We start from the raw sequence: 54123 nt of genomic DNA on the forward strand, positions 1-54123 counted from the left end.
CTATCGAAAGCGTCTGCACCCCTTCGACCCGGAGCCCTACAAACGCAGAAACCTCGTCGAACGCGCCTTCTGTCGCATCAAGGACTTCCGCCGCGTCGCCACCCGCTACGACAAGCTCGCCTGCACCTACACCGCAGCCATAGCCCTCGCCGCTATCGTCACGTGGTGGTTATGAGGCTGGACCCTAGAGGCCCGGTGCAGGGCCCGCGCCATGCTCGATCCGTGCAAAGGCCGTCAGAACAGTGCGTTCGGAATGGTCGAGATACACGGCCAGAATCCCGGCCGCGGCCTCGCAGTCGCCGCGGTCGATCGCGGCCAGGATCGCCGCATTCTGGGCGATGAAAGGCTCGTGCAATTGCTCGGGGTCGTCCAGAAGCCCGAAGGCCAGGCGCAGTTCGGCGGCCACTTGCCTGTAAAAGCCGTTCAGGCGCGGACTGTCGGCCAGGGCGACGATGGCGGAGTGAAACCCCATGTTGGCCGAACCCACCCCCTGCCAGTCGTGCCGGTCGCGGGCCGCCTGGCTGCTGACCACACAGGCACGCATGGTGGAAACAGCCTCGTGGCGGTGCCAGGCCCGAGCCAGTGCCGGAACCTCGATCATCCGCCGGACGCGATAGATGTCCAGAATGGCGGCCATGGTGGGCACGGCCACGAAGACGCCCCGGTTGGGCTGGTGGTGCACCAGCCTTTCGCGCGTCAGCAGCCTGAAAGCCTCGCGCAGGGTGTTGCGCGACACCCCCAGATCGCCCGCCAGCCGCACCTCGGACAGGCGCTGCCCCGGAGAAAGTTCGCCCTTGATCGCCATGGTCCTGATGCGGGACGCGATGTGGTCGGGCAGGGACAGGGCATCATCGACGGCTGCGGCGTCGTCTAAGGTTTCCTGCATGGTTGTTGCAACGCCTTTTGTTGTCGCATCGACTGGCTGAGATCTGGGCCGGTTACTGGCAAAGACGCAATGTCCCCCGCATTGTTCAACAAAAAATATTTGGTTGTTGGATAATATTTGACTTACGAAGTGTGATCTACACAATTCCGCCATTCCGAATCTGCAACCGTGGAGGCCCTGATGGCCGAGCATTCCCCCGCTGTCTCGGCATCTTCCGCCGCAATGCGAGGCGGCCTGACGGCAGCCATCTTCCTGATGGCGACCTCGGCCATCGGGCCGGGCTTCATCACCCAGACGGCGACCTTTACCGCGCAACTGGGGGCGGCCTTTGCCTTTGCGATCCTGGCCTCGGTCCTGATCGATTTCGTGGTGCAGATGAACATCTGGCGCATCACCGCCCTGACCGGGCGTCGTGCGTCCGAAACGGCCAACGCCGCGCTGCCCGGTGCGGGATACCTGCTGTCGGTGCTGGTGATGTTCGGCGGACTGGTGTTCAACATCGGCAACATCGCGGGCAGCGGCCTGGGCCTGAACGCGATGATCGGGCTGGACCCCAAGATCGGGGGCGTCCTGTCCGCGCTGATCGCCATCGGGATTTTCCTATCGCGCAGCGCGGGCATCCTGCTGGACAGGATCATCGTGGTGCTGGGTTTCCTGATGGTCGCGATGACGGTATTCGTGGCCTTCGTCACCAACCCTCCGGTGGGCGAGGCGCTGCGTCAGACGGTTCTGCCCGACACCATCGACTTTGCCGCCATCACCACCATCGTCGGCGGCACGGTGGGCGGATACATCACCTATGCGGGCGCACATCGCCTGCTGGACAAGGGCCTGACCGGGGTCGAGAACCTGCCTGCCATCACCCGCGGCGCCCTGTCGGGCATCGCCGTCACGGGTGTCATGCGCTTCGTGCTGTTTCTGGCGATCCTGGGCGTGACCGCGTCGGGGGTGACGCTGGATCTGTCTTCCGGGACGGCCAACCCGGCGGCGCAGGCATTCCTGGCGGCGGCGGGCGACTGGGGCCTGCGGATCTTCGGGATCATCTTCTGGGCGGCGGCGATCACCTCGATCATCGGGGCGGCCTATACCTCGGTCAGCTTCATGACGGTGTTCCGCCCCATGGACGACCGCGCCCGCAACATCGCCACGGTGGTGTTCATCACCATCTCGCTGGCAGTCTATCTGGTGCTGGGAACCGCACCTGCGGCGCTGCTGGTCTTTGCGGGGGGCTTCAACGGGCTTATCCTGCCGGTCGGGCTGACGATCTTTACCTGGATCGGCTTTGCCCGGTCGGATTTGCTGGGCGGCTATCGCTACAGCCGGCCCTTGCTGGCGCTGAGCGCGTTGGTCTGCGCGCTGACCTGGTACATGGGGATCAAGTCGGTGGGCGCGATCTTTGCGTTCCTGGGCACCTGAGGAGACAGACATGGACATGGGCATGGACATCAACAGCGACCTGGGCGAAGGCTATGGCCCCTGGCGGATGGGCGACGATGCCGCGATGCTGGAAATCGTCAGTTCCGCCAACATCGCCTGCGGGTTTCATGCAGGCGACCCCCTGACCATCCTGTCCACCCTGCGCGGGGCGGCGGCGCGCGGGGTCGCGGTGGGCGCGCATGTGTCCTATCCCGACCGGGTGGGCTTTGGCCGCCGCCGCATGGACGTGGCCCCCGACGAACTGACTGCCGACGTGATCTATCAGATCGGTGCGCTTCAGGGGCTGGCGGCGGCGGCGGGAACGCGGGTGTCCTATGTCAAGCCGCACGGGGCGCTGTACAACACCATCGCCGACGATGCCGTTCAGGCCGATGCGGTGATCGCGGGCATCCGCGCGGTGGATCCCGGCCTGGTCCTGATGGCGCTTGCCGGGGCGCCGATCCTGGAGCGTGCCCGCAGCGCCGGCCTGCCCGTCGTGGCCGAGGCCTTTGCCGACCGCGCCTATACCCCCACGGGTGCCTTGGTGTCGCGCCGCGATCCGGGCGCGGTTCTGCACGATCCGGATCGTGTGGCCGGTCGCATGGTTCGCCTGGCGACCGAGGGTGTGATCGAGGCCGTGGACGGATCGCTGCTGCGGCTAGAGGCGCACAGCATCTGCGTGCACGGCGACAGTCCCGCCGCCGTCGCCATGGCCACGGCCGTCCGCAGGCGTCTGACCGCCGAAGGCGTGACGATCCGCAGCTTTGTCACGGCCGCGCCATGACCCACCAGAACCCCGCCCGGCTGCGCGCGGCCTGCCGCGACGGGTGGTCCGCCCCAACGGCGGGCCATGCGACCGGATTTACCCAATGCAACCTGATTGCCCTGCCGCGCGACTGGGCCTGGGATTTCCTGCTGTTCGCGCAGCGCAACCCCAAGCCCTGCCCGGTTCTTGACGTGACCGAGCCGGGTCGGTTCGATACGGTTCTTGCGCCCGGCGCCGACCTGCGCCGCGACCTGCCGCGCTATCGCATCTGGCGCGACGGCGCCTTGGCCGAGGAAACGCCGGATGCCAGCGCGGCCTGGGGGGAACATCCCGACCTTGTGACATTCCTGATCGGCTGTTCCTTCACCTTTGAAACCCCGCTGATGCAGGCCGGGATCCAGATCCGCCACATCGCCCAGGGGTGCAACGTGCCCATGTATCGCACCAACCGCGATTGCCGCCCGGCGGGGCGCCTGTCGGGGCCGCTGGTCGTGTCGATGCGGCCCATTCCGGCAGACCGGGTGGCCGATGCGGTGACGATCTCGGGCCGGTTTCCGGCGGTGCACGGCGCCCCCGTCCATGTCGGCGCCCCCGACCGGCTTGGCATCGCCGATCTGTCCCGCCCCGATTTCGGTGACCCGGTGACCATCCGCCCGGACGAGGTGCCGGTCTTCTGGGCCTGCGGCGTCACCCCGCAGGCGGCGGTCATGGCGTCCCGCGTGCCCTTTGCCATCACCCATGCGCCCGGACATATGTTCGTCACCGACATCCCCGACCGGAACTGGCAGTCATGACCCTGCGGTTCCTGCCCGTGGGGCCGCGCACGATGCTGGTCGAGCTGCCCGATCTGGACCGGACGCTGGACCTGTTCGACGCGCTGACCGCCGCTCCCCTGCCGCAGATCGCCGAGATCGTGCCCGCCGCCCGCACGCTCATGGTGCGCACCGCACCGGGGGTCGCGGCCGACGGCCGGCTGGCCGCGGCCATTGCGGCGGTGATGCCCGAGGCCACGGCCCGGCGTTCCGACCCCGCCGAAGCGATCGAGATTCCCCTGACCTATGACGGCGAGGATCTGGCCGAGGTCGCCGGCCATCTGGGCCTGAGCGTGGCCGAAACCATCGCCGCCCATGGCGCCGCTGTCTGGCAGGTCGCCTTCACCGGCTTTGCACCGGGTTTCGCCTACATGACCTGCGACGATCCGCGTTTCGACCTGCCGCGCCGTGCAAGCCCGCGCCCCCGCATCCCGGCCGGGGCGGTGGCCCTGGCAGGGCGGTTCTGCGGTGTCTATCCCAAGGCCAGTCCCGGCGGCTGGCAGTTGATCGGAACGACGCCCGTGCCGATGTGGGACATGTCCCGCGATCCGCCCGCATTGCTGCGCCCCGGCGCCCGCGTCCGGTTCGTCGAACGCCGGGGCGCTGTCCATCCGGTGCCGGTTGCTGCCCATGCCCAGACCGCGCCCGCCACGGGACTGCGGGTGCTGTCCGCCGCCTTTCCGATCCTGATGCAGGATGCCGGGCGGCCCGGACAGGCTGCCGACGGCATCTCGGCCTCGGGGGCGATGGATCTGCCCAGCCTGCGCCGGGCCAACCGCCGCGCGGGCAATCCGCCCGACCTGCCTGCGCTGGAGATCACGCTGGGTCCGGTGCGCCTGACGGTGGACAGTCCCGTGACACTGGTCCTGGACGGCGCCGCTGACCGCGCCGAGATCGAGGCGGACGGCGCCCGTGTTCCCGTGGACCTGTCGCGGCCCTTTGCCCTTGATCCGGGCGAGGTTCTGGTGCTTGGGCCTCCGCGCCGGGGGATGCGCAGCTATCTGGCGCTGCGGGGCGGATTCGGCGTGGATCGCCCGCTGGGCTCGGCGTCAACCGATACGCTGGCCGGCATCGGACCCGAACCGCTGGGCGCCGGCGCGGTGATCGGGCTGGCCTGCAACCCCGCCGGCGCTGTCGATCCCGCGCCCGCCCCGCGCCCGGACCTGCCCGCGCCGGGCGAAACGGTGACGCTGCCCGTCACGATGGGCCCGCGCGCCGACTGGTTTCCGCAGGCCGCGCTTGATCTGCTGCTGTCGCAGGACTGGCAGGTCACGCCCCAGTCCTCGCGCGTGGGTATCCGCCTGTCGGGTCAACCCCTGATCCGTGCCGATGCGCGCGAACTGCCCTCCGAGGGGACGGAGCGCGGTGCGATCCAGGTGCCCCATTCCGGGCAGCCGGTGCTGTTTCTGGCCGACCACCCGCTGACCGGCGGCTATCCCGTCATCGCCACCCTGCTGCCCGAGGCCCTGGCCCTGGCCGGGCAGATCCCGCCCGGCGCGCGCATCCGGTTCGCCGCCGCCCATCCCTTCAGCCCGATCGAGCCCATGCCATGATCCCGTCCCTGTTCGAACCCGGTACCCGCCTGCGCCCGATCCGCCGCCTGTTCATCGCCAACCGCGGCGAGATCGCCGTCCGCATCATCCGCGCCTGCCGCGACGACGGCATCGTGCCGATCGTGGCCTATGCCGATTCCGACCGCGAGGCGCTGTTCGTGCGCATGGCCGACGAGGCCTGGCCCCTGGACGGCGACCGCCCTGCCGACACCTATCTGGATGCGGACAAACTGATCGCCATCGCCCGGCGCGCCTGCGCCGACGCCGTTCATCCCGGTTACGGATTCCTGTCCGAACGCGCCGAATTCGCCCGCGCCGTGCAGGATGCGGGCCTGATCTGGATCGGCCCCGACCCGCAGGTGATCGAATCCCTCGGCGACAAGATCGAGGCCCGGCGCATCGCGGAATCGGTGGGGGCGCCGCTGGTCGCGGGCACCCCCGGCCCCGTCGCCACTCCCGCCAAGGCCCGCGCCTTTGCCCAGGCGCATGGGTTGCCCATTGCCATCAAGGCCGCCCACGGCGGCGGCGGGCGGGGCATGAAGGTCGCCTGGACCTTGGACGAGGTCGAGGACCTGTTCGAATCCGCCACGCGCGAGGCGCTGACCGCATTCGGCCGCGGCGAATGTTTCATCGAGCAGTTCCTGGACCGTCCCCGCCACATCGAGGCGCAGGTGCTGGCCGACCGCCATGGCCGGGTAAAGGTGCTGGGCACCCGCGACTGTTCGTTGCAGCGGCGCAACCAGAAGTTGGTCGAGGAAGCGCCCGCGCCCTTCATTTCCGACAAGCAGCGCGCCCGTATCCACCACAGCGCCCGCGCGATCTGCGCCAAGGCGGGTTACAGCGGCGCCGGCACGGTCGAGTTCCTGCTGTCCGCGAACGGCACCCTGTCATTCCTCGAGGTGAACACCCGGTTGCAGGTCGAACATCCGGTGACCGAGGAAACGACCGGCATCGACATCGTTCGCGCCATGATCGCGGTCGCGGCGGGCGCACGGCTGGCCGATGAGGACGTGCCCGCCCCGCGCGGCCATGCGATCGAATTCCGCATCAACGCCGAAGACCCCGCGCGCGGGTTCCTGCCCACGCCCGGACCGGTCACGGGTTGGGACGCGCCGTCAGGGCCGGGTGTGCGTCTGGACAGCGGCGTGGTCGCCGGGTCCGTCGTGCCCGGCAGCTTCGATTCGCTGATGGCCAAGCTGATCGTTACCGGCGCCACCCGCGACGAGGCCCTGGCCCGCTCCGCCCGCGCCCTGGCGGAATTCCGCATCGAGGGCGTGGCCTCGGTCCTGCCGTTCCATCGCGCTACCATCGCGGCCCCGGAATTCCGGGCCGAAAACGACACCTTTGGCGTCCATACCCGCTGGATTGAAACCGACTTCGCCGATCGGCTGAACACGATTGCAGGTCATGCCCGCGTGACGCCCGCGCCCGCCGAGGCCTTGCTGCGCTTCGCCATCGAGGTTGACGGGAAACGTGTTGAACTGGGTCTGCCTGCCAGGATGCTTGCCGCCGCGCCCGCATCTCTGCCAGCGACCGAAGCCGGGCCGGATGGGGCCAAGGACACCCTTGCAGCGCCCGTGTCGGGCCTGTTGCAGGTCTGGCAGGTCCCGGACGGGGCCGAGGTCAAGGCCGGGGACGTGATCGCCGTGATGGAGGCCATGAAGATGGAAACCCGCATCGAAGCCCCCTGGTCCGGGCGCGTGCATCGAATGGCCGAGGAGGGCGCAGAGATTGCCTTCGGCGCCCCGCTGGCGCGGATCGCCCCTGCATGATGATCCGCCGTCGGGCGGCCTTGCCCGGCGGTCCTTGGGCCTTGTCATCTTCGGAAATATGGTGAGCCCGACAGGATTCGAACCTGTGACCCACTGATTAAAAGTCAGTTGCTCTACCAACTGAGCTACGGGCCCAACACGGGGGGTTACTAGGGGGGGGCTCCGGGGGCGTCAAGCGGAAAAGTCGGCGGGACTGGCGGAAATTTCCGGCGGCTATTATATGGCCCGGATGAACAGCACATCGCCCCCCGGCCTGCCCTTCATGAAGATGCACGGGCTTGGCAACGATTTCGTCGTCCTGGATCTGCGGGGCGGGGGCGATCCCCCTGCGGCGGGGGTAATCGCGCGCATTGCCGACCGCCACCGGGGGGTGGGATTCGATCAGATGGCGACCATCCAGGCCGATGACCGTGCCGATCTGCGGCTGCGGTTCTGGAATGCCGATGGCTCGGTCAGCGCCGCCTGCGGCAATGCCACGCGCTGCATCGCGCGGCATGTGATGGATCAGGCCGGCCGCGACCGGCTGAGCCTGCGCACCGATCACGGCGTCCTGCTGGCCGAGGATGCAGGCAATGGCCTGACGCGCGTCAACATGGGGCAGCCGGTGCTGGACTGGCGCGCGATTCCGCTGGCGCGGGAGGTGGACATCGACCATCTGCCCATCGACGGCGATCCGGCGGCGACCGGCATGGGCAATCCGCATGTCACCTTTTTCGTCGATGACGCGGTGGCGGTCGATCTGGCGGCATTCGGCCCGGCGATGGAACATCATCCGCTGTATCCGCAGCGCACCAATGTCGAGATCGTGCAGGTGGTGTCCCGCGACGAAATCGACCTGCGCATCTGGGAACGCGGCACCGGGCCGACGCTGGCCTCGGGGTCGTGTTCCTGCGCGGCGGTGGTGGCGGCGGCGCGGCGCGGGCTGACCGGACGGCGCGTCACGGTCAACGTGCCTGGGGGCGTCCTGCGCATCGACTGGCGCGAGGACGGCGTCTGGATGGAGGGGCCGACGGCGCATGTCTTTTCCGGCGTCCTGACCCCCGAATGGCTGATCCAATGACGGCGCCCATCTTTTCCACGCTGGGGTGCCGCCTGAACGCCTATGAATCCGAGGCGATGCGCGAGATGGCCGAGGCCGCGGGCCTGTCCGGCGCGGTGGTCGTGAATACCTGTGCGGTGACCGCCGAGGCCGTGCGCAAGGCCCGTCAGGAAATCCGCCGCCTGGCCCGTGAAAACCCCGGCGTGCCGATGATCGTGACCGGCTGTGCGGCCCAGACGGAACCCGAAACCTTTGCCGCGATGCCCGAGGTCACGCGCGTCATCGGCAATCACGAGAAGATGCAGCCCGAGACGTGGCAAAGCCTGCGCGCCCCGGATCTGATCGGGCAAACGGAAAAGATCCGCGTGGACGACATCATGTCCGTGCGGGAAACGGCCGGTCACCTGATCGACGGCTTTGGCCGCCACCGCGCCTATGTGCAGGTCCAGAACGGCTGCGATCACCGCTGCACCTTCTGCATCATTCCCTATGGCCGCGGCAATTCGCGGTCGGTCCCGGCGGGCGTGGTGGTCGAACAGATCAGGCGGCTGGTCGGGCGCGGCTTCAACGAGGTCGTTCTGACCGGGGTGGACCTGACAAGCTGGGGGGCGGATTTGCCCGGCACGCCGCGCCTGGGCGATCTGGTCATGCGCATCCTGCGGCTGGTTCCCGACCTGCCGCGCCTGCGCATCAGCAGCATCGACAGCATCGAGGCGGACGAGAATCTGATGCTGGCCATCGCCAGCGAACCGCGCCTGATGCCGCACCTGCACCTGTCGCTGCAGGCGGGCGACGACATGATCCTCAAGCGGATGAAGCGCCGCCACGGACGCGACGACGCCATCCGGTTCTGCGAGGATGCCCGGCGGCTGCGTCCCGACATCGTGTTCGGCGCCGACATCATCGCCGGTTTCCCGACCGAAACTGACGCGATGTTCGACAACAGTCTGAAACTGGTCGATGACTGCGGGCTGACCTTTCTGCACGTCTTTCCCTATTCCGCGCGCAAGGGAACGCCCGCCGCCCGGATGCCTGCCGTGAACGGCCCGGTGATCCGCGACCGCGCCGCCCGACTGCGCGCGGCGGGCGATGCCGCGCTGCGCCGTCATCTGGACGGGCAGGTCGGCCGCACGCATCGCGTGCTGACCGAAGGCCCCCGCCTGGGCCGGACCGAACAGTTCGCCGAGGTGGCCTTTGCCAGCGACCAGCCGGAAGGCGCGCTGATGGACCTGCGCATTGCGGGCCATGACGGGGCGCGGCTGACCGCCTGACGCCCCGCCGCGTCCCTAGCGCGCCATGAACACCGGCACGCGCGCCTTTTCCAGCATGGTGCGCGTGGCCCCGCCCAGGATCGCCTCGCGGAACCGGGAATGGCCATAGGCCCCCATGACCACCAGATCGGCGGCGATTTCGGTTGCGCGGCGGTTCAATTCGTCGCTGATCGTGCCCGAGGTGCGGGCCAGAACGGCGATGTCGGTCTTGACCCCATGGCGTGTCAGCATCTGCGCCAGGGCCGCACCGGGTTCGGACCCGTCGGCCGTGCGGCGCGGATCGAAGATGGCGATCTCGACCGAACCGGCAGCCTTCAGCAGCGGCAGGGCGCGCCGCACGGCGGCCAGGGCCTCGAGCGACTGGTTCCAGGCCACCATGACCTTGCCCGGCGGATCGGCGGGCAGGTCGGACCCCGGCAGGACCAGAACGGGGCAGCCCCCCTCGAACAGCGCGGCCTCGACCACCGCCTCGGCCTCGCCGGGGGCGTCCGCGCCATAGGGGCGCATCATCACCGTCAGATCGGAAAAGCGCGCGCGCATCCCGACCAGGTTGCCGATGCCGCCGATCTGGGCCACCGCGGCCTCGGACGACCAGCGCAGATCGCCCATCCGCGCCAGATGCTGCTGGACGATCCTGTCCAGCGATTCGGCCTGTTCCATCGCTATGTCGATGGCGTCCTGAAAGGCATAGGGCGTGCCGCCGGGAAAGTAATAGCCCACCTGCGTATGATCGAGGCCAAGACATAAGACCGACAGATGGCCGTCCTCGCGGGCCGCCAGGGCCGCGGCCGCATCCAGTTGCGGCAACTGCCGTTCGTCGGACAGGATGGTCAGAATGCTCTTGTAACCCATCGCGGTCTCCTTTGCTCAGGTCGCTGACAGGATGGCAGCCGCGCCGCCCGGCGACCTTGATCGGAATCAAACGCCGATACTTGACGCAGATCAAGGTTCGGCGCGGGACGATCCCTTAATTCCGGCATCACGGCGGGACCGTCCCGGCAGCAATTCGGGCTGCCCGGCGTCCTGGCGAGGGAACGCGGGTTGGATGCCATGTGGAATTATACGAAGCTGATCTTGCTGGGCGCGACCGTCCTTGCGGCCGCCATCGGGGCCAATTTGGCACGCGATCCGGCCTATATGGTCAACGCCCTGATCGTGATGGTGGTGGCGGGCGGCATGTTCGTCTGGGCATTGCGCCGGGTCGATGAGCCTGCGCAGCCGGTCGATACCTCGAAATACATGGACGACGTGGTCCGGTTCGGGGTGATCGCCACGACCTTCTGGGGGGTCGTGGGTTTTCTGGTCGGGGTGGTGATCGCCTTCCAGTTGGCCTTTCCGGCGCTGAACCTGTCGGACCTGACGCAGGGCTATACCAATTTCGGCAAGCTGCGCCCGCTGCATACCAGCGCGGTGATCTTCGCCTTTGGCGGCAACGCGCTGATCGCCACGTCCTTTTACGTGGTGCAGCGCACAAGCGCGGCGCGGCTGTGGGGCGGCAATCTGGCGTGGTTCGTGTTCTGGGGATACAACCTGTTCATCGTGCTGGCCGCGACCGGATACATCGCGGGCGCCACCCAGTCCAAGGAATACGCCGAGCCCGAATGGTATGTGGACTGGTGGCTGACGGTGGTCTGGGTCGCCTATCTGGCGGTGTTCCTGGGCACGATCATCAAGCGCAAGGAACCCCATATCTACGTCGCCAACTGGTTCTATCTGGCCTTCATCGTGACCATCGCGATGCTGCACATCGTCAACAACCTGTCGGTGCCGGTCAGCATCTGGGGATCGAAGTCGGTGCAGGTGTTCTCGGGCGTGCAGGACGCCATGGTGCAGTGGTGGTACGGCCACAACGCCGTAGGCTTTTTCCTGACCGCCGGCTTTCTGGGGATGATGTACTACTTCATCCCGAAGCAGGCAGAACGCCCGGTCTATTCCTACAAGCTGTCGATCATCCATTTCTGGGCGCTGATCTTTCTGTATATCTGGGCGGGCCCGCACCACCTGCATTACACCGCGCTGCCCGACTGGGCCTCGACCCTGGGGATGGTGTTTTCCATCATGCTGTGGATGCCCTCGTGGGGCGGCATGATCAACGGCCTGATGACGCTGTCGGGGGCCTGGGACAAGCTGCGCACCGACCCGATCCTGCGGATGATGGTGGTGGCCGTGGGCTTTTACGGCATGGCGACCTTTGAAGGGCCGATGATGTCGATCAAGGCGGTCAACAGCCTGTCGCATTACACCGACTGGACCATCGGCCATGTCCATTCCGGCGCCCTCGGCTGGAATGGCATGATCACCTTTGGCGCGCTGTATTATCTGGTGCCGCGCCTGTGGGGCCGGGAACGCCTGTACAGCCTGTCGCTGGTCAACTGGCACTTCTGGTTGGCCACCATCGGCCTGGTTCTCTATGCCGCGTCCATGTGGGTGTCGGGCATCATGGAGGGCCTGATGTGGCGCGAAGTGGACAGCCAGGGCTTCCTGGTCAACGCCTTCGCCGACACCGTGCAGGCCAAGTTCGCCATGAACGTGGTGCGCGCCCTGGGCGGAGTGCTCTACCTCGCGGGAGGGATCATCATGGCCTGGAACCTGTGGGCCACCGTGGCCCGCCAGCCCAAGGCCGCACCCACCGCCATCGCCGTGCCGGCCGAATAAGGGGAAAGCCATGCAGATTTTGGCAAAGCACAAGATCCTGGAAAAGAACGCCACCCTGCTGCTGGTCTTTTCCTTCATCGTCGTGACCATCGGCGGGCTCGTGCAGATCACGCCCCTGTTCTATCTGGAAAACACCATCGAGAAGGTCGAAGGGGTGCGTCCCTATACGCCGCTGGAACTGGTCGGGCGCGACATCTATGTCCGCGAGGGCTGCTATGTCTGCCACAGCCAGATGATCCGCCCCATGCGCGACGAGGTCGAGCGTTACGGCCATTACAGCCTGGCGGCGGAATCGATGTACGACCACCCGTTCCAGTGGGGGTCGAAACGCACCGGGCCGGATCTGGCGCGCGTGGGCGGGCGCTATTCGGACGAATGGCATCTGGATCACCTGCGCGACCCGCAGGCGGTGGTGCCGGAATCGATCATGCCCGCCTATGGCTTCCTGGCGGACCGGACCATCGACGCGACCCATGTCCGGGACCGGGTGCAAACCGACGCATGGGTCGGCGTGCCTTATTCGGACGAGATGATCGCCGCCGCGGCCGTCGATTTCCGTGCCCAGGCCGATCCGAATGCCGATGCCGAGGGCCTGCTGGAACGCTATCCGGGCGCCAGCCAGCGCAACTTCGACCGCCAGCCGCAACTGACGGAAATGGATGCGCTGATCGCCTATCTGCAGGTGCTGGGCACCATGGTCGATTTCTCGACCTTTGAACCCGATCCGGCGCGGTAGGGGGGCAGGGCATGGAAACCTACAGCTTTCTGCGCGGACTGGCCGACAGTTGGGCGCTTCTGGTGCTGGTGCTGTTCTTCGTGGGCGTGATCCTGTTCGTGTTCCGGCCCGGATCGCGCCGGAAACACGATGACGCCGCCGAAAGCATCTTCCGCAACGAGAAAAGTCCCGCCCGGGCGGATGACAAGGAGGGCCGGTGATGGCCGACAACGACAAGCCGGTGGACCCGCATATCGACCCGGCCGATCCCGACAACCGGATCTCACTGGAACGGCGGGCCGCCGACAGCGAACATGCCGCCAAGATCGCCGGTGAAATCCCCGAGCGCCGCCAGCCCGACGCCCCTGCGGCCCCCCGGCTGCGCAAGCCCGCGCGCGGCGGACTGGTCAAGGAGATCGGCTCGACCGGCCACGAATGGGACGGGATCACCGAATACGACAACCCCATGCCCCGCTGGTGGCTGTGGACCTTTTATGCCACCATCGTCTGGTCCATCGGATACATGATCGCCTATCCGGCGATCCCTCTGGTCGATCGCGCGACCAAGGGTTTTCTGGGCACGGACTACCGCCAGGAGGTCGCGGCCGAGATCGAGCGGTTCGACCAGGCCAATGCCGCCATTCAGACCCGCCTGGCCGAAGTGGACCTGGACGCCATTCCGAACGACCCGGACCTGGTGAACTATGCCACCAATGCCGGGGGCGCGATCTATCGCACCTGGTGCGCCCAGTGCCACGGTTCGGGCGCCGGGGGGGCACGCGGTTATCCCAACCTTCTGGACAACGACTGGCTGTGGGGCGGCACCCTGGAGGACATCCACCTGACGCTTCAACACGGCATCCGCGATCCGCAAGACCCCGATACCCGCTATTCCCAGATGCCTGCCTTCGGCACCGACGGCATCCTGGACCGTCCGCAGATCGCTCGGGTGGTGAATTACGTGCTGTCCTTGTCGGAACAGCCCCATGATGCGGCCCTGGCGGCGGAAGGGGCGCAGGTCTATGCCGACAACTGCGCAGCCTGCCACATGGAGGACGGTTCGGGCGACCGGTCGCAGGGCGCGCCGAACCTGGCCGACGCGATCACGCTTTACGGAGACGATTACGCCACGCTGACCCGGATCGTCACCGAAGGCCCTTATGGCGTGATGCCCGCCTGGAACACCCGCCTGTCCGAGGCCGAGATCCGGGCCGTGGCGACCTATCTTCACGGTCTGGGCGGCGGCGAGTAGCCTTGTTCCGATCATCCGGTTTTCGCGGCGGATCATCCGCCCGCGAAAGAGGCCGGTCCCCGTCCTGTTCGCGCGTTCCTCGGGGGCCGGCTGCATCAATGGCGCATGTCGCGGCAAGATCGGCCAGGACAGGGCGTCGCAGGCTTTCGCGTCGGCCTCTTGACGCGAAAGAGGCCGGTCCCCTCCTGTTCGCGCGTTCCTTGGGGACCGGCCGGCTTGATCCCGCTCAGCCGGGGGCGGCGACTGCCGGCGGCACCACCTGGGCGTGCTGCACCACGGTCCAGTCATCATGCCCGCGCCGGCGATAGACCGAGGTGCAGGCTGCCGTGAACCGCGTGTCGCCCCTGGACGCGGCGACATGGTATCCCACCACGATCATGCCTTCCTCGGGGCGCGAAACGGTCTTGTTCTCGAACTGGACCTCGTCCCATTCCGGGGTGCCGCTGACGGCCTCGACGGCATCCTGGCCCGCGAACAGGTGGGGCGCGTGGCTCAGCGCCATGATGCACTGGGGATCGACCCGTTCGTGATAGCGTTGGTCAGAAGCCTGCCACAGGCTTTCCTCGAATTTCCAGACCCGGTCGTCGTCCATCCTGCCCTCCTGGCGTGGTGCGTCAGGCACAAGCCGGGTTCAGGCGGGGCGGTTCCGCAAGCGGGGCGATTTCAGGCCGCCAGTTCGCCGTGCAGCGAATTCGTCGCGCTTTCGACGATGCGGACCGTCACCAGATCGCCGACCTGTGCGCGGGGTGCATCCACGAAGACCGAATGCAGGTAATCCGACTTGCCGATCATCTGGCCCGCCTGGCGGCCCGGCTTTTCGAACAGGACTCCCAGGGTGCGCCCCACCATGCCCTCCTGCGCCGCCTTTTGCTGTTTCGTCAGCAGGGCCTGCAATTCCTGCAACCGCTCGTCGGCCACATGGCTGTCCACTTCGGGGCGTTCATAGGCGGGGGTGCCGGGGCGGGGGGAATACTTGAAGCTGAAGGCCGTGCCGAAACCCACTTCGGCCACCAAGCGCATCGTGTCCCGGTGGTCCGCATCCGTTTCGCCCGGAAAGCCCACGATGAAGTCGCTGGTCAGCAGGATGTCCGGCCGCGCCTCGCGGATGCGGTCGATGAGGCGCAGGTATCCTGCCGCCGTATGCTTGCGGTTCATCGCCTTCAGAATGCGGTCGCTGCCCGACTGCACCGGCAGATGCAGATAGGGCATCAGTTGCGGCACGTCGCGATGCGCCGCGATCAGGTCGTCCGACATGTCGTTCGGATGGCTGGTGGTATAGCGGATGCGGTCCAGCCCCTCGATCCCGGCCAAGGCGCGGATCAGCCGGCCAAAGCCCCAGGTGCCGTCCGATCCCGCGCCGTGCCAGCCGTTCACGTTCTGGCCCAGCAGGGTGATCTCGCGCACGCCGCGGTCCACCAGATCGCGCGCCTCGCGCAGGATGCGGTCCACCGGGCGGCTGACCTCGGCGCCGCGGGTATAGGGCACCACGCAGAAGGCGCAGAACTTGTCGCAGCCCTCTTGCACGGTCAGGAACGCGGCGGGTGCGCGACGGGTCGCGCGGTTTTGTGGCAGGTGATCGAACTTGTCCTCGCTCGGAAAGTCGGTGAGGATCGCCGGCGCCTCGCCGCGCACCATGGCGGGCAGGCGGTGATAGGTCTGCGGGCCGACGACCAGATCGACCAGCGGCATCCGGCGGACGATCTCCTCGCCCTCGGCCTGGGCCACGCAGCCCGCGACGCCGATCTTGAGGTCGGGCCGCTCGGCCTTGAGCGGCTTGAGGCGCCCCAGGTCGGAATACAGTTTCTCGGCCGCCTTCTCGCGGATATGGCAGGTGTTCAGCAGCACCATGTCGGCGTCGGCCTGATCATCGGTCAGCACATAGCCTTCGGTGGCCATGGCCTCGGCCATGCGCTGGCTGTCATAGACGTTCATCTGGCAGCCATAGGTCTTGATGAACAGTTTTTTTGCTGCCGGGGGATTGGCCTGATCGTTCATTGCCATGCTGTCCTTGGGGGTTGCGTGCTGATACAGCAAAGGCGGGGATTTGGAAAGCGGGCCATGGACAGCGACCTGACGACCATCGCCAATATCGGTCCCGCCACGGCCAGGGCGCTGATCGCGGCCGGCATCCCCGATGCCGCCGCCCTGCGCCGGATCGGCGCGCACGAGGCCTATCGCGCGTTGCTGGTCGCGGGCGGGCGGCCGCATTTCATCTGGTATTACGTGCTGGAGATGTCCTTGCAGGGGCGCCCCTGGAACGACTGCCAAGGCGCTGAAAAGGCTGCCCTCCGCAAGCGGTTTGATTCGCTGGTGGCCGAGGTCCGAGGCCAGCCCCTGACAGGGATCGAGGCGGAACTGGACCGGATCGGCCTGCGCCGTTCCTGAGCAGGCAGGGTTTTCAAGGGGCGACGTCGCGGATCTGGCCCGCAAGGAACAGGCCCGCGCGGCGCCAGGCCTCGTCGTTGTCGCCCCGGAAGTTCAGGTTGCGGCTGTCCAGCAGTTCGCCCGTGCGGGTGTCCACCAAGTTGACGAACAGTTGCAGGATCAGGGTGCTGGTCTTTTGCGCCACGATGAACAGCGCCCGGTCGGCCCCGGTGGCGGCGGTTGCCTCCAGCAGGCAGTCGGTGGTCTGCGGCTGGCAGGCAGAGATGTCGCCGGGCGCGATCAGGACGGCGGGCAGTTCCTTGCCCAGAACCTCGGCCAGCAGGGCCATGCGACGTTCGTGGTCAGCCCGCTGGTCTTGCGCCTCGCCCGAGGTGTCCAGCATCTTGATGGGCAGGATCGCGGTGTTCGCCATCGCGGACAGCGGCGCAAGCAGGATCAGGCAGGCAGCAAGCATCTGGCGCATGGTGGTTCCCCCTGGCGGGATGTTACCCCGCGCCAAGGCGCAGTCCAGTGAAATATCGCGGGTGGCCGGGGTGGGGCGGCATTGAATGCCCCTCGGCGCCCGGATAGCCTGCCGGCAAATCCGTCGATGGAGGCACCGATGAACAAACCGCAAAGCTGGGAAGCGCGCGCCGACGAATATTCGCTGTATGGATTCACGGACCTGCCCAGCGTTCACCAGCGCGGCGCAGTGGTGCTGACCCATGGCGAGGGGCCGTATGTCATCGACGTGAACGGCCGGCGGTATCTGGATGCCAATTCCGGGCTTTGGAACATGGTGGCCGGTTTCGATCACAAGGGTCTGGCCCAGGCTGCCAAGGATCAGTACGACCGCTTTCCCGGATACCACGCCTTTTTCGGGCGGATGTCGGACCAGACGGTGATGCTGTCCGAAAAGCTGGTCGAGGTGTCGCCCTTTGCCCGGGGCAAGGTGTTTTACACCAATTCAGGCTCTGAGGCGAACGATACCATGGTCAAGATGCTGTGGTTCCTGCACGCCAGCGAGGGCAACCCGCAACGCCGCAAGATCCTGACCCGCTGGAATGCCTATCACGGCGTCACGGTGGTATCGGCCAGCATGACCGGCAAGCCCTATAACGAGGTTTTCGGACTGCCCCTGCCGGGGTTCATCCACCTGACCTGCCCGCATTTCTGGCGCTATGGCGCCGAGGATGAGACCGAGGCGGCGTTCACCGCCCGCCTGGCCCGCGAACTGGAAGAAACCATCCAGCGCGAGGGCCCCGACACCATCGCCGGCTTTTTTGCCGAACCCGTGCAGGGCGCGGGCGGGGTCATCCCGCCGTCGCAGGGCTATTTCCAGGCGATCCTGCCGATCCTGCGGAAATACGGCATCCCGATGATCTCGGACGAGGTGATCTGCGGGTTCGGGCGCACCGGCAACACCTGGGGCTGCATGACCTATGACTTCATGCCCGATGCGATCATCAGTTCCAAGAACCTGACCGCCGGGCTGTTCCCGATGGGCGCGGTGATCCTGGGGCCGGATCTGACCGACCGGCTGCAGGCGGCGATCGACCGGATCGAGGAATTTCCCCATGGCTTCACCGCCTCGGGCCACCCGGTCGGCTGCGCGATCGCGCTGAAGGCCATCGACGTGGTAATGAACGAAGGCCTGGCCGACAATGTGCGCCGTCTGGCCCCGCGGCTGGAATCTGGCCTGCGGGCCATCATGGACCGCAGCGACCATATCGGCGAATTGCGCGGCGTGGGATTCATGTGGGCCTTGGAGGCCGCGCGCGACAAGGCCACCAAGACCCCGTTCGACAGCGCCTTGTCGGTCAGCGAACGCATCGCCAATGCCTGCACCGACCTGGGGCTGATCTGCCGCCCGCTGGGCCAGTCCATCGTGCTGTGCCCGCCCTTCATCCTGACCGAGGATCAGATGGACGAGATCTTCGACAAGCTGGAACGGGCGCTGAACAAGGTCTTTGCCGAGGTGGCGTGACCTTCACCGCCGCGCCAGCTTGCGTTCGATATAGTCGCGCAACTCCTCGATCTCGGCGCGGCTTTCGCGCAGGCCGTCCATGGCCGCGTCCAGTTCGGCCTGAACGGCGGCCAGCCGCGCGGTCAGGTCCGCCTCGGTCCGTTCCTGGGCGGCCTGCCCGGCGTCCCGGTCTTTCTCGGTCTGGCGCAGCAGGCGCATCAGCCGGTCCAGCTCGGCCGGGTCGGCCTGCGTGGCGCGGGTCAGGCGGCCGATCAGCCAGCTTGCGAACCAGCCCAGCAGAAAGGCGCCGAACAGCACAAGCGTCGTGGCGATGATGAACTGGGTGCGATCCATGCGGGTTCCGGCTGATCAGGGGGTCGGGTCGTCGGGCGGGCCAAGGTCGGGCGCGGCAAAGCCGTCCGGGCGGAACGCCGGACGCGGCGTGTCGGCGGTCGGGGTCTGGACCGGCAGCCTAAGGCTTTCCTCGCGCCCGTCCAGCGTTTCGAACACTTCGCTGGCGCCGACCACGGCGGGGGCGACCGGACCGGCCACGGGCTGCGGCATCGGCGGGCCAAAGTCCGCGCGGACCTGAGGGGCCGTATCGGCAGGCTGGACGGGGCCGATCATCCCGCCATCGGCAGCCGCCGCCGCACGGGGTTCGGCTGTCACGCCCGACAGCCTTGCCGGCGGGTCCAGAACCACCTCCCGCACGGGTCGGTCGGACAGCAGGCGGAACTCGATCCGGCGGTTTTCCTCGCGGCCCTCGTCAGTGTCGTTGCTGGCGATGGGCTGGCTTTCACCGTATCCGCGCGCCGTCATGTTGGCGGTGTCGATGCCCGCATCGGTCATGGCCGTGACCAGCGCCTGGGCCCGGCTGCGCGACAGATCGGCGTTGAATCCCTCGGACCCCTGCGAATCGGTATGGCCGCCTGCCTCGATGGAAAAATCGGCGCATTCCGCCATCACCCCCGCCAGCCGGTCCAGAGTGGGGCTGGGATCGCCCGCGATCTCGGCCCGCGACGGCTCGAAGCCGATCTCGGATTCCGACATGACGATGTTCAACTGCCGCACACATTCCGGCCCGTCGGGAAGGTTTAGGGACGGGTCCAGCCGACGGTCATAGCGAATCTCTGTGTCATAACGCAGGCCCGGACCCAGCCGCTCGGCCAGGCGGGCCGCCGCCGTTTCCGCCGCCGCCGGATCGCCCGAGATGCCGGACAGGCGGATCAGGTCGGGCGTCACCTCGACGCTGCCCGATTGCAACACATCCAGGGCTTCCAGTGCGCCGATCAGACGCAGCGTCCAGCCGCCGGGCACCGACGGGTCGTTGACAAGATCGCCCTCGACGCGGCCAAAGCGCGCCCGCGCCAGGCTGTCCAGGGTTTCGCGCATCCGGTCGTCGCTGACCGTGCCCGCGATGGTCAAGGCACCGGACGGCGACAGGGCGGCGGTGAACGCGGGCGCAGCCGGCGTCTGGGCCTGGGGTCCGCTGTCCAGCACCGCCTCCAGGGTGAAGGGCGGCGGCAGGCTGTTGCGCAGTTGGTCCACAGCGCGGTCGTAAGCCGCCCGGTCAGTGCCCGGCGGCGCGATCAGCCGCACCTCGGCATCCGACAGTGTCACCGTGCCGCCGCCAAGGGCCGCCACCGTCCTGATGGCCGCCGCAGCCGCATCGGCCCAGTCGGGCGAGGGGGCGCCCAGCCCCAGCGTGCAGGCGGGAACGGTCGGAACACCCGCTTCGGCTGCTGCGGCAACGATTCGGCTGCGGGCCGTTTCCGTATCGGCGGCGCAGGCATCCAGCCGCGCGCCTGCGGCATCGCGCGTAAAGCTCAGCACGAAAGGCGCGATGACCGGTCGCGGGGCGGAAATGTTGGCCACAAGCTCTACCCCGCCAGGCAGACCCCGGCGCAGCGCCGATTCCAGCCGGCCTTTTTCGTCGTCGCTGTCGGCAATGGCCGACACCGTGACCTGACCCGGCTGGATCGAGATCTTGGCCTGCGCGGCCAGCCGGGCGGCCTCCAGCCCGTATCGGACCGCCGCGTCCCAGCCTTGCGGAACCGGATGGTCGGCCGATTCCAGAAGGTCGGTGATCCGGGGTGCAGCGGTTTCGGCGCGCAGCAGGCGGATCAAAGCCTCGCGGTCGGTCGTTGCCGGAACAAGGCCGATCAGCGAGATGCCCTGGTCGTTGCGCAGCAGTTCCACCGAAAAGTCGGGCGGCGTCTGTTCTGCGGCCGACGCCAGGGCCATCCGGTCCACCAGCCGGGCCGGATCGACAACGCTGCCCGCCTGGGTCACGGCACGAAAGCGGTCAACCTCGGACGGGGCCGTGCCGGTCAGGCGGACCTGCAACCCGTCGGTGGTCACGCCCACCCAGTCCTGGCCGGCGGCCCGCAGGGTGTCCTCGACCTCCTGCCGGGTCTGGGTTTCCACCAGACGGGCAGCGGCTTCCGCACCCAGCCATGCCATCGCGCCCGCGCCCGACAGCACAAGAACCGATGCGATGCCCGCGGCAAGACGCCGGCGCGATGATGCCATGAACCAGGATCCCGGATCGTTTCAACAAGCCCGGGATCTAGACGCAGGGCTGCTTTTCCGCAATCAGGCCAGCCCGGCCAAGGCAAGAAACAGCGCAAGGATCAGCCCTGCATCCCGGTTGGACCGGAACAGACGCAGGCAGACAGCGCCTTGTTCAGGCTGGAAATTCCGCAACTGCCAGGCCAGATGGGCCGCAAATCCCGCCAGTCCCGCATAAGCCATCAAGAGATTGCGACCGGTCAGTGAGATGGCGATTCCCATCAAGACCACGGTCAGCACCGCAAAGCCCGCAAGGATGCGCGGGCTGTTTGCGCCGAACAGCCGCGCGGTGGATTTCACCCCGATCAGGGCGTCGTCCTCGACATCCTGATGGGCATAGATGGTATCATAAAAGATCGTCCAGGCAATGCCTGCCAGCCAGGCCACCACGGGGGCCGCGTCCAGACGACCCATATGCGCGGCATAGGCGAGCATCACCCCCCAGTTGAAGGCCAGGCCCAGAAACACCTGGGGCCACCAGGTGAACCGCTTGGCAAAGGGATAGATGGCCACCAGCGCCAGCGAGGCGACCCCCATCCCGATCGCCGCCGGGTCCAGCGTCAGCAGGATCAGGAACCCCACCAGGGATTGCGCCAGCAGCCAAAGATAGGCGCCTCGCAGCCTGACCTGGCCGGACGGCAGGGGGCGCGAACGGGTGCGCGCCACCTTGCCGTCGATGTCGCGGTCGGTGATGTCGTTCCAGGTGCAGCCCGCGCCTCGCATCACCAGCGCGCCGATGCCGCAGGCCACGGCGATCCACAGGTCCATCCAGCGGGGCCCGTCGGCCATCATCGCCAGCCCGATCCCCCACCAGCAGGGCAGCAGCAGAAGCCACGTCCCGATCGGCCGGTCCGCACGGGACAGGCGCAGCCAAGGTCTCCAGCCCCGGGGGGTCAGGGTGTCCACCCAGTTGCCACTGGGTGCATCGACAACGGCATCTGGCCTTTCGGTCCGGCTTTGCATAGCGTCAGGCCCATGGTGGCAAAGGTCCGGCTGTTCATAGATCACCCGTTGGCTGCGGGGCAACCGGTTCCGCTGGACGGGGCACAGTCCCATTATCTGTCGGGCGTGATGCGGCTGCCTGCGGGAACCCTGATCGAGGTCTTCAATGGCCGCGACGGCGCCTGGTCGGCGCGCATTGCAGCCGCAGCCAAGCGGGGCGGATCGCTGGACGTTCTGGCGCAGGTCGCCCCGCAGCGGAACCCGCCCGACCTGTGGCTGTGCTTTGCGCCCATCAAGAAGGCGCGGACCGATTTCATCGTCGAAAAGGCGACCGAGATGGGCGCCGCGCGCATCCTGCCGGTGCAGACCGACCACACCAATGCCGAACGCATCCGCCAGGACCGCCTGCAGGCCCATGCCATCGAGGCGGCAGAACAATGCCTCGGCACCTTCGTGCCCCCCGTTGGGGATCTGCTGCCGCTGGCACGCCTTCTGGACGGCTGGGACGCTTCGCGGCGCATTCTGTGGGCGGACGAGGCGATGGCAGGGCCGGCCGAAACACTGGCTGGCCTGCCGCACGGGCCTTGGGCCATTCTGATCGGTCCCGAGGGCGGATTTTCGGATGCCGAACGGGCGCGGCTGGCCTCGCTGCCCTTCGTGAGTCGCATCAGCCTGGGTCCGCGAATCCTGCGCGCCGACACGGCTGCCGTTGCGGCATTGGCGTTGTGGCAGGCATCGCTGGGGGACTGGGCCGGCAATCCGGGATAAGGACGACCCATCGGTGACCAAAGGCGACCTGCCGGCGGTGGCGCGGCGGCGGCATTCTGCATGCCGTGCATATCGGCCTTGTGCCAGCACCCGCTACTCTTGCCGGGATGCCCAATTTATATCTTGGAACATGAAGTTTTTGCCCGATGGTCGGGCACTTCTGGAACAGGTGATGTGATGTCGACGATCGAAGCGAACCGCGGCTTTGCTGCTGGGGGCGTTGGCAATGTCTTTGCGACTTTCTTTTCGGCCCTGTCCGGGTGGAACGATGTCCGCGTGACCCGTCGCGAACTGAGCCGCCTGTCGGATCGCGAACTGGACGATATCGGTCTGTGCCGCGGCGACATCGACCGGATCGCGCGCAGCCTCTGACGCGCGCCGCCAAGTCCCCGAATGAAAGAACCCCCAATGCGCAGGCAAAGGGGGTTTATTCTTGTGTGTCTTTCCGGACAGAAAACGGGCGCCGCAAGCGCCGCCCGTGATCCGAAAAATCAGGCGAGGGCGACGTTGGTTGCCGATTCGCGACCGTCGCGGCCTTTTTCGATGTCAAAGGTGATCGCCTGACCGTCCTTGATTTCGCGGATGCCAGCGCGTTCCAGCGCGGAAACGTGCAGGAACACGTCCTTGGAACTGCCCTGGGGGGCGACAAAGCCGTAGCCTTTGGTGGCGTTGAACCATTTCACGGTGCCGTTGGCCATCGTGATATCTCCTGTCTCAGTGTTTGATGCCATCCACGACATGCGATGGCCCGGCTTAGTGTCATCGAAGGAACATCTGAAGCCGAAAAGGAGACAGAAGATCGAAAGAAGCAGCTCAGCCCCCTTCTTCTAGCATATCGTATTCCCTGCCACAAGCGGGCCTTGATTGCTTCTCTTGTCAGCCGCAGCGGCTTAGGGTCAGGGCCGTCCATTCGGACAGGTCGTCGCGGGCGTCCAGCCGGAAGCCCGAGCCCTCATAGGCGGCGGTCACCTCGTCGGCCTGGGTGACCAGGATGCCCGACAGGATGACCCGGCCGCCCGGCAGGACATTGGCCGCCATTCCGGGCGCCAGATCGATAAGCGGCTGCTTGAGGATATTGGCCAGCACCAGATCGTAGGGCGCGTTCTCCTCGAGCAGGGGATGGTCAAAGCCCGCCGCCTCGATGCAGACCACCCGGCCGTTGAGGCCGTTGGCGATGACATTGGCGGCGGCGGTGTCCACGGCAACCGGGTCGATGTCGCCCGCCAGCACCGTGACCGGCCACAACCGGGCCGCGGCCATGGCCAGAACGGCGGTGCCGCATCCGATATCGACGATCCGGCGCGCCTCGTAACCCTCGGTGGCCAGACGATCCAGCGCCTCGAGGCAGCCCTTGGTGGTGTCGTGGTGCCCGGTGCCAAAGGCCATCGCAGCCTCGATGCACAGGGCCTCGACCCCCTCGGGGACGGTGTCGGCATCATGGCTGCCATGGACGTAGAACCGGCCCGCCCGCACGGGGGTCAGTTCGCGTTTCACATGCGTGACCCAGTCCACATCCGGCACCTGGGAAATGACAAAGGGGTTGGCCCCATAGGCGGCGGCCAGCAGGGCCAGGGCGATGTCGTCCGGTTTCTCGGTGAAATAGGCGCCTACCTCCCAGCGGCCGGACCCGTCCTCGATCTCGAAGATGCCGGTGCCGACGGGTTCGGGATCCAGATCCTCGCATGCCAGGGCCAGCGCCTCGGCAGGGGAACGGCCCCGGACATGGGTCAGCGCGGAATAGGTGGCCATCAGATCGGGTCCGGGTTGGGCAGGCTTGCCTCTACCCCCGTGCCCTTCAGGCCGCAATAACCCTCGGGGTTCTTGTGCAGGTATTGCTGATGTGCCTCGGGTGCCGGCCAGAACCGGCCGGCGTCCACGATCTGCGTGGTGATCTTGCCAAAGCCCGCCACCGCCAAGCGGTTGTCATAGTCGATCTTCGAGGCCTCGGCCGCGGCGCGCTGGCTGTCGTTCATGACCATGATCAGGCTGCGGTACTGGGTGCCCACATCGCTGCCCTGCCGGTCGCCCTGGGTGGGGTCGTGGTTTTCCCAGAACAGTTGCAGCAGGTGGTCATAGCTGATCTTGGAACTGTCAAAGACGACGCGCACGACCTCGGCGTGGCCGGTTGTCCCCGACTTGACCTGGTCGTAGGTCGGGTTGTCCACGGTGCCGCCGGCAAAGCCCGCCTCGGTCAGCCAGACGCCGTTCTGCTGCCAGAACAGCCGTTCGGCCCCCCAATAGCAGCCCATTCCGAAAATGGCCTGGTCCATGCCCTGCGGGACGGGCACATCCATCGGACGGTCAAAGATCGCATGTGTGGTCATGGTGGCATCCTTTTGATCCTGCAAGGGCAAACGCCGCAGGGCCGGGGGTGGTTCGACCCTCAGCCCCGCGGATGGGCGGCGTGATAGACGGCCATCAGATGCGCGTCGTCAACCCCGGTATAGACCTGCGTGGTGGACAGGCTTGCATGGCCCAGCAGCTCCTGGATGGTGCGCAGATCGCCGCCCGCGGCCAGCAGATGCGTGGCAAACGAATGGCGCAGCGCATGCGGCGTGGCCGTGGGCGGCAGGCCCAGGGCCGCACGGGCATTGCGCATCGTGGCCTCTGTGACCGAGGCCGACAGCCGCCCGCCCCGCACCCCGCGGAACAGCGGCTGACCGGGGGCCGGCTGCCAGGGACATTGCGCCAGATAGCCGGCCACCGCGTCGCGCGCCACCGGCAGAACGGGAACATGGCGCTGGCGTCCGCCCTTGCCGGTGATGGTCAGGCTGTCGCGGAACGGCCAATCCCCGCCATTCAAACCCAGTGCCTCGGAGATGCGCAGCCCGCAGCCCCACAACAGCGTCAGCACCGCCACGTCCCGCGCGGCGACCCAGGGCGTGTCATGGCCCGCCGCCACCATTTGCAGCGTGTCGCGCGCCTGGCCCGGCGTCAGCGGGCGGGGCAGGGACCGGGTGTATTTCGGACTGCGGGTGGACAGGGCGGCGGACAGGTCGTGCCCCTCGCGATCAGAAATCCAGCGCAGAAAGGACCGCACCGCCGATTGCCGCCGCGCCAGCGACCGCGCGCCAAGGCCCCGCGCCCGTTCGGCGGCGGCGAATGCACGCATGTCTGTCTGCCGCAGACCGGCCAGCGCCTTGGGGGTCGCCGCCTGCCCGTGATGGCCGCCCAGAAAGGCCAGGAATGCCAGCAGGTCGGCGCGATAGGCGGTGATCGTGTGATCGGATCGGTCGCGGGCCGCCGCCTCGACCTCCAGCCAGCGGGTCAGGGCATTGGCCATGGCGGGGGCCAGCGCCAGGAAAGCGGGTGCCCCGGTTGCGGTCATCCCCGCAGCCGCGACAGCAGCACCAGCCGGAACACCTGCGCCAGGAACCGCAGCAGATCGGTGCCGTGGGCCGGCATGAATCGCCCCTTGTCGGTGCTGCCCATCAGCAGCATGGCACGGGGACGTCGTGCGCCCAGGTCGATGGGCAGCAGCGCCTCGGAGGCCACAAGGCGGCCATGCATCACCTGCGTGATGGGCGAGGCCGGACGCAGCACGATGTCGTCGCCGCGCGGCGTGCGCCGGCCCGCCGCGACGATCCGGCCGATGGCGCCTTCGGGAACCATCACGGCCTCGGCAGGCAGGCGCGGGATCGCGGGATCGGCCTCGATTACCAGGCGCAGCGTCTCGATTCGCAGCAACGGGGCGATGTCGGCCTGCAGGCTGCCCACCAGATCGGCCAGGTCGGCCGACTCCAGCAGCCCGACCACCGCGCGATGCACCACCGCCGTGCCCGACTGATTGTCGAAGGCGGCGGCGATCACGCTTTCATGCTGCGATTCCAGCCGGTCCAGCCGGGTTTCCAGGGCCTCCATCGCGCGCCCGCGGATGTCGATCACGTTGTGGCCTGCCTCGGCCTCGCGCGCGGCGACAAGCGCCCGCATCAGGTCGCGGTCGGCCAGGATGACGCCGGGATCGGCCAGCAGCCTGTCGCGCGTTTCCGTATCCAGCCCCGCCTGCACATCCGCCGTCATGCCTGTCCCTTTTCGTTCAGCCGATCTTCTGACCGGTCTTGGCCCAGTCGGCAGTGAACTGTTCCAGGCCCTTGTCGGTCAAGACATGCTTGGCCATCGCCTTGATAACGGCGGGGGGTGCGGTAATCACGTCACTGCCGATCTTGGCGACCTCGACGATGTGGTTCACCGACCGGATGGACGCGGCCAGGATCTGTGTCTCGTAGCCGTAGTTGTCGTAAATCTCGCGGATGTCGGCGATCAGGTCCACGCCGTCCAAGTGGATGTCGTCCAGACGCCCGATGAAGGGGCTGATAAAGGTGGCGCCCGCCTTGGCGGCCAGGATCGCCTGGGCGGGCGAAAAGCACAGCGTCACGTTGACCATGTGGCCCGCGTCAGACAGCGCGCGGCAGGCCCTGAGCCCGTCCCAGGTCAGGGGCACCTTGACCGCGATGTTCTTGGCGATCCGGGCCAGATGCTTGCCTTCGCGGATCATGTCATCGGCCTTGTCGGCCACGACCTCGGCGGAAACCGGTCCGCTGACCATGCCGCAGATCTCGGCCGTGACGTCCTCGATGTTGCGGCCCGCCTTCAGGATCAGCGAGGGGTTGGTGGTCACCCCGTCGACCATGCCCAGTTCGTTCAGTTCGCGGATGGCGTCCACATCGGCGGTATCAAGAAAGAATTTCATGGTTCTGGTCCCCTTGCCCGGTGTCGCCGGGGTGATAGCGCAAAACCGTGACCGCCGGAAGGGCAGGGTTGCAACGGGGCCGTTGCGGGTCTTTATCGGGACCATGAAAACCCCGCCCGCCTTTTTCCCCACGGCGGCTCGCATCGCGGTGCTGACCGTCGAGCCGGTGGGACTCCTCGACTACCTCGCTCCCGACGGGGGCGTGGTGCGGGGCCAGCCGGTGCTGGTGCCGCTGGGGCCGCGCAAGGTGACGGGCGTCGTCTGGGACCGGGGCACTGGCGATTTCGACCTGGCCCGGCTGCGCCCCGTGGCCCGCGTGCTGGACGCCGAACCCTTTGACGGGGCCTTTCTGGAGTTCCTTGCCCGTGCGGCGGATTACACCCTGACACCCTTGTTCCTGATGCTGCGCATGGCGATGCGGGCACCCGACCTGGACCAGCCCCCTGCCGCGCGGCGCGTGATCGTGCCCGGCGGCAGCGCCCCCCCGCGCATGACCGAGGCGCGCGAACGGGTCATGCAGGTCGTGGCCGATCATGGCGGGGCCAGCCTTGCGCCGTCGGAACTGGCGCATCTGGCGGGTGTCGGGACCGGGGTGGTCAAGGGGCTGGTCGCCGCCGGAACCCTGGCCGAGATCCAGGCGCCGCGCGACCTGCCCTATCCCCCGCTCGACCCCCTGCGACCCGGCAAGCCGCTGGATGCCGACCAGCAGGCGGCGGCCGATGCCCTGCGCGGGGCGGTCCGGTCGGGTGCCTATGGCACCACCCTGCTGCGCGGCGTCACGGGATCGGGCAAGACCGAGGTCTATCTCGAGGCCGTGGCCGAATGTCTGGCGCGCGGGCGGCAGGCGCTGGTGCTGCTGCCCGAGATCGCCCTTTCCGCCGAATTCATCGACCGGGTCGAGGCGCGCTTTGGCGCCCGGCCCGGCGAATGGCACAGCGGCATCACCCGGTCCGAACGCCGCCGCCTGTGGCACATGGCGGGCCGGGGCGAGGTGGGGATGGTCGTGGGTGCCCGGTCGGCGCTGTTTTTGCCCTTTCGCAACTTGGGCCTGATCGTCGTCGATGAGGAACACGACAGCAGCTACAAACAGGAGGATGCCGTCTATTACAGCGCCCGCGACATGGCGGTGCTGCGCGCCTCGATCCTGGGGGCGCAGGTGGTGCTGGCCTCGGCCACCCCATCCCTGGAAAGCTGGGTGAACGCGGCCAGCGGAAAGTACCGCCGGCTGGACCTGCGCTCGCGTTATGGGGCTGCCGAACTGCCCGACATGGCGGCCATCGACCTGCGGGCCGAGGAGATGTCCTCGGGCCGCTGGATTTCGCCCACGCTGGCCGGCGCGGTGGAATCGCGGCTGGCCCGCGGCGAACAGTCGCTGCTGTTCCTAAACCGGCGCGGCTTTGCCCCGGTCACGGTCTGCCGGGCCTGCGGCGAACAGATCGGCTGCCATCACTGCGACGCGCGGATGGTGGAACACCGGTTCCAGAACCGCCTGGTCTGCCATCAATGCGGCGAAACCCGGCCCATTCCCACGGCTTGCTCGTCCTGTAAGGTCGAGGGAAAGCTGGCGCCCATCGGCCCCGGCGTCGAGCGCATCGCCGAGGAGGTCGCAGCCCGGTTCCCCGACGCCAAGGCCACCGTGCTGTCGTCCGACCTGTTCCAGTCCGCCCGCGCGCTCAAGGAAACCATCGCCGAGATCGCCACCGGCGACACGCAGATTATCATCGGCACGCAGATCGTGGCCAAGGGCCACAACTTTCCCCGCCTGTCCCTGGTCGGGGTGATCGACGCCGACCTGGGCCTGCAGGGGGCGGACCTGCGCGCGGCGGAGCGCAGCTTTCAGTTGATGCGGCAGGTCGCGGGCCGGGCCGGGCGCCAGGGGGGTGCCGCGCCGGGGGTGGCGCTGCTGCAAACCCACCAGCCCGACCATCCGGTGATCCGCGCGATCCTGTCGGGCGAGGACGAGGCGTTCTGGAACGCCGAGGCCGCCGGACGCCAGGCCAACGCGATGCCGCCCTTTGGACGGCTTGCGGGGATCATCCTGTCCCATCCCGACCTGGGCGTGGTCAGCGACTTTGCCTGCCATCTGGCCGCTCATGCCGGGCCGCTGGAACAGGCGGGCGCGCATCTGTGGGGACCGGCGCCCGCGCCCATCGCCCGCATCCGGGGCCGCCACCGGATGCGGATGCTGGTCCATGCCCCCCGCCAGGCCCCCGTGCAATCGGCCATCGCCGACTGGCTGGCTCCGCACAAGCCGCCCGCCAACCTGCGCCTGGCAGTGGACATCGACCCGCAGAGCTTTTTGTAGTATCAGGTCTGGCCGATTAAAACTCGGTATGACCAATCCTGAAATCGCTTGGCCGTCTCACAAAATCATCCGCAGTGCGCCATAAAGAGGTGACTAAGAAGGGTGTTCGAGGCGCGATTTTATCGGGGTCTGTGGGATAGCGCAGCGGATAGCCCTCCCCGCCATGCAAGTCTGCCAAGGCAAGCACATCATCGTGCCGATGGGAACGGGCCATGTCTGCCACAATGAGAGTGTTTCCATATGCATACCTTTCTCAAGGACTCGCATAGAGCGTCGTTCCACATCGACCTGATGGTGTGACGAGAATGTCCTTGGGTAGGCTGACGATCCCCGGTTGTCTTGGACAGCGGTTGGAGTCCTTGATAAATATGCGAGGCAGATCAATCTTTCGAAGATCGCTTACGGACACAGGCAACCTGTCCTTGCATACTGGCTGTGCGTAAAAGCACGGATCGGGTCGGTCCCCCTTTATGATGCCGGTCGTCGCTCATCTTTCGTGGGCTCGGTACAGGGATTTATCCCGGTGTCCGGACAGTCCCGCCAAGCCTTCTGCAGGCTTGTCTCGCCCGCGTAAACCTGCCAGTTTTGGGAACGCATGAGCAACGCTGGAAAGGACATCCCATGGCGGCACGGACGGCAGAAGCGGGTGCCTCGACGACAGTCTCGGCGGCACCGGCGAGGGTGGCCGGGGCGATCCTGGCCATGGCGGTCGGTCTGGCATTGGTTCTGCTGGCGGGCTTCGTGCAGGCGGATGCGCTGCATGATGCGGCCCATGACATGCGCCATGCGACCGGTTTCCCCTGCCACTGAGCGATGTTTTCCCGCATCCTGACCACTGCCGTTCTGGCGGGCGCCGGCGCCGGGCTGGTCGCGGCGCTTCTGCATCTGGTGTTTCTCCAGCCGGTCCTGTTGCAGGCCGAACTGTATGAAAGCGGCGCCCTGACGCGTCCCGGCGCGGATGGGTCCATTTCCGCGTTCCGGAACCTGCACGGGTTCCAGCCCCTGCGGGACGGGCTGACGGCGGTCTTTACCATGCTGCTTTATGGCGGATATGCGCTGGTTGCGGTGGCGCTGATGTCGCTGGCCAGTGCGCGGGGCGCCGTCATCGATGCGCGTCGCGGCATCCTGTGGGGCCTGGCAGGCTTTGTCGCCGCGCAGTTCGCCCCGGGCTTCAGCCTTGCGCCCGAGGTGCCGGGCGCTGCCGCCGCCGACCTGCCTGTCCGCCAGATCTGGTGGATGGGAACGGGGGCCGCGTCCGCCGTCGCCTTGTGGCTGATCGCCTTCGGTACGACCTGGATCGCCCGGGGGGCGGCGATCCTGCTGCTGCTGGCGCCCCACCTGATCGGCGCGCCCCGGCCCGAGGTGATGATCGGCCCCGCCCCGACCGAAGTCGGGGCCCTGTTCGCTGCGCGTGCGTTCGGCGTGGGCATGGCCGCCTGGGTCGTGCTGGGCAGCCTGGCGGGACATCTGTGGTCGCGCGAGGACGCGCGCGGCTGTCTTGCGCCGCAGGACGGTCACGCGACCCGCTGGCTGGTCCGACGCAGCAGATAGATGTCCATGATCCAGCCGTGCCGCCGCCGGGCAGCGGCACGCGCGGCGACGATGCGCGGGCCGGCTTGCGCCAAGGGGCCGTGCTCCAGGATCTGCGTGTCCATCCCCAGATAGGCGCCCCACCAGATCGTCAGCCCCTGGGGCGGCAGGCGGGCAAAGCTGGTCTCGCCATCCAGCATGACGACGCAGGTATCGCAGCCCGGGGGAAAGCCCCGCTCCCGCAGGCACCGTCCGGTGGTCACGACAAAGGGCGCGCCGACATCGTTCAGGGGAATGGCATGGGCCGCGCAAAGCGCCGCGATCGCGGTAATGCCGGGGATGACCCGCAGCCGGGGGGCGGGGACCAGCCGTGCCGCGATGCGAAGGCTGCTGTCATACAGCGACGGGTCGCCCCAGACCAGCAACGCCACCCGTTCCGCGTCAGGCGCTGACGCGGCGGCAACGGCCCAGGCGCCGGCGATGGCATCGTGCCAGTCCACCACCCCGGCATGATAGTCGGGGTTCGCCGTGTCGCGCCGGGGCAGGTCGAATTCGACCACACGGGTGGCGGGGTTGGTCAGCACGCCCGCCAGGATCTGCCGCCGCAGATCGGCCAGGTCGGCCTTGTCGGCCCCCTTGCGGGGCACAAGGATTAGGTCGGCCCCGTTGATCGCCCGCGCGCCCGCAAGGGTCAGATGATCGGGGTTGCCGGTGCCGATGCCGATCAGCGTCAGGTCACGCATCGCCGTCCTCGGCAATCAGATGGAAAAAGGTTCCGGTGACATGGCCCCGCCGCGATCCGGTTTCGGCCACGCTTGCCCCCTCGGCGTCGATGACATGGGCCAGGGGCGCATCGGGCTGTTCCAGGATGGTCGAATAATGGAATTCGTGCCCGCGCAGCGTCCGGCCCGCGCCGTGGCCCGGCATGGGTGCCAGCAGTTCGGCCCGGCGATAGCCCAGATGCAGCCGGCGGCGTTCATAGCTGGTCACAAGGCCCAGCAGCCCCGCCATGGGATGGGCATTGCCGTCCTTGTCCACCAGCGTCCGGCCCAGCACCATGTAGCCGCCGCATTCGCCGTGAACGGGCCGCAAGGCGGCATGGGCGCGCAGCCCGTCCAGAAACCGCGTGGCCGCGGCCAGCCGCCCGGCATGAAGTTCGGGATAGCCGCCGGGCAGCCAGACCAGATCGGCGGGCGGCGGCGGCTGGTCGTCCAGGGGGGAAAAGGGCAGGATCTCGGCCCCCGCGGCGTGCCAGCCATCCAGCAGATGCGGATAGGCAAACGAGAAGGCCGCGTCGCGCGCCAGCGCGATCCGCTGCGCGGGCGGGCGGGGCAGGGGACAGGGCGCAGCCTGCGGCAGTGTGCCCCGCGCAGCGGATCGCAGCCCTGCCAGATCGACATGATCGCGCAGAAAGACGGCATAGGCTGAAATGGCGGCCTCCAGGTCGGGATGCTCGGCCGCCTGGACCAGGCCCAAATGGCGTTCGGGCAGGCGCAAATCGCCCCGGCGCGGCAGGGCGCCCAGCACGGGAATGCCCGCCTGCTCCATCCCCAGCCGGACCAGCCGTTCGTGACGCGGGCTGGCGACACGGTTCAGGATCACACCTGCAAAGGGCAAGTCCGGCTGGAACCGCGAAAATCCCAGCGCGGTCGCCGCCGCCGATTGCGCCTGCCCGCCGACATCCAGCACCAGCACCACCGGCCATCCCGCCAGCCGCGCCAGTTCCGCAGTGCTGCCATGGCCTAGGACGCCAGGCCGTGCCACCCCGTCGTAAAGGCCCATCGAGCCTTCGGCCAGGATCAGGTCGGCGCCCGCCGCCCGGTCCAGCAGGGCGGCAATCAGGCCCGGACCCATGGCCCAACTGTCCAGGTTGAAGGATGCCCGTCCCGCCGCCGCGCGGTGAAAGGCCGGATCGATATAGTCCGGCCCGCTTTTGAAGGGCTGCACGGTCAGGCCGTCTTCGGACAGGGCGCGGGCCAGGCCCAGCATCACCGTGGTCTTGCCTGTCCCCGAGGCGGGGGCCGAGATCAGCAGTCCGGGGGGCAGCGTCATCGCGCGGACCCCGGAAAGCGCGGGTCGGGTCCGACCGGGCGAAAACGGCGGTCGTAATCGCCCGCATAGAGGCGGCTGTCCGCGAAATCGACGTTCCCCAGCGACCGGCCCACCAGGATCAGCGCGCCCCGGCGGCCCGCGCCGATGGCGGGGTCCAGCGTGCCCAGCGTGGCGCGCACCACCTGTTCGTCGGGCCAGCTTGCCCGGAACACCACCGCCACCGGGCAATCGGCACCGTAATGGGGCAACAGGTCGGCGGTCACCCGGTCCAGCACCTGCACCGACAGATGAATCGCCAGCACAGCGCCGGTGCGGGCAAAAGCGTCAAGCGTTTCCGCAGGAGGCATGGCCGAGGCCCGGCCCCCCGTGCGGGTCAGCACCACCGACTGCACGACGCCGGGCAGGGTCAGTTCCACCCCCAGGGTCGCGGCGGCGGCGGCAAAGGCAGGCACGCCGGGGGTGATGTCGTAGGGAATGCCCAGGGCGCGCAACCGGCGCACCTGTTCCCCCATGGCCGACCAGATCGACAGATCGCCCGAATGCAGCCGCGCCACGTCCAGCCCCTGCCGGTGCGCCTCGGCGATTTCGGTCACGATCTCGTCCAGCGACAGGGGTGCGGTGTTCACCATCCGGCAATCAGGGGGGCAATGGTCCAGCACGGCGGGGGGCACCAGGCTGCCTGCGTAAAGGCAGACGGGCGAGGCCGCGATCAGGTCGCGCCCGCGCAGCGTCAGCAGGTCGGGCGCGCCGGGTCCAGCGCCGATGAAGTGAACGGTCATGGGTGCGGTTCCCGATCGGGGGGTGTGGCCTCGGCCACGGCCCAGGTGACGCCCCCCTGAACCTGTCGAGGATGGGCGAGACTGCCCCCGCTGGCCACGATCGCCAGCGCCTCGGCCACCGAGCCGCAGCCGAAGCGGGCCATGATGCGCGGGGATCGGGTCGGCGTGGCGATGCCGCGGATCGCGGTTTCCGGCAGGGTCGTGACGGGCAGGTCGGCCAGCGCGGGATGGTCCGCGCGGGACTGCAGAACGGCCAGCGCATCGGCCGGTCCTGCCGCAGCCAGGGCCGCGCGCAGATCGTCGCGGGTGGCGGCCGATGATAGGCCCAGGCCGATCACGCGCATGGCGGCAGGCTCCATTGCACCACGGGCCGCGACGGCACCCAGCCGCGCATGGACCCCAAGGGCGCGGCGCGGGCGATGTCCAGCCGCAGCAATTCGCCCCCGTGGTGGCGGTGGAGGCCGGCCAGCAGCGCCTCGGTTTCCAGCGTCACGGCGTTCACGACCAACCGGGCGCTGCGCGGTAGGGCGGCGAACAGCGCCATGTCGAAGCCGCCGCCCACGAACACCGCCTGCGGCGCGGGCAGGCCAGGCAGCAGATCCAGCGCCGCGCCATGGTGCACCGTGATGCGATGATCCACCCCAAGGAATGCCCCATTGGCCCGGATTCTGGCCGCACGCTCGTCGTGGCGTTCGACGGCATGGGCCAGCCCGCCGGCCAGCGCCCATTCCACCGAAACCGACCCTGACCCCGCCCCCAGATCCCACAGAAGCTCGTTTCGGCGGGGGGCAAGGGCGGCCAGCGTCATGGCCCGGACGGGGGCCCTGGTGATCTGGCCGTCATGGGCAAACAGATCGTCGGGCAGGCCCGGCGTCCTGGGCAGGCTGTTCATGCCCCGAGCCTTTATCGCCACGGCCACGGGGGCGGTCACGTCGTTCAGGTCCAGATCCCCGGCCCTGCGTGCCCGGATACGTTCGCGCGGACCGCCCAGGGCCTCCATCACCCACAGGTCGCTGCTGCCCCATCCGGCATCGGTCAGCCACCGGGCCAGTGCGTCCGCCGCCGCGCCGTCGCGCAGGGTGCAGATGCCCTGCCATCCCGGCGCCAGATGCGGACGCAGCCGGTCGAAGGGCGCGGCGTGCAGGCCCAGGCAGGCCGTGTCCTCGACCCGCCAGCCCAGCCGCGCGGCGGCCAGCGAAAAGACCCCGGCCACCGGGATCGCGCGCCATTCCCCCGGTGTCAGCACGGCAGCCAGACTGCCGCCGGCGCCGAACCAGAACGGATCGCCCGAGGCCAGGGCCACCACCGGCTGCCCGCGCCGGGCCAGAACCGGTCCGATGTCGAAGGGCACAGGCCAGGGGCGACCCCGGTTGCCCGCCCCTATCAGCGCCAGATGGCGCGGTCCGCCAAAGATCGCCCTGGCCGATGCCAGCGCGGCGCGGCTTGCATCCGGCAGGCCGGACAGTCCATCCTCGCCCAGACCGACGATCGTCAGCCAGGGGTCAGACATGCCGCGCATCCTGTTGCTGGGCGGAACGCAGGATGCCCGCCGCCTGGCCGAGGCCCTGTCCCGCGCCCGCCTGGACGCGGTGTATTCGCTGGCCGGGCGCACCGCCGACCCCGCCGCCCTGCCGCTGCCGGTCCGGGTCGGGGGCTTTGGCGGGGCACAGGGGCTGGCCGAATGGCTGCGGGCCGGGGGCGTCCGGGCCGTGATCGACGCGACCCATCCCTTTGCCGCCCGCATCAGCGCCAATGCCGTGGCCGCCGCGCAGGCCACCGGCATCCCCCTGATCGCGCTGGAGCGTCCCCCCTGGCGGGCCGGGCCGGGCGACCGGTGGACGGTCGTGCCCGATCTGGACGGCGCCGTTGCGGCCCTGCCCGATCATCCCGCACGGGTGTTCCTGGCCATCGGGCGGCAGCATCTGGCGGGCTTCGCCGCCCGGCCGCAGCACCGCTATCTGTTGCGCCTGGTCGATCCGCCGGACGCGGACCTGCCCTTGCCGGGCGCCACGGCGATCGTGGACCGCGGCCCCTTCACGGTCCAGGACGATCTGGCGCTGATGCGGCGCGAGGGCGTGCAGATCGTGGTTGCCCGGAACGCCGGCGGCACCGGGGCCAGCGCCAAGATCGCGGCGGCGCGGCACCTGGGTCTGCCGGTGGTGATGATCGACCGGCCCGTTCTGCCCCCGCGACTGGCGGTGGACCGGGTGGACAAGGTGATGGACTGGCTTCATGGCATCGACCTGGGGGCATAGATCCAACGGCCGACCCGGCGTGTCTGGCTGTTGGCCAGGATGACCAGGGTGCGCATGTCCGCCATCTCGGGCCTGACCTGCGACAGGGGCAGGGTCAGGATCGCCTGATCGGGCGTGGAGACGGCGCGGGCCAGGATCATCAGCCGGTCGTCCCCGCAGCAGCCCCGAAACAGATCCAGCACACGGGCGAATCCGTCGGGCCGGGCGCGGGACCGGGGGTTGTAAAGGGCCAGCGCGAAATCGGCCCGCACCGCCAGCCGCAGCCGTTCCTCGATCACCGCCCAGGGCTTGAGGTTGTCCGACAGGTTGACCGCGCAGAAATCATGGCCCAGCGGGGCGCCTGCGGCGGCCGCGGCGGCCAGCATGGCGGTGATGCCGGGCAGCACCCGGATGTCCAGACCGTGCAGGTCTGGCCGGGTCTCCAGCGCCTCGAACACGGCGGCGGCCATGGCAAAGACCCCCGGATCGCCCGATGAGACGATCACCACCCGCTGTCCCGACGCGGCCAGATCCAGCGCGTGACGGGCGCGGTCCAGTTCCTGCCGGTTGTCGGTCGGATAGAGCGTCAGCCCCGGCCGGGGCGCGACGCGCGCGACATAGGGGCCATAGCCCAGAACGGCGGTGGCGTCGTCCAGCGCCGCCGTGACCTCGGGCGTGACCAGCGCCGCGGCGCCGGGGCCAAGGCCCGCGATGGCCAGCCAGCCGGTCATGATACGGACTCGGGCGCGGCCTTGGGACGGCGGCCATGGCCGTGAACCACGACAAGAGCGAAATAGGGGCAGTCGGCGCCCGTCGCCTCGGCCAGGGGGGTGATGCGCTGGCCGGGCATGGTGCCGCGTTCGATCAGCCAGGCCTGCGACAGGCGCCCGGCGCGGTCCAGGGCGCGGCGCACCTTGGGCAGGTTGCGGCCGATCTTCATGACAACCAGCGCATCGGCCGTTTCGGCATGGCGGGCGATGCCATCCTCGGGCAGGGTGCCGGTCAGCACGCACAGAACGTCGTCGCCCCAGGTGATCGGGCGGCCCGTTGCCGTCCAGCAGCCCGACATCCCCGAGATGCCGGGGATCACCTCGATGGATGCGCGGTGCTGCAGGCGGGCGTGCAGGTGCATGAACGAGCCGTAAAGGAACGGATCGCCCTCGCACAGGACCACGATATCGGTGCTGCGCGCCAGATCGGCCAGACGGTCGGCCCAGGTGTCATAGAAACCCGCCAGTTGCCGGACATAGTCCGGGCTGTCGAAGGGCAGTTCCGTGGTCAGCGGATATTCCATCGCCAGTTCCACGGCGTCCGCCCGCAACAGGCCCGCCGCAATGCGCCGCGCTTGTCCCTGACGGCCCGCCTTGCGGAAAAAGGCCACGTGGCTGGCCGACCGGATGGTGCGGTCGGCCTTGACGCTGATCAGGTCGGGGTCGCCGGGACCAAGCCCGGCGCAGATGATCCGGCCCACGCTTATTCCCTTTCCCCCGCCAGCGCATTGATGGCTGCCACGGTGATCGCCGATCCGCCCAGCCGCCCATGCACCGTGATCGCGGGGCAGGGCGGGGTCTGCATCAGCGCGGCCTTGGATTCGGCGGCGCCCACAAAGCCCACCGGGCAGCCGATGATGGCCGCCGGGCGCGGGCAGTCGGGGTTTTCCAGCAGGTTCAGCAGGTGGAACAGCGCAGTGGGCGCATTGCCGATGGCCACGACGGCGCCCTCCAGGTGGTCGTGCCACAGATCCACAGCCGCCGCTGTCCGGGTGGTGCCCAGCCGCGCGGCACGGGCGGGAACCTGGGGGTCGTTCAGGGTGCAGATCACGCGGTTGCCGGCGGGCAGGCGCGGGCGGGTGATCGCCTCGCTGACCATGCGAACGTCGCACAGGATCGGGGCGCCCGCTTGCAGCGCCGCCCGCGCGGCGCTTGCCGCGCCGGGGGTAAAGGCCACATGCGCCTCCAGCCCGACAAGGCCCGCGGCGTGGATCATGCGCACCACGACGGTTTCCTCGTCAGGGTCAAGGCGGGACAGGTCGGCCTCGGACCGGATGATGGCAAAGGACTGGCGATAGATCTCGGCGCCGTCCGTCAGAAAGGAATGGGGCATCAGGGGCCTTGGGTCTGGGGGCGGGTCTGGGGGCGGGTCAGGATCTGGGGCAGATCGGTGGCGGCGATGACCGGGCCGGGGTCGCAGGCCCGTCCCGCCTGGACCACGGCGAACCCCGCCCCGGTGGCGGTCAGCGTCACGGGCGCGGCGCCCGGATGGGCGCAGCCCTTGGTGCAGCCCGACACATGCAGCAAGCCGCCCCTGGGCACAAGCGGGGCCAAGTCGCGGGCCAGCGACCGCGTTTCCCCAAGGGCCTGCGGACAGCCCGGCGCGCCGGTGCAGGCGACCACCCGCAGCAGCGGATCGGCGGGATCGGCGATCACCCCCGGCAGCCCCGGCAGATCGGGCAGGCGCCGCGCCCCCTCCAGCAGCAGCATCCGCCAAGGTGTCAGCCGCAGGTCATGGCCCAGCGCGGCCAGCGCGGCCAGGCTGTCCGCCGTCATCTGCCCGAAAGCCAGCGCCAGCAGCGCCCCCTCGGGGCGCAGGCCGGGGTCGGGTGCGGACCGGGCGGGGGCGGGATACGCCGTGCCGGACAGATCGGCCGGCAGGCAGGCTCCACCGGCGATCAGGGCGGCCATGCGCCCGCGTCCGCCGCTGATCCCCCCGGCCTCGACGAACCACCGGGCGAGGCTGACGGCGAGGACCGGGGCCTCGGCCTCGGTCACGGGGCGGCCGGTCGGCACTCTGTCCGGGCGCAGGATCAGCCCGCCTTCTGTTCCCCGTTCGATGCGGATGTCGCCCGGCACGCCGTCCAGCCAGCGGTCCGGTGCCACGTCCAGCGCGAATCCGAACTTGGCCGGCAAAGGGGGCAAATCTGCCAGGGCATCGGCCAAAGTCGCCGCCAGCCCGTCCGCCTGGGCAAAGGGCGACACGGTGATGTTGCGGCGGCTTTCGCTTGCCAGATCGCGGTCGATCAGCCCCAGAATCGCCAGATCGGCCAGCAGGGCGGGATGGCTGGCGGGGGTTACGCCGCGCAGTTGCAGGTTCGCGCGCGACGACAGGTCGATCAGCCCGTTGCCATGCGCCCGCGCGGCGCGCGCCAGCCCGGCAGACTGTTCGGGCGTCAGGCGCCCGGCATGGGGACGCACCCGCACCACCAGCCCGTCGCCAGACGGCATGGGGCGCAACGCGCCGGGACACCAGCCCTGGACAAGGGGCGCGCGGGTCATGGCAGCCGCTCGGAGTCGGTCCGGGCGTTACGCCCGCTGTGCCACAGACCCGCCGCGCGCAGGGCGTCGAAGCGCGCGCGCAGGGCGGCCAGCGCCGCGGGATTTTCCCGGTCCATGAAGGCCACCACCTCGGGGCGCCCCAGGGTGGCGTCGTGATACAGGTCGAACAGATGCGGGGGCACGGCGCGGGCCAGATGGGCGAATGCGCCCAGGTTGTCGGCGGTGGCGGCGATCTCGGCCGCGCCGCGAAATCCGTGGCGCATCATGCCGGCGACCCAGCGCGGATTGGCCGCGCGGGCCCGGACCGTTCGGGCGATTTCCTCGGACAGGGCACGGGCGCGGGGCGCGCCGGGGCGCGTGGCGTCCAGGTGATAGAGCGCCGCCGGACCTGTGCCCAGCCGGTGCAGCGCGGCGGCGAATCCCGCCTGATGGGCGGCAAAGTCGGGGGCCATCAGCAGGTCGGTCTCGGGCAGATCCTGCACATGGGCAAAGGCATCGGCCCCGCGCAGCCGGGTTTCCAGCGCGTCGCGCGCAGGCTGGGCGGTCCCCTGCGGGCCGATCGCCCAGCCTGACCCTGCCAGCCACGCCTCGCCCGCGCGGGCACGGGCATCGGGGGCATAGTCGGTCAGCATCGGCCCCATGCCCAGGCCGTAATGGCCAGGCCTTGGGCCGAACACCCGCGGCCCCCCCTGCCGATAGGGGTTGTCAGCCGCGTCCTCGTCGCGCGCCGCCAGGGCCTCGGCGGCCAGGGCGAACATCTGTGCAAGGCCGGGAAACACGTCGCGGAACAGGCCCGACACCCGCAGCGTCACGTCGATGCGCGGGCGCCCCAGCAGGGCCAGGGGCACCACCTCGACCCCCGAAACCCGCCCCGACGCCCCGTCCCAAACCGGCGCCAGCCCTGCCAGATGCAGCGCCATGGCGAATTCCTCGCCCGCCGTGCGCATCGAGGCCGATCCCCACAGATCGACGACCAGCCCGCGCGGCCAGTCGCCATGATCCTGCAGATGGCGGCGCAGCAGTTCCTCGGCCAGCTTTACCCCCTGGACATGGGCGCCTTGCGTCGGCACGGCGCGGGGATCGACGGAAAACAGGTTGCGCCCGGTGGGCAGAACGTCCCCCCGCCCCCGCCAGGGCGAGCCCGAGGGGCCGGGCGCCACGAACCGCCCGTCCAGCGCCGCCAGCAGGCCCGCATCCTCGCCCGGCGCCGTGCCGAACACATGCAGCCCGTCGCAGAGCCGGCTGTCCTTGAGGTCGCAGACGAAACGGTCGATCCGGGCGATCGCCTCGGCCGGGGGGATATCGGAAGGCAGGGTCAGGTCGCGGTCGATGTGCTGGGCCGCCGCCGCGTTGCGGATGGCCGCGACCAGACGCAGGCGCCGGGCCGGGTCCAGCCCGTCGGCGGTCGAATATTCGTCCAGCAGCCGTTCGAGATCCTCGAGACCGGCGGGCAGATCGCTGTCCACCAGCGGGGGCGGCAGATGGCCCAGCGTGACGGCGCCGATGCGGCGCTTGGCCTGCGCGGCCTCGCCCGGGTCGTTGACGATGAAGGGATAGACAAAGGGCAGGGCGCGCGCCAGCGCCTCGGGCCAGCAGGCGTCCGACAGGGCGACGGCCTTGCCGGGCAGCCATTCCAGCGTGCCATGTGCGCCCAGATGGATCGCCGCGTGCAGCCCCTGCGCTCGCAGCCACAAATAGAAGGCCACATAACCGTGCCGGGGCGTGCGGGACAGGTCGTGGTATTCGTCGCCCCGGATCGCAGCATCGCCCCGTTCGGGTTGCAGGCCCACAAGCACATGGCCCCGCCACGCTGCGGCAAAGTGGAATGCACCGTCCCGGCAGGCAGGATCGGCCTCGGGCCTGCCCCAAGCGGCCTCCAGCGCTTCGCGCAGGGACTGCGGCAGGCTGTCCAGCGCACGGTGATAGTCGGCCAAAGGCCAGGATTGCGTGTCCCGCAGCAGCGCCGGGGCCAACGGGCCGGCGGGTGCGGTGGCATAGCCATGGGCGGCCAGCACCGACAGGATGCGGTCGGCCGAGGCCGGCGCGTCCAGTCCGACCGCATGGGCGATCTGGTCGTCGCGGCCGGGATAGGTGGACAGGATCATCGCCAGCCGGCGCTGGCCGGGCGGGGTGCGGGCCAGCCGCCGCCAGCCGTCCGCCTGGTCCAGCACCGCCGCCACCCGAGCGTCGTCGGCGCGGTGGGCAAAGCGGGCATATTCCAGGTCGGGATCGCGCCGCCCGGGCGCCTTGAAGCTGATCACGCCCGCGAACAGGCGTCCATCCACCTCGGGCAGGACCACATGCATGGCCAGGTCCGCCGGGGACAGGCCCCGGTCGGATTCCGCCCAGTCGTGCCGCCGCGCGGTGGACAGCGCCACCTGAAAGACCGGGCAGCCAGGCCCGTCCAGGGGCGAGCCGCCGTCCGGTTCGCGCGCGGAAAAGGCGGTGGCGTTCCAGATCGCGGCCAGCCCCCGCCCCGCCAGCGCGTCCCGGATCCAGCCCGCCGCCCCCGGCGCCTTGAGCGAGGGCGCGAACAACCCGTGGCAGCGCCAGCCCCGCGCCCGCGCGCCCCGGATCAGGGCATCGACCGGCCCGGTATCGGCCGCCGTCAGATAGCTGCGGTAAAAGACCACGACACCGTCGCAGGCGTCCGGCGCCGGGACCATGCCCCTGTCGGGATCATACCAGCCGCAGGGGGGTACGGTTCCCTCGCCCGCGACAGGTGCGGCCTCCAGCCCCCCGGCGCGCGTCAGGTCGGCCAGCGCCATCCGGGCCGCCACCGCGCCCCCCGCGTCGCAAAGCGCCCCCAGCCGGCGCAGCAGCGGGACCGGCAGGGTGGAGGCCGCGTCCAGGGCGGGATCGTCGCGCCCGTCGGCGGGCAGCACCGCCAGCGCGATCCCCCGGCGGCGGGCCATGTCCGCCAGGCTGGCGATGCCGTGGGGCCAGTATCCCTGCCCGCCGATCAGCCGGACCAGCACCGCCCGCGCGCGGGTCAGGGTGCGGTCCAGATAGGTATCGACCGAAACCGGATGCCTCAGCGCCACCAGATTGGCCAGCCGCAGCGCAGGCAGGGGCTGCCCCTGGGCACGCGCCTGGTGCCATCCTGCCGCGAAAGCGCCCAGGTCACTGTCGGAAAAGGACAGAACGACCAGATCGGCCGGGCTCTGGCCAAGGTCGGTCGGAACCTCGGTTTCCTCGAGCCCGTGGCTTTCGCGAAAGACGATATGCATGGCGTCACAAGACCGCAGCAAGGGCCGCGCGGATCGCGGCGGGGTCGATGCGGTCGTGTTCGGCGATCAGCACCAGCCGGCCCCGGCGCGGTGCGCCGCCCCAGGGGCGATCGAACTGGTGGCGCACCCGTTCGCCCACCGCCTGCACCAGAAGCCGCATCGGCCGCCCGGCCACGGCGACATGGCCCTTGACGCGCAGGATGTCGCGGTCGCGCGCAAGGCCACGGAGCGTTTCCGCCAGGGCCTCGGGGTCGGCGATCTCGGGCAGGTCGATGACGATGCTGTCGAAGTCGTCGTGTTCGTGGTCGTCCGCGCCGTCGTGATGGCTGGGACGCGCGGCCAGGTCATCCTCGGCGGCGGCGCCAAGACCCAGGATCACCCGCGGGTCGATGGCGCCATCCGTGACGGGCAGGACCGGCATCCGGCGCGGCGCCACGGCCGCGATGGCCGCGCGGGCGGCGTCCAGGCCCGCAGGCCCCGCCAGGTCGGCCTTGGTCAACAGCACGATGTCGGCGCAGGCGATCTGATCCTCGAACACTTCGCCCAGGGGCGTGTCGTGGTCCAGGCTGTCGTCGGCCGCGCGCTGGGCCTGCACGGCGGCGGGGTCGGGGGCGAAACGGCCGGCCGCCACAGCCTCGGCGTCGGCCAGGGCGATCACGCCGTCCACCGTGACGCGCGATCGGATCGCGGGCCAGTCAAAGGCCCGCAGCAGGGGCTTGGGCAGCGCCAGACCCGAGGTTTCGATCAGGATGTGGTCGGGCCGCCGGGGCAGGGCCAGCAGCGCCTCGACCGTGGGGATGAAATCGTCGGCCACGGTGCAGCAGATGCAGCCGTTGGCCAGTTCCACGATATTCTCGGCGGGACAGTTCTCGTCGGCGCAGGATTTCAGGATGTCGCCATCCACGCCCATGCTGCCGAATTCGTTGACCACCACCGCCAGTCGCCGGCCCTGAGGATTCTCCATCAGGTGACGGATCAGCGTGGTCTTGCCCGCGCCCAGAAAGCCGGTGACGATGGTGACGGGGATCTTGGACAGATCAAGCGCGGGGTTGGTCAAGGCAGGTCTCCGATCGGGGGAATGCGGGCCAGGGATTGCTTGCGGAACACGGGCGGCCGGTCGCGCCAGGGCACAAGGCCGTCGGGGGCGGCGGCATAGGCGGCGGCGCCGGCCAGGATGTCAGGCGCGTCGGCATCGGTCATGCGGCCATAGACATAGGACCAGCGGCCCGGCGCGGTCAGCGCCAACGAACAGCCCTGCGAACAGGCCGACAGGCATTCCACCCGCCGCAGCGTCACACCTTCGGGGACGCCCGCCCGTTCCAGGGCGCGGGCCAGCCGTTCGCCGGGAACGGGGGCGTCCTCGGCCACCGCCTCGCCGGCGCGGCAGGTGCAACAGATCAGCAGCGTGACGGCCATGGCCCCTTGTCTCCGGTCGGTGGCGGCGGGGCAGGCAGGAAAAACGCCAGGGCCCGACGGGCCGCGGCGGCTTTCCGGTCGCGGCACACCCCGTCCGCCCGTTCATGCATGTTGCTGGCAGGTCTCCCGGCTTGCGAAGCGGGGCCAGGGAATGGCCCCCGCCCGACCGCCTTCCCGCACCCCGTCGGGGCCAGTGGCGCAAGGTCGGACACTTCGGTCACGGTCGCGGGGGCGGCTGCGTTCGGGCCGAACGGCCCTGTCGCATTCCCTCTTCGCCTGTCATGGACAGGAACCAGCTTTGCCTTCACAGATGCCAGACCCGACCGAAAGTCAAGGAGAGCCTTGCCATGAGCACCGAAACGCCAGGCGACGACAATGCCCGCCACGCCGCCAAGATGGCGCGGATCAAGGCCGTCCGCGACCGGATGATGCAAACGAAAACCGGGGAAAAGGGGCTGGTCATCGTCCATACCGGGGCGGGCAAGGGGAAATCCTCGTCCGGGTTCGGGATGATCCTGCGGGCTATCGCCCATGGGATGCCCTGCGCGGTGGTGCAGTTCATCAAGGGCGGCTGGGATACCGGGGAACGCCGCCTTTTGACCGCGCATTTCGCCGATCTGTGCCAGTTCCATGCCATGGGTGAAGGATTCACCTGGGAAACCCAGGATCGCGCCCGCGACATCGCCGCGGCGCAGGCGGGCTGGGACAAGGCCCGCGCCCTGATCCGCGACCCGGCAATCCGCATGGTGCTGCTGGACGAGATCAACATCGCCCTGCGTTATGGCTATCTGGATGCGGCCGAGGTTCTGGCCTTTCTGCAGACGGAAAAGCCGCCGATGACCCATGTGGTGCTGACCGGGCGCAACGCCCATCCCGACCTGATCGAGGCCGCCGACCTGGTGACCGAGATGACGCTGGTCAAGCATCCCTTCCGGTCGGGGATCAAGGCCCAGCCCGGCGTGGAATACTGACCGACCGGGAACTCTGCTCCGTCTGGACGATTGCACCGGGGACAAACAGCACGGGGGACACAGGTCATGGCGCGCATCGGATACCACGCCTCGCACGAGCAGTTTGCACCCGCCGCCCTGCGGGATCTGGCGATTCGCGCCGAGGCGGCGGGGTTCGCGGCGATCAAGTGTTCCGACCACCTGCAACCCTGGAGCGCGAGTCAGGGCCAGTCGGGCCATGCCTGGTGCTGGCTGGGGGCGGCCATGCAGGCCACCACGCTGCCCTTTGGCAACATCGCGGCACCGGGCTATCGCTATCATCCCGTGGTGATGGCGCAGGCGGCGGCCACGCTGGCGCAGATGTTTCCGGGACGGTTCTGGCTGGCGCTGGGCACGGGTCAGGCTCTCAACGAGGCAATGACCGGCGGCGTCTGGCCGGACAAGCCCGAACGCAATGCCCGGCTGAAGGAATGCTTTGACGTGATGGCGGCGCTGCTGCGCGGGGAAACGGTCACGCATCGCGGTCGGATCACCGCGATCGAGGCGCGGGTCTGGTCCTTGCCCGATGCACCCCCGCCTCTGCTGGGCGCGGCCGTGACCGAGGATACGGCCCGTTTTGTCGGGGGCTGGGCCGACGGGCTGCTGACCACAGGCGGCGACCCCGGACACGTCGCCCGCGTGATCGAGTCCTTCCGCGAGGGTGGCGGGGCGGGCAAGCCCGTCCATGTCCAGCACGCCCTGTCCTGGGCGCCCACCCAGGATGAGGCCATGGCCCAGGCGCTGGACCAATGGGCGCCCGCCGCCATCGGGGGCGAGGTGAACTGGGATCTGCGTCGGCCTTCGGATTTCGACCTTCTGGCCCCGCTTGTGGACGAAAACCGGATCGCACGGTCGGTCCGCGTGTCCGCCGATCCGGGGCTGCACCGCGCCGATGTCCAGGCCTTGGCCGATCTGGGCGCAGATACGGTCTTTCTGCACAATGTCGGGCGGAATCAGGAAGACTTCATCGACATGGCAGGCAGGGAACTGGTGGGGTGAACCCCGCCGGGGAATGGGCATGGCGGGCGACCCCGCCACCATGCCCAAGGATCAAAGCTGTTCCTGGACATCCTCGTTGGGCTTGTTCTGGGTCTTGGCCGGGTTCATCACGTCGAATTCCTTGGGCGAATGGGCCTTGCCCTCGTGTTCGCCCTGGCCGTTCCGACGGTCCGGTTCGGGGGTGTTCTTGTCCGTATCGGCCATGATCGCGCCTTTCCTTGTTGCAACGCCATCCGCCGAAGCCCCGGACGGGCCATCGGGTTCCGATCACGCCTTGTCGCGCCAGCGGTTCACCAGCGGATAGCGACGGTCCAGCCAGAAAGCCTTGGTCGAAATTCGCGGTCCCGGCGCGGCCTGGTAGCGTTTCCATTCGCTGCCATAAAGCAGCCGTTCCACCTTGGTCACGGTGTCGGCGTCGAACCCTTGTTCAACCAGATCGCGCAGGGACAGATCCTTTTCGACCAGCCCGTCCAGGATCGCGTCCAGCACCTCATAGGGGGGCAGCGAATCCTGGTCCACCTGATCGGGGCGCAGTTCGGCCGATGGCGGCTTGGCGATGATCCGGGGAGGGATCACCTCGCCCGCCGGGCCCATCATCCAGCCGCGGTGGTTGGCGTTGCGCCAGCGGCAGGTTTCAAACACGCGGGTCTTGTACAGATCCTTGATCGGGTTGTAGCCGCCCGCCATGTCGCCATAGATCGTGGCGTAACCGACGCCCACCTCGGACTTGTTGCCGGTGGTCAGAAGCATCCCCCCGAACTTGTTGGAAATCGCCATCAGCATGACGCCGCGCAGGCGGGACTGGATGTTTTCCTCGGTGATGTCGGGCTCCGTCCCTGCCATCAGATGCGCCAGGGCATCCGATACTGCATCGCGCGCGCCGTCGATGCGTACCGTATCCAGACGGGTGCCCAGCCGCGCCGCGCAGTCCGCCGCATCGTCAAGGCTGGTCTGCGAGGTGTATTCGCTGGGCAGCATCACGCAATGGACATTCTGCGGTCCGATGGCGTCAGCGGCGATGGTCGCCACCAAGGCGGAATCGATTCCCCCCGACAGGCCCAGCACCACCCGCGAAAAGCCCGACTTGCGCAGGTATTCGCGCAGGCCCAGCATCATCGCCTGGTAATCCTGTTCCCATTCGTCGGGCTGGGGGGCCATTTCGCCGGGTTCGGCGCGCCAGCCATCATCCGTCCGGGTGAAATCCACATGGGCCAGCATCTCGGCAAAGGGTGGCAGTTGCACGACCTTTCTGCCGCCGGGGTTCAGAACGAAGCTGGCGCCATCATAGAGCTGATCGTCCTGACCGCCCACCATGTTGACATAAACCAGCGGCAGACCCGTTTCCACGACCCGCGCGACCATGTGTCCCATCCGCAGGTCCAGCTTGTTTCTGTGATAGGGCGATCCATTGGGGATCACCAGGATCTCGGCCCCCGTTTCGGCCAGGGTCTCGGCCACGTCGGGGGCCCAGCCATCCTCGCAGATGGGCGATCCGATCCGCGCCGCGCCGACCGGATAGGGCCCGCTGATCGGACCGCTGTCGAACAGGCGCAGTTCGTCGAAAAGCTGCTTGTAGGGCAGGCGGTGCTTGAGCACGCGCGCGACCAGTTCGCCATTCCGAAAGACCCAATAGGCGTTGTATAGCCTGTCCCCGTCACGCCAGGGTCCGCCGATCCCCAGGGTCGGCCCATCCGTGCAGCGCGCCGCCAGCGTCAGGATCGCTTCCTCGGCCTGTCGGGTAAAGGCGGGCTTCAGCACCAGATCCTGGGTCTGATATCCGGTGATGAACATCTCGGGCAGGGCCAGCATGTCGGCGCCCGCCTCGCGTGCGGTTTTCCAGGCGTCATGGGCCTTGGCGGCATTGCCCGGCAGGTCGCCTACCGTGGCGTTGAGCTGGCCGATGGTCAGGCGGAAACGGTTGGTCATGGATGGCAGCCCCTGTTTCTCTCGGCCCCGTGATAGGGGATGGCTTGTGCAAGGGAAAGTCGGGCTTTGCGCCCGGGGTTCCGCTGCGCTAGACCATGGGGCAAAAGTCGAAGGGCAAAGGCGATGAAGGCGGCAAGTTTGGCGGCTGTTCTGATGCTGCTGGCGGGCACGGCTGCGGCGGATGCGCAGGTCGTGACCAAGCAATACGACGACGGCGGCGTTTACGAGGGAACATTCCGCAACGGCCGCCAGCACGGCCAGGGCACCTATACGCTGCCCAATGGCTATCGCTATGAAGGCGACTGGGTCGAGGGCGAGATTCTGGGCCAGGGTCGGGCCACCTTCCCGAACGGATCGGTCTATGAAGGCCAGTTCGTGCAAGGCAAGCCCCACGGAATGGGCACCATCACCTATGCCGATGGCGGCACCTATGCCGGCACCTGGGTCGAGGGAGAGATCACCGGCAAGGGCGAGGCGCGCTATGCCAACGGTTCGGTCTATGTGGGCGATTTCGTCAAGGGGCTGCACCAGGGCAAGGGCGTGCTGACCCAGTCCAACGGCTATCGCTACGAGGGCGACTGGAACGCCGGCGTCCGCGAAGGCCAGGGGCGCATCACCTATCCCGACGGCGCCGTCTACGAGGGCGGGATGCTGGCCGGGCAGCGCGCAGGCAAGGGCCGGCTGACCATGGCCGACGGCCTGGTCTATGACGGCGTATGGTCGGCGGGACAGATGTCGGGCACAGGCGTTCTGGTCCAAGGAACGGGCGACCGCTACGAGGGCCAGATGCTGAACGGTCGCCGCGAGGGGCAGGGGGTCGCCACCTATGCCAATGGCGATGTCTATGACGGCGCCTTCAAGGCCGACCGCCGCCACGGCCAGGGAACCTTCACCGGGACCGATGGCTATGTCTATACCGGCCAGTGGGTCGAGGGCCGGATGGAGGGCGAGGGCAGGATCACCTATCCCGACGGGTCCGTCTATACGGGCCGCATGAAGGACGATCGCCCCGATGGGCAGGGCACCATCACCTATCCCGACGGGGCCAGCTATTCTGGGGAATGGGCCGCGGGCGTCATCGACGGCAAGGGCAAGGCCACCTATGCCAACGGCATGGTTTACGAGGGCGGCTTCCGGAATGCCCGCAACCACGGGCAGGGGCGGATGACCTATCCCGACGGTTATGTCTATACCGGCGCCTGGGCGGACGGCCAGCGTCATGGCGGAGGACAGGCCACCTATCCCGACGGCACGGTTTATACCGGCAGCTTCGTCAACGGGCTGCGCGAAGGCCAGGGCCGGCTGACCACCCCGGACGGTTTCACCTACGAAGGCGGCTGGAAGGCGGGCGAGATCGACGGGGCAGGCGTTGCAACCTATGCCAGCGGCGACCGCTACGAAGGCAGCTTCGTGGCGGGCAAGCGGCAGGGCCAGGGCGTGATGCGGTATGTCAGCGGCGAGGTTGCGTCGGGGGAATGGGACCAGAACCGGCTGGTTGAAAGCGGTGCGGTCCCCCAAGAGGATGCAGAAACCGAAACCCCCGCCATGCCTGCCGAGGCGCCGCAGGCACCCTGATCCGCGCCGCAACCGGCATGTCCGAAATCATGGCACGGGACGTCAGTTCTTCAGCACGATGCAGCGGCCGCCAAGCTGGCGCAGGCGGATGCAGAAAATATCGGCCTCGCGCCGGCTATCCCACCCGATCTGCGCGGTATAGACCGCGCGCGCCTGACCGGTGATGCGCTTGCGGACATAGCCCACCTGCTTGTCGCCCAGGATCGGGCGCAGGGTGCGGTTCAGGCGGGCCACCTGCCGGATCGCGCCCGACTGGCTGGGATGGCTGGCCACGATCACGCCCCAGGGAAAGACCTTGGGCTGGACCATGAATTCGCGCAACTTGCGGTCGCCCCCCAGTTTCTCGCAGGCCGGGCGAAAACCCATGTCGGGGTCCAGCGACAGCTTGACCTCGGATGCGGGGGGCGGATTGTCGCGCCAGCGCAGTGCCTCGACCCCGGTAATGGCTGCGACATAATCCTGGGTTTCGTACGGCAGCGTTCCGTTGTTGCTCACGAACCGCGCCGCCCGCGCCTCGCCGCCGTTATAGGCGACGGCGGCCAGGCCGATATTGCCGAACAGGTCGGTCAGGTGACGCAGATACCAGGCCGACTTGTGGATGGCCTGCGCCGGGTTGAAGGGATCGCGCAGGCCATAAAGCGCCGCCGTGCCGGGCATGAACTGGGCGATCCCCAGCGCCCCCACCGGGCTGATCGCGCCGGGTTCGAAGCGGCTTTCCTTCCACAAAAGGCGGGCCAGGAAATGCGGGTCCAGCCCGTGTTCCACGGCGCTGGTTTCGATCAGGCGGCAGACATCGGCGACGTAATGGTCGCGCCGGATGCAATGGCGGCCATCATCGGTGCACCGTGTTCGTTCATCAGGAGCCGAGGCATCCGGCCTGTCCTGGATCCGGGGGGTCTGATCGACGGCCGCCCCGCCCTGGGGCGGGGCGGCGTCGGCCACCGCGGCGACCGCCAGATGGAAAAGGAACAGCCATGCCGGAAACGACCGCAAAGGGCGGAGCGTCATCGCCTTTTGCCCCTTACTTGGACTTGCCGGAACCCTTCTTGTCCTTGCCAGCCGCCTTGTCGGCCTTTTTCGTGGCCTTGCGGGCAACCTTTTCCGCATCCTTGCGGGCAACCTTTTCAGCTTTCTGGGCGTCCTTGGTCGCTTTCTTCGCGGCCTTTTCGGCTTTTTTCTCGGATTTGCGGGCCTGCTTCTCGGCCTCCTTCGCGGCCTTGCGCTCGGCCTTTCCCAGGGGGGCGGCAGTCGGGGCAACAACGGCGGCCGGGACGGGCGCTTCGGTCAGGGGGGTGGGATCGCTTGCCGGTTTCGCCTTGGCAACACGGCGCGAGGCGGTGCGCAGGTCGGGCTTGCGTGGCTCGGCCTTCTTGCGGCCCGCCGGTTTGCGCGCGGGCTGCGCAGGGGCCCGACGGGCGGGCTTGGGTTTTGCGGCAACCGGCTGCGGCTGGGCCGAGGCGGTCATGGACGCGGATGTCCGATCGGACAGAGGCTGGCTGGAATCAGCATCGCCGGAGCCTGCCTGTCCTGCCTCGGATGCCTCGACCGCGGAATCGGCCGCAGAATCGAACGCAGGATCCACCGCAGAATCGTCAGGGGTATCGTCGGCGGGTTGCGCGGGTTCGGTGCGGCTGCGCCGATCCTGTTCGCGCTGGGCCCGCTTCAACGCCAAGGACAGCAGGCTGCGCGGCGAAACGCTGTTGCCGCCGGCCTCGCCATTGTCCTCGGCTCCTTCCCCGGCAGGGGCTTCTGACCCGTTCTCGGTCTCGACCTCGACAGCCGTGTCGGATGCGCCGGGCAGGGCGGTTTCAAGATCGGCGATCAGGGTCGTCAGCGCCGCGTCGTCCAGCCCGCGCAGCGCCTGACCGCGGCTGTCGCCTGTCAGGCGCTGCTGATCGGGGGTCAACAGTTCCCGTTCCAACCTTGCATAATTCGGCATTGCTGTTTCCTCGGCCCTGACGCGGATTTTTGTGCGGGATGTTGGGCGAGTTTTCACCGCATTGCAAATGGAAAGGCCCCGGCCGATGCCGGGGCCCTGATGTGGGGGTTTTCGCGGACCTTCGCGCTTACGGATAGGTCGTATCGGTCATCGTCGTCACCGGCATGCTGGCCGGGGTCGAGACGGTCGTGACCGCATACGGATCCGTGACCTGCATCGGAGCCGAGGCCGCAACGGCAGCCGAGGCGGGCGCCGGGGCCGGTTGTACCTGCCCGGCCGGCATCACATACCCTTCGGGGGTTTCGGTCATCGGCCCCTCCATGCGGATGCTTTCCTCCTGGCTGCGGACACGGACGGTGGTGCCGGTTTCCACCTGTTCGAACAGGTCGATGACATCCTGGTTGAACAGCCGGATGCAGCCCGCCGAGGTCGCCTTGCCGATGGACGACGGGTCCATGGTGCCATGGATGCGGTAATAGGTGTCGCGCCCGCCTTCGTACAGATACAGGGCCCGCGATCCCAGGGGGTTGTGCATGCCGCCCGACAGCCCGTCCGAGAATTGCTGGTACAGGTCGGGCTGCGTGCGGATCATGTTGTCGGTCGGCCGCCAGCTTGGCCAATGGGCTTTGCGGGCGATGGTCGCGGTTCCCGAATAACCCGTGCCGGCCCGGCCCACGGCCACGCCATAGCGCATCGCCATGCCGCCCGGCTGGACGTGATACAGCACGCGGGCATAGGGATCGACCACGATCGTGCCCGGCGCTTCAGAGCCATTGTAGGGCACCTGCTGGCGCTGGTTGCGGTCGGTCAGATAAGCCGCGCGGACGGCGGGGATTTGGATCGGTTCCCCGTTCGGGCCGGTATCGGTGCGGGCTTCGTAGAATGCGGGAACCGGCGGCGTGCCCAGTGTAACGGGTTGGCTGCTGTTTCCACATGCGGCCAGACCCAGGGCAACCGCCGTGAACAGGGAAACGAGACGCATTGTTCATCATCCTTCATGGCCTCTGGTGCGACAGGATTTCGCGACCCTCGGCGTGGCAAAATGATCCGGTCCGCCGCAAGCTGCGGGCCGACATGATTCGAGTTGGCTTCATCAGCCTGTTACAGGCATTCGGCGTCAACCCTTGCCGCCTTGTGCGCCAAACGGCAATCCCCGCCTTGTGGCGAAAGTGCGGCACTTTGTTCAAGATTGGCTGATCAGGAACAATCGGGCGGCGGTTTCGGTTGCATCGTCATCCCCGCCCAGCCCGGACGCGACCCGGCCCGACCCGCCAGTTTCCCCCGCCGGTTGCCCCTTGCCGCCGGCCCGTCTAGGCTGGCCCGAAACCAGAAGCATTCCCGTTCCGTGACCGACCCGACAGCACCCCGGCCCAGCCCCTCTGCGCTTGCCCCCTTTCGCCACCGTGATTTCCGCCTGTTGTGGGGGGCGACGCTGGTATCGAACTTCGGCGGGCTGGTTCAGGCGGTGGGTGCGGCCTGGCTGATGACGCAACTGACCGACAGCGCCACGCTGATCGCGCTGGTGCAGGCGTCGAACACGCTGCCCATCATGCTGCTGGCGCTGGGATCGGGCGCACTGGCCGACATCTTTGACCGCAAGACGATCCTGATGTTCGCGCAGATCTTCATGGCCGCCGTGTCGCTGGCCCTGGCGGTCGTGGCCTGGCAGGGCTGGCTGACGCCCTGGCTGCTGCTGGGATTCACGTTCCTGATCGGGGCGGGGCAGGCGCTCTACAATCCGCCCTGGCAGGCCAGCATGGGCGATCTGGTGCCGCGCGCCGACCTGCCGGCGGCGGTGACGCTGAATTCCGTGGGCTTCAACCTGATGCGCAGCGTCGGGCCTGCCGCGGGCGGGTTCATTGTCGCGGCCTTCGGCGCGGCGGCGGCATTTGCGGTGAATGCCGCCAGTTATGCCCCCCTGCTGGGCGCGCTGTTTCGCTGGCGTCCCGAGATCGCGCCCCGCACCGCACCGCCCGAGGCGTTCCTGCCTGCCGTGGGCGCCGGGCTGCGGTATGTGTTCCTGTCCCCCAATCTGCTGAAGGTGATCGGACGCGGCGCCCTGTTCGGATTTGCCGCGGTGTCGGTGCTGGCGTTGCTGCCCCTGGTCGCCAAAAGCCACCCCGAGGGCGGGTCGATGCTGTTCGGCGGTCTTCTGGGCTGCTACGGCATCGGGGCGATCTTCGGCGCGGCGCTGAACCCGCGCATCCGGGCGCGGTTCGACAATGAAAACATCGTCCGCATGGCCTTTGCCGGGTTTGCGCTGTCGGCGGTGGTGCTGGGCCAGACGCAATCGGTCGCGCTGCACGCGCTGGCGCTGCTGCCCGCAGGCGCGTCGTGGGTGCTGGCCCTGTCGCTGTTCAACGTCACGGTGCAATTGTCCACGCCGCGCTGGGTCGTGGCCCGCGCGCTGGCGCTGTACCAGACCGCGACCTTTGGCGG

The 54123-nt window shown here is 68.5% G+C and carries 55 protein-coding genes, 1 tRNA gene and 1 riboswitch (1 of these 57 only partly in view); of the genes, 24 read left to right on the top strand and 32 right to left on the bottom strand.

The features are described 5' to 3' along the window. The coding region (locus tag EYE42_RS03055) for a transposase (RefSeq protein WP_165455698.1) at positions 1-175 on the top strand (175 nt) is incomplete at its 5' end. Between the two features lie 9 nt (positions 176-184). Here EYE42_RS03055 and EYE42_RS03060 read toward each other — a convergent pair. Next, positions 185-886 (bottom strand): GntR family transcriptional regulator, encoded by a 702-nt coding sequence (locus tag EYE42_RS03060; protein WP_130989854.1) that lies wholly within the window; start codon positions 884-886, stop codon positions 185-187. Positions 887-1066: 180 nt separating this feature from the next. On the opposite strand from EYE42_RS03060, the gene EYE42_RS03065 reads away from it, so the two are divergent. From EYE42_RS03065 to EYE42_RS03085, 5 genes are read left to right on the top strand one after another with little or no spacing between them, the layout of a single operon-like run. After that, positions 1067-2302 (top strand): NRAMP family divalent metal transporter, encoded by a 1236-nt coding sequence (locus tag EYE42_RS03065; RefSeq protein ID WP_130989855.1) that lies wholly within the window; start codon positions 1067-1069, stop codon positions 2300-2302. Between the two features lie 16 nt (positions 2303-2318). Further along, a complete protein-coding gene (locus EYE42_RS03070; RefSeq protein WP_425466556.1) occupies positions 2319-3086 on the top strand; it encodes a LamB/YcsF family protein in 768 nt (255 codons plus the stop codon). Further along, positions 3083-3862, top strand: a complete 780-nt coding sequence (locus EYE42_RS03075; protein ID WP_130989857.1) for a putative hydro-lyase — start codon at positions 3083-3085, stop codon at positions 3860-3862. Before EYE42_RS03070 ends, EYE42_RS03075 begins: the two co-directional genes overlap by 4 nt. Further along, positions 3859-5433 carry a 5-oxoprolinase subunit B/C family protein gene (locus EYE42_RS03080; RefSeq protein WP_130989858.1) on the top strand — a complete coding sequence of 525 codons (1575 nt, stop codon included), beginning with the start codon at positions 3859-3861 and terminating at the stop codon, positions 5431-5433. Before EYE42_RS03075 ends, EYE42_RS03080 begins: the two co-directional genes overlap by 4 nt. Continuing rightward, positions 5430-7205, top strand: a complete 1776-nt coding sequence (locus EYE42_RS03085) for an acetyl/propionyl/methylcrotonyl-CoA carboxylase subunit alpha (RefSeq protein ID WP_211657889.1) — start codon at positions 5430-5432, stop codon at positions 7203-7205. Before EYE42_RS03080 ends, EYE42_RS03085 begins: the two co-directional genes overlap by 4 nt. A gap of 59 nt (positions 7206-7264) precedes the next feature. Here EYE42_RS03085 and EYE42_RS03090 read toward each other — a convergent pair. Further along, a tRNA-Lys gene (locus tag EYE42_RS03090) sits at positions 7265-7340 on the bottom strand. 85 nt (positions 7341-7425) lie between these two features. Between EYE42_RS03090 and dapF the strand changes: the two genes are divergently transcribed. Together dapF and mtaB are read left to right on the top strand one after the other, a co-directional pair. Then, positions 7426-8265, top strand: a complete 840-nt coding sequence (gene dapF / locus EYE42_RS03095) for a diaminopimelate epimerase (RefSeq protein WP_425466554.1) — start codon at positions 7426-7428, stop codon at positions 8263-8265. Further along, complete coding sequence (gene mtaB / locus EYE42_RS03100) at positions 8262-9515, top strand: tRNA (N(6)-L-threonylcarbamoyladenosine(37)-C(2))-methylthiotransferase MtaB (RefSeq protein WP_130989859.1); 1254 nt, start codon at positions 8262-8264, stop codon at positions 9513-9515. Before dapF ends, mtaB begins: the two co-directional genes overlap by 4 nt. 15 nt (positions 9516-9530) lie before the next feature. On the opposite strand, the gene EYE42_RS03105 is transcribed toward mtaB, so the two are convergent. Continuing rightward, positions 9531-10367: a universal stress protein gene (locus tag EYE42_RS03105; RefSeq protein ID WP_130989860.1), complete on the bottom strand. Its 837-nt coding sequence runs from the start codon at positions 10365-10367 to the stop codon at positions 9531-9533. Positions 10368-10565: 198 nt separating this feature from the next. Here EYE42_RS03105 and ccoN point away from each other — a divergent pair, with 198 nt between their 5' ends. The 4 genes from ccoN to ccoP are packed head-to-tail and all read left to right on the top strand — an operon-like array spanning position 10566 to position 14137. Beyond that, positions 10566-12170 carry a cytochrome-c oxidase, cbb3-type subunit I gene (gene ccoN / locus EYE42_RS03110; protein WP_130989861.1) on the top strand — a complete coding sequence of 535 codons (1605 nt, stop codon included), beginning with the start codon at positions 10566-10568 and terminating at the stop codon, positions 12168-12170. 10 nt (positions 12171-12180) lie between these two features. Next, positions 12181-12906 carry a cytochrome-c oxidase, cbb3-type subunit II gene (ccoO, locus tag EYE42_RS03115; protein ID WP_130989862.1) on the top strand — a complete coding sequence of 242 codons (726 nt, stop codon included), beginning with the start codon at positions 12181-12183 and terminating at the stop codon, positions 12904-12906. Positions 12907-12917: 11 nt separating this feature from the next. After that, entirely contained in the window at positions 12918-13106 is a 189-nt protein-coding gene (locus tag EYE42_RS03120; protein ID WP_130989863.1) for a cbb3-type cytochrome c oxidase subunit 3, read from the top strand. Next, positions 13106-14137, top strand: a complete 1032-nt coding sequence (ccoP, locus tag EYE42_RS03125) for a cytochrome-c oxidase, cbb3-type subunit III (RefSeq protein WP_130989864.1) — start codon at positions 13106-13108, stop codon at positions 14135-14137. The genes EYE42_RS03120 and ccoP overlap by 1 nt, the downstream gene beginning before the upstream one ends. Before the next feature lie 226 nt (positions 14138-14363). On the opposite strand, the gene EYE42_RS03130 is transcribed toward ccoP, so the two are convergent. Next, complete coding sequence (locus tag EYE42_RS03130; RefSeq protein ID WP_130989865.1) at positions 14364-14729, bottom strand: DUF4440 domain-containing protein; 366 nt, start codon at positions 14727-14729, stop codon at positions 14364-14366. Positions 14730-14800: 71 nt separating this feature from the next. Continuing rightward, entirely contained in the window at positions 14801-16132 is a 1332-nt protein-coding gene (miaB, locus tag EYE42_RS03135) for a tRNA (N6-isopentenyl adenosine(37)-C2)-methylthiotransferase MiaB (protein ID WP_130990217.1), read from the bottom strand. A gap of 63 nt (positions 16133-16195) precedes the next feature. Here miaB and EYE42_RS03140 point away from each other — a divergent pair, with 63 nt between their 5' ends. Continuing rightward, positions 16196-16522 (top strand): TfoX/Sxy family protein, encoded by a 327-nt coding sequence (locus tag EYE42_RS03140; RefSeq protein ID WP_130989866.1) that lies wholly within the window; start codon positions 16196-16198, stop codon positions 16520-16522. Between the two features lie 13 nt (positions 16523-16535). On the opposite strand, the gene EYE42_RS15925 is transcribed toward EYE42_RS03140, so the two are convergent. Next, entirely contained in the window at positions 16536-16985 is a 450-nt protein-coding gene (locus EYE42_RS15925) for a DUF2380 domain-containing protein (RefSeq protein ID WP_165455700.1), read from the bottom strand. Between the two features lie 138 nt (positions 16986-17123). On the opposite strand from EYE42_RS15925, the gene EYE42_RS03150 reads away from it, so the two are divergent. Next, positions 17124-18488 (top strand): aminotransferase, encoded by a 1365-nt coding sequence (locus EYE42_RS03150; RefSeq protein WP_130989868.1) that lies wholly within the window; start codon positions 17124-17126, stop codon positions 18486-18488. Positions 18489-18491: 3 nt separating this feature from the next. Here EYE42_RS03150 and EYE42_RS03155 read toward each other — a convergent pair whose 3' ends face one another. The 3 genes from EYE42_RS03155 to ubiA form a co-directional block, all read right to left on the bottom strand. Beyond that, positions 18492-18821, bottom strand: coding sequence for a hypothetical protein (locus tag EYE42_RS03155; protein ID WP_130989869.1), 330 nt, complete (start codon positions 18819-18821; stop codon positions 18492-18494). Positions 18822-18836: 15 nt separating this feature from the next. Further along, the gene (locus EYE42_RS03160; RefSeq protein ID WP_130989870.1) at positions 18837-20999 is read right to left on the bottom strand and encodes an OmpA family protein; all 2163 of its coding nucleotides are present in this window, start codon (positions 20997-20999) and stop codon (positions 18837-18839) included. A gap of 63 nt (positions 21000-21062) precedes the next feature. Beyond that, positions 21063-22001, bottom strand: coding sequence for a 4-hydroxybenzoate octaprenyltransferase (gene ubiA, locus EYE42_RS03165; RefSeq protein ID WP_246020565.1), 939 nt, complete (start codon positions 21999-22001; stop codon positions 21063-21065). Positions 22002-22013: 12 nt separating this feature from the next. On the opposite strand from ubiA, the gene EYE42_RS03170 reads away from it, so the two are divergent. Continuing rightward, entirely contained in the window at positions 22014-22748 is a 735-nt protein-coding gene (locus EYE42_RS03170) for a 16S rRNA (uracil(1498)-N(3))-methyltransferase (protein ID WP_170309489.1), read from the top strand. A gap of 177 nt (positions 22749-22925) precedes the next feature. Next, entirely contained in the window at positions 22926-23120 is a 195-nt protein-coding gene (locus EYE42_RS03175) for a DUF1127 domain-containing protein (protein WP_130989873.1), read from the top strand. 119 nt (positions 23121-23239) lie between these two features. Here EYE42_RS03175 and EYE42_RS03180 read toward each other — a convergent pair whose 3' ends face one another. From EYE42_RS03180 to fsa, 6 genes are all read right to left on the bottom strand, one after another. Beyond that, positions 23240-23446 (bottom strand): cold-shock protein, encoded by a 207-nt coding sequence (locus EYE42_RS03180; protein ID WP_130989874.1) that lies wholly within the window; start codon positions 23444-23446, stop codon positions 23240-23242. Positions 23447-23624: 178 nt separating this feature from the next. Further along, positions 23625-24497, bottom strand: coding sequence for a 50S ribosomal protein L11 methyltransferase (locus EYE42_RS03185; RefSeq protein WP_130989875.1), 873 nt, complete (start codon positions 24495-24497; stop codon positions 23625-23627). After that, positions 24497-25072, bottom strand: a complete 576-nt coding sequence (gene msrA, locus EYE42_RS03190; protein WP_130989876.1) for a peptide-methionine (S)-S-oxide reductase MsrA — start codon at positions 25070-25072, stop codon at positions 24497-24499. Before msrA ends, EYE42_RS03185 begins: the two co-directional genes overlap by 1 nt. Before the next feature lie 59 nt (positions 25073-25131). Then, the gene (locus EYE42_RS03195) at positions 25132-26076 is read right to left on the bottom strand and encodes a tyrosine recombinase XerC (RefSeq protein WP_130989877.1); all 945 of its coding nucleotides are present in this window, start codon (positions 26074-26076) and stop codon (positions 25132-25134) included. Further along, positions 26073-26768: a DUF484 family protein gene (locus EYE42_RS03200; RefSeq protein ID WP_130989878.1), complete on the bottom strand. Its 696-nt coding sequence runs from the start codon at positions 26766-26768 to the stop codon at positions 26073-26075. Before EYE42_RS03200 ends, EYE42_RS03195 begins: the two co-directional genes overlap by 4 nt. 16 nt (positions 26769-26784) lie before the next feature. Further along, positions 26785-27438 carry a fructose-6-phosphate aldolase gene (gene fsa, locus EYE42_RS03205; protein WP_130989879.1) on the bottom strand — a complete coding sequence of 218 codons (654 nt, stop codon included), beginning with the start codon at positions 27436-27438 and terminating at the stop codon, positions 26785-26787. A gap of 103 nt (positions 27439-27541) precedes the next feature. Here fsa and EYE42_RS03210 point away from each other — a divergent pair, with 103 nt between their 5' ends. From EYE42_RS03210 to EYE42_RS03220, 3 genes are all read left to right on the top strand, one after another. Beyond that, positions 27542-29743, top strand: a complete 2202-nt coding sequence (locus EYE42_RS03210; RefSeq protein WP_130989880.1) for a primosomal protein N' — start codon at positions 27542-27544, stop codon at positions 29741-29743. A gap of 621 nt (positions 29744-30364) precedes the next feature. After that, on the top strand, positions 30365-30553 hold the full coding sequence (locus EYE42_RS03215; RefSeq protein WP_130989881.1) for a CbtB domain-containing protein: 189 nt from the start codon (positions 30365-30367) through the stop codon (positions 30551-30553). A gap of 3 nt (positions 30554-30556) precedes the next feature. Then, positions 30557-31294, top strand: a complete 738-nt coding sequence (locus tag EYE42_RS03220; RefSeq protein ID WP_130989882.1) for a CbtA family protein — start codon at positions 30557-30559, stop codon at positions 31292-31294. Here EYE42_RS03220 and cobF read toward each other — a convergent pair. The 5 genes from cobF to cbiE are packed head-to-tail and all read right to left on the bottom strand — an operon-like array spanning position 31258 to position 35614. Beyond that, on the bottom strand, positions 31258-32016 hold the full coding sequence (cobF, locus tag EYE42_RS03225; protein ID WP_130989883.1) for a precorrin-6A synthase (deacetylating): 759 nt from the start codon (positions 32014-32016) through the stop codon (positions 31258-31260). The two genes, EYE42_RS03220 and cobF, sit on opposite strands and share 37 nt — an antisense overlap. Then, on the bottom strand, positions 32009-33325 hold the full coding sequence (locus EYE42_RS03230) for a cobyrinic acid a,c-diamide synthase CobB (protein ID WP_130989884.1): 1317 nt from the start codon (positions 33323-33325) through the stop codon (positions 32009-32011). Before EYE42_RS03230 ends, cobF begins: the two co-directional genes overlap by 8 nt. After that, a complete protein-coding gene (gene cobM, locus EYE42_RS03235) occupies positions 33322-34104 on the bottom strand; it encodes a precorrin-4 C(11)-methyltransferase (protein WP_130989885.1) in 783 nt (260 codons plus the stop codon). Before cobM ends, EYE42_RS03230 begins: the two co-directional genes overlap by 4 nt. Continuing rightward, positions 34101-34448, bottom strand: coding sequence for a cobalamin biosynthesis protein (locus tag EYE42_RS03240; protein WP_130989886.1), 348 nt, complete (start codon positions 34446-34448; stop codon positions 34101-34103). The genes cobM and EYE42_RS03240 overlap by 4 nt, the downstream gene beginning before the upstream one ends. Continuing rightward, positions 34439-35614, bottom strand: coding sequence for a precorrin-6y C5,15-methyltransferase (decarboxylating) subunit CbiE (gene cbiE / locus EYE42_RS03245; RefSeq protein WP_130989887.1), 1176 nt, complete (start codon positions 35612-35614; stop codon positions 34439-34441). The genes EYE42_RS03240 and cbiE overlap by 10 nt, the downstream gene beginning before the upstream one ends. Here cbiE and EYE42_RS03250 point away from each other — a divergent pair. Beyond that, positions 35613-36359: a cobalt-precorrin-6A reductase gene (locus EYE42_RS03250; protein ID WP_130989888.1), complete on the top strand. Its 747-nt coding sequence runs from the start codon at positions 35613-35615 to the stop codon at positions 36357-36359. The two genes, cbiE and EYE42_RS03250, sit on opposite strands and share 2 nt — an antisense overlap. On the opposite strand, the gene cobJ is transcribed toward EYE42_RS03250, so the two are convergent. From cobJ to EYE42_RS03285, 7 genes are read right to left on the bottom strand one after another with little or no spacing between them, the layout of a single operon-like run. Continuing rightward, positions 36335-37069, bottom strand: coding sequence for a precorrin-3B C(17)-methyltransferase (gene cobJ / locus EYE42_RS03255; protein ID WP_130989889.1), 735 nt, complete (start codon positions 37067-37069; stop codon positions 36335-36337). The two genes, EYE42_RS03250 and cobJ, sit on opposite strands and share 25 nt — an antisense overlap. After that, the gene (locus EYE42_RS03260; RefSeq protein ID WP_130989890.1) at positions 37066-37809 is read right to left on the bottom strand and encodes a precorrin-2 C(20)-methyltransferase; all 744 of its coding nucleotides are present in this window, start codon (positions 37807-37809) and stop codon (positions 37066-37068) included. Before EYE42_RS03260 ends, cobJ begins: the two co-directional genes overlap by 4 nt. Positions 37810-37811: 2 nt before the next feature. Then, positions 37812-38441 (bottom strand): precorrin-8X methylmutase, encoded by a 630-nt coding sequence (locus tag EYE42_RS03265; RefSeq protein ID WP_130989891.1) that lies wholly within the window; start codon positions 38439-38441, stop codon positions 37812-37814. Beyond that, a complete protein-coding gene (cobG, locus tag EYE42_RS03270) occupies positions 38441-39610 on the bottom strand; it encodes a precorrin-3B synthase (protein ID WP_130989892.1) in 1170 nt (389 codons plus the stop codon). Before cobG ends, EYE42_RS03265 begins: the two co-directional genes overlap by 1 nt. After that, complete coding sequence (gene cobN, locus EYE42_RS03275; RefSeq protein WP_130989893.1) at positions 39607-42840, bottom strand: cobaltochelatase subunit CobN; 3234 nt, start codon at positions 42838-42840, stop codon at positions 39607-39609. The genes cobG and cobN overlap by 4 nt, the downstream gene beginning before the upstream one ends. Positions 42841-42844: 4 nt before the next feature. Continuing rightward, positions 42845-43897: a cobalamin biosynthesis protein CobW gene (gene cobW / locus EYE42_RS03280; protein WP_130989894.1), complete on the bottom strand. Its 1053-nt coding sequence runs from the start codon at positions 43895-43897 to the stop codon at positions 42845-42847. After that, positions 43894-44256, bottom strand: coding sequence for a DUF1636 family protein (locus tag EYE42_RS03285; RefSeq protein ID WP_130989895.1), 363 nt, complete (start codon positions 44254-44256; stop codon positions 43894-43896). The genes cobW and EYE42_RS03285 overlap by 4 nt, the downstream gene beginning before the upstream one ends. A gap of 99 nt (positions 44257-44355) precedes the next feature. Next, positions 44356-44566: riboswitch (cobalamin riboswitch) on the bottom strand. Positions 44567-44603: 37 nt separating this feature from the next. Between EYE42_RS03285 and cobO the strand changes: the two genes are divergently transcribed. Further along, a complete protein-coding gene (gene cobO, locus EYE42_RS03290; protein WP_130989896.1) occupies positions 44604-45227 on the top strand; it encodes a cob(I)yrinic acid a,c-diamide adenosyltransferase in 624 nt (207 codons plus the stop codon). Positions 45228-45293: 66 nt separating this feature from the next. Further along, a complete protein-coding gene (locus EYE42_RS03295) occupies positions 45294-46244 on the top strand; it encodes a TIGR03885 family FMN-dependent LLM class oxidoreductase (protein WP_130989897.1) in 951 nt (316 codons plus the stop codon). A 51-nt stretch (positions 46245-46295) separates the two neighbouring features. Here EYE42_RS03295 and EYE42_RS15930 read toward each other — a convergent pair whose 3' ends face one another. Both EYE42_RS15930 and EYE42_RS03300 read right to left on the bottom strand, forming a co-directional pair. Continuing rightward, on the bottom strand, positions 46296-46448 hold the full coding sequence (locus EYE42_RS15930; RefSeq protein WP_165455701.1) for a hypothetical protein: 153 nt from the start codon (positions 46446-46448) through the stop codon (positions 46296-46298). A gap of 63 nt (positions 46449-46511) precedes the next feature. Continuing rightward, positions 46512-48170 carry an NAD+ synthase gene (locus EYE42_RS03300; protein WP_130989898.1) on the bottom strand — a complete coding sequence of 553 codons (1659 nt, stop codon included), beginning with the start codon at positions 48168-48170 and terminating at the stop codon, positions 46512-46514. A 123-nt stretch (positions 48171-48293) separates the two neighbouring features. On the opposite strand from EYE42_RS03300, the gene EYE42_RS03305 reads away from it, so the two are divergent. After that, positions 48294-49745 carry an MORN repeat-containing protein gene (locus EYE42_RS03305; protein ID WP_130989899.1) on the top strand — a complete coding sequence of 484 codons (1452 nt, stop codon included), beginning with the start codon at positions 48294-48296 and terminating at the stop codon, positions 49743-49745. Positions 49746-49787: 42 nt separating this feature from the next. Here EYE42_RS03305 and EYE42_RS03310 read toward each other — a convergent pair whose 3' ends face one another. The 3 genes from EYE42_RS03310 to EYE42_RS03320 form a co-directional block, all read right to left on the bottom strand. Further along, positions 49788-50753, bottom strand: coding sequence for a lytic transglycosylase domain-containing protein (locus EYE42_RS03310; protein ID WP_130989900.1), 966 nt, complete (start codon positions 50751-50753; stop codon positions 49788-49790). A 13-nt stretch (positions 50754-50766) separates the two neighbouring features. Then, entirely contained in the window at positions 50767-51684 is a 918-nt protein-coding gene (locus EYE42_RS03315) for a hypothetical protein (protein WP_130989901.1), read from the bottom strand. A 127-nt stretch (positions 51685-51811) separates the two neighbouring features. Further along, positions 51812-52666 carry a L,D-transpeptidase gene (locus tag EYE42_RS03320; RefSeq protein ID WP_130989902.1) on the bottom strand — a complete coding sequence of 285 codons (855 nt, stop codon included), beginning with the start codon at positions 52664-52666 and terminating at the stop codon, positions 51812-51814. Between the two features lie 363 nt (positions 52667-53029). Between EYE42_RS03320 and EYE42_RS03325 the strand changes: the two genes are divergently transcribed. After that, on the top strand, positions 53030-54123 hold the 5' portion of the coding sequence (locus EYE42_RS03325) for an MFS transporter (RefSeq protein ID WP_130989903.1). 550 nt of this gene lie beyond the right edge of the window; 1094 of the gene's 1644 nt are visible here — the first part of the coding sequence; it begins with the start codon at positions 53030-53032; its stop codon lies beyond the right edge, outside the window.

This window comes from Paracoccus subflavus (assembly GCF_004310345.1).
GTDB lineage: Bacteria > Pseudomonadota > Alphaproteobacteria > Rhodobacterales > Rhodobacteraceae > Paracoccus > Paracoccus subflavus.

Excerpts from the sequence above, each read along its gene's own strand:
- EYE42_RS03060 (WP_130989854.1), bottom strand. The coding sequence starts at position 886 with ATGCAGGAAACCTTAGACGACGCCGCAGCCGTCGATGATGCCCTGTCC.
- EYE42_RS03065 (WP_130989855.1), top strand. The coding sequence starts at position 1,067 with ATGGCCGAGCATTCCCCCGCTGTCTCGGCATCTTCCGCCGCAATGCGA.
- EYE42_RS03070 (WP_425466556.1), top strand. The coding sequence starts at position 2,319 with ATGGGCATGGACATCAACAGCGACCTGGGCGAAGGCTATGGCCCCTGG.
- EYE42_RS03075 (WP_130989857.1), top strand. The coding sequence starts at position 3,083 with ATGACCCACCAGAACCCCGCCCGGCTGCGCGCGGCCTGCCGCGACGGG.
- EYE42_RS03080 (WP_130989858.1), top strand. The coding sequence starts at position 3,859 with ATGACCCTGCGGTTCCTGCCCGTGGGGCCGCGCACGATGCTGGTCGAG.
- EYE42_RS03085 (WP_211657889.1), top strand. The coding sequence starts at position 5,430 with ATGATCCCGTCCCTGTTCGAACCCGGTACCCGCCTGCGCCCGATCCGC.
- dapF (WP_425466554.1), top strand. The coding sequence starts at position 7,426 with ATGGCCCGGATGAACAGCACATCGCCCCCCGGCCTGCCCTTCATGAAG.
- mtaB (WP_130989859.1), top strand. The coding sequence starts at position 8,262 with ATGACGGCGCCCATCTTTTCCACGCTGGGGTGCCGCCTGAACGCCTAT.
- EYE42_RS03105 (WP_130989860.1), bottom strand. The coding sequence starts at position 10,367 with ATGGGTTACAAGAGCATTCTGACCATCCTGTCCGACGAACGGCAGTTG.
- ccoN (WP_130989861.1), top strand. The coding sequence starts at position 10,566 with ATGTGGAATTATACGAAGCTGATCTTGCTGGGCGCGACCGTCCTTGCG.
- ccoO (WP_130989862.1), top strand. The coding sequence starts at position 12,181 with ATGCAGATTTTGGCAAAGCACAAGATCCTGGAAAAGAACGCCACCCTG.
- EYE42_RS03120 (WP_130989863.1), top strand. The coding sequence starts at position 12,918 with ATGGAAACCTACAGCTTTCTGCGCGGACTGGCCGACAGTTGGGCGCTT.
- ccoP (WP_130989864.1), top strand. The coding sequence starts at position 13,106 with ATGGCCGACAACGACAAGCCGGTGGACCCGCATATCGACCCGGCCGAT.
- EYE42_RS03130 (WP_130989865.1), bottom strand. The coding sequence starts at position 14,729 with ATGGACGACGACCGGGTCTGGAAATTCGAGGAAAGCCTGTGGCAGGCT.
- miaB (WP_130990217.1), bottom strand. The coding sequence starts at position 16,132 with ATGAACGATCAGGCCAATCCCCCGGCAGCAAAAAAACTGTTCATCAAG.
- EYE42_RS03140 (WP_130989866.1), top strand. The coding sequence starts at position 16,196 with ATGGACAGCGACCTGACGACCATCGCCAATATCGGTCCCGCCACGGCC.
- EYE42_RS15925 (WP_165455700.1), bottom strand. The coding sequence starts at position 16,985 with ATGCGCCAGATGCTTGCTGCCTGCCTGATCCTGCTTGCGCCGCTGTCC.
- EYE42_RS03150 (WP_130989868.1), top strand. The coding sequence starts at position 17,124 with ATGAACAAACCGCAAAGCTGGGAAGCGCGCGCCGACGAATATTCGCTG.
- EYE42_RS03155 (WP_130989869.1), bottom strand. The coding sequence starts at position 18,821 with ATGGATCGCACCCAGTTCATCATCGCCACGACGCTTGTGCTGTTCGGC.
- EYE42_RS03160 (WP_130989870.1), bottom strand. The coding sequence starts at position 20,999 with ATGGCATCATCGCGCCGGCGTCTTGCCGCGGGCATCGCATCGGTTCTT.
- ubiA (WP_246020565.1), bottom strand. The coding sequence starts at position 22,001 with ATGCAAAGCCGGACCGAAAGGCCAGATGCCGTTGTCGATGCACCCAGT.
- EYE42_RS03170 (WP_170309489.1), top strand. The coding sequence starts at position 22,014 with ATGGTGGCAAAGGTCCGGCTGTTCATAGATCACCCGTTGGCTGCGGGG.
- EYE42_RS03175 (WP_130989873.1), top strand. The coding sequence starts at position 22,926 with ATGTCGACGATCGAAGCGAACCGCGGCTTTGCTGCTGGGGGCGTTGGC.
- EYE42_RS03180 (WP_130989874.1), bottom strand. The coding sequence starts at position 23,446 with ATGGCCAACGGCACCGTGAAATGGTTCAACGCCACCAAAGGCTACGGC.
- EYE42_RS03185 (WP_130989875.1), bottom strand. The coding sequence starts at position 24,497 with ATGGCCACCTATTCCGCGCTGACCCATGTCCGGGGCCGTTCCCCTGCC.
- msrA (WP_130989876.1), bottom strand. The coding sequence starts at position 25,072 with ATGACCACACATGCGATCTTTGACCGTCCGATGGATGTGCCCGTCCCG.
- EYE42_RS03195 (WP_130989877.1), bottom strand. The coding sequence starts at position 26,076 with ATGACCGCAACCGGGGCACCCGCTTTCCTGGCGCTGGCCCCCGCCATG.
- EYE42_RS03200 (WP_130989878.1), bottom strand. The coding sequence starts at position 26,768 with ATGACGGCGGATGTGCAGGCGGGGCTGGATACGGAAACGCGCGACAGG.
- fsa (WP_130989879.1), bottom strand. The coding sequence starts at position 27,438 with ATGAAATTCTTTCTTGATACCGCCGATGTGGACGCCATCCGCGAACTG.
- EYE42_RS03210 (WP_130989880.1), top strand. The coding sequence starts at position 27,542 with ATGAAAACCCCGCCCGCCTTTTTCCCCACGGCGGCTCGCATCGCGGTG.
- EYE42_RS03215 (WP_130989881.1), top strand. The coding sequence starts at position 30,365 with ATGGCGGCACGGACGGCAGAAGCGGGTGCCTCGACGACAGTCTCGGCG.
- EYE42_RS03220 (WP_130989882.1), top strand. The coding sequence starts at position 30,557 with ATGTTTTCCCGCATCCTGACCACTGCCGTTCTGGCGGGCGCCGGCGCC.
- cobF (WP_130989883.1), bottom strand. The coding sequence starts at position 32,016 with ATGCGTGACCTGACGCTGATCGGCATCGGCACCGGCAACCCCGATCAT.
- EYE42_RS03230 (WP_130989884.1), bottom strand. The coding sequence starts at position 33,325 with ATGACGCTGCCCCCCGGACTGCTGATCTCGGCCCCCGCCTCGGGGACA.
- cobM (WP_130989885.1), bottom strand. The coding sequence starts at position 34,104 with ATGACCGTTCACTTCATCGGCGCTGGACCCGGCGCGCCCGACCTGCTG.
- EYE42_RS03240 (WP_130989886.1), bottom strand. The coding sequence starts at position 34,448 with ATGCGCGTGATCGGCCTGGGCCTATCATCGGCCGCCACCCGCGACGAT.
- EYE42_RS03250 (WP_130989888.1), top strand. The coding sequence starts at position 35,613 with ATGCCGCGCATCCTGTTGCTGGGCGGAACGCAGGATGCCCGCCGCCTG.
- cbiE (WP_130989887.1), bottom strand. The coding sequence starts at position 35,614 with ATGTCTGACCCCTGGCTGACGATCGTCGGTCTGGGCGAGGATGGACTG.
- cobJ (WP_130989889.1), bottom strand. The coding sequence starts at position 37,069 with ATGACCGGCTGGCTGGCCATCGCGGGCCTTGGCCCCGGCGCCGCGGCG.
- EYE42_RS03265 (WP_130989891.1), bottom strand. The coding sequence starts at position 38,441 with ATGCCCCATTCCTTTCTGACGGACGGCGCCGAGATCTATCGCCAGTCC.
- cobG (WP_130989892.1), bottom strand. The coding sequence starts at position 39,610 with ATGACCCGCGCGCCCCTTGTCCAGGGCTGGTGTCCCGGCGCGTTGCGC.
- cobN (WP_130989893.1), bottom strand. The coding sequence starts at position 42,840 with ATGCATATCGTCTTTCGCGAAAGCCACGGGCTCGAGGAAACCGAGGTT.
- EYE42_RS03285 (WP_130989895.1), bottom strand. The coding sequence starts at position 44,256 with ATGGCCGTCACGCTGCTGATCTGTTGCACCTGCCGCGCCGGCGAGGCG.
- cobO (WP_130989896.1), top strand. The coding sequence starts at position 44,604 with ATGAGCACCGAAACGCCAGGCGACGACAATGCCCGCCACGCCGCCAAG.
- EYE42_RS03295 (WP_130989897.1), top strand. The coding sequence starts at position 45,294 with ATGGCGCGCATCGGATACCACGCCTCGCACGAGCAGTTTGCACCCGCC.
- EYE42_RS15930 (WP_165455701.1), bottom strand. The coding sequence starts at position 46,448 with ATGGCCGATACGGACAAGAACACCCCCGAACCGGACCGTCGGAACGGC.
- EYE42_RS03300 (WP_130989898.1), bottom strand. The coding sequence starts at position 48,170 with ATGACCAACCGTTTCCGCCTGACCATCGGCCAGCTCAACGCCACGGTA.
- EYE42_RS03305 (WP_130989899.1), top strand. The coding sequence starts at position 48,294 with ATGAAGGCGGCAAGTTTGGCGGCTGTTCTGATGCTGCTGGCGGGCACG.
- EYE42_RS03310 (WP_130989900.1), bottom strand. The coding sequence starts at position 50,753 with ATGACGCTCCGCCCTTTGCGGTCGTTTCCGGCATGGCTGTTCCTTTTC.
- EYE42_RS03315 (WP_130989901.1), bottom strand. The coding sequence starts at position 51,684 with ATGCCGAATTATGCAAGGTTGGAACGGGAACTGTTGACCCCCGATCAG.
- EYE42_RS03320 (WP_130989902.1), bottom strand. The coding sequence starts at position 52,666 with ATGCGTCTCGTTTCCCTGTTCACGGCGGTTGCCCTGGGTCTGGCCGCA.